We start from the raw sequence: 56,064 nt of genomic DNA on the forward strand, positions 1-56,064 counted from the left end.
CGGGGGCGACGGGCCACCGCCGGCCCGGATCGTGTTGTTCTCCGACGGCAAGGAGACCAGCCCCGCCAACCCGAACAATCCGCGCGGAGCGTTCACGGCCGCCCGTGCCGCCAAGGACCAGGGAATTCCGATCTCCACCATCGCCTTCGGCACGGATTCCGGCACGGTGGAGGTCGACGGCCAGCAGGTCGACGTGCCCGTCGACGACACCACGATGAAACAGGTCGCCCAACTCTCGGGCGGCACCTTCTACCGCGCCGAGGACACCGCGCAGCTCAACCAGGTCTACGACACGCTGCAGGATCAGATTGGTTACGAAACGGTTCGCGGCGACGCCAGTACCGGCTGGCTGCGCCTGGGGGCGCTCACGCTGGCGGTGGCGGCGGTCGCGGCGGTCGGGATCAATCGACGCCTGCCGCTGTAGCCGCCGTTTCGTGCCCCTGGCCGCGGGGTATCAGTGCTTCGCATTGATGAGTGGAAGGACCCAGCGTGACCGTCTCAGACCGCACCGCCGCCCGCAGCACCTCCGAGGCCACCGCATCGGCCGGCTTGTTGCTGATGTTCGCTGCCGTGATCGGCCTGGCCGTCGGTCTGGCGACCCTGGGAGTCGGATCGGGCGGGTTCGCGACCGTCGTGATCGTGGCGGCGGTGACGAGCTTCTTCGCCAGCCTGGCGTGCTTCTTCGTCGACGCGCGACGCGCCGAGATCGCCGCCGAGCTGGTCGAGGTGTCGGTGCCGTTCCCCAGCACGCTGCGCCCCTGAAAGTACCTGCGGCCCAGGGAGTCTCTCAGTCGGACACCTTCTGCCACGAGCAGCGCCCGCCCAGGTCGATGGTGAGCAGTCGCGGGATGACCTCGAATGACAGTGGTTGGCCCGGGGCGCCCTGGTCCACGCGAGGCGGACCGTCGACGACGCCGTAGGTCACCGAGACCTGCCGCGCGCTACACGCGTCGTCGGGGTCCAGCGGCGTGGCGATCCAGTGTCCCGGCAGGATGACCGGATTCTGCCGCGCCCCGCCCCGCAGCGACATCTCCGGACCCAGGCTCACCCAGTGATCGCTCACGGGGTAGGGGTCGTCGACCTGCCGCCACCGAACTCCGTCACAGCGCAGCGGCGCAGGCGCGCCGTCGGGCCAGGTGAGGGCGCCCGCCTCGGCCGGCCCGCAGTCGCCGGGGTCGGCATGGGTGACCGGCGCGCCCATCAGCAGCGCAGCCCCGAGCGCCACCGCCGCGGCGGTGAATCTCGAGGTGCGCGTGGCCATGTCGTCAGATCTTGGTGAGGTCGGTCTTCATCAGCATCACGTTGTACTGCGACCACAGGGACAGGTTCCAGTACAGGTCGGTGCCGGTGCCCAGCGTCGACGGCGACCACGGATGCATCATGGGCGCGTAGATGCCGCCCGCTTGCTGACCCATGAGGACGGTCGGCGCCGACCAGCCGCCCTGCGGGGTGTCCGACGTCCGCAGCACGATGTTGTTGTACTGATCGCCGTACAGGGCAACGTACTTCTTCAGCGTCTGGTTGTACTGCACCGAGAACTCGCTGACCTGGTCACCGAACACCGGGGTGGCCGCCCGTGCACTGGTGGACCAGGAGCCGCCGTCGGCTCCGTTCCAGTACTCGTACTTGCTGACGTCGGTGATGTTCTGCTCGGCCACCCGGGACAGGTAGGCCGCACCCTGGCGCCCGTTCGACGTGCCGTACGAATACACGTATCCGTCACCGGGTTTCACGAACGCCGCCTGCTGGAAGTTCTCGTTGCCGCTGCCGGGGGTGTTCAGCCGGATCGACGACGCGTCGACGTACCAGTTCTCGCCGTTGTCCTTGGAGTACGCGATGCCGGAGAAGTTGGTGGACCAGTACCCGGCCGCGCCCCACTGCTTGACCGACATGAAGCTCAGGTACTGCACCGACGGGAAGGTCTTCACGTCGTCGCCGGGCGCCGGATTGGTGTTCGGCACGGAGATGCCGGCGGTCGGGATCAGCGTCACACCGCTCGGCAGGCCCTTGGGTAGCCGTTCGGGCAGGATGATCTGGCGCGCGTACTTGGCCTCCCACAGCGGCGCGCCGCCGAACATGTTGCCGTTGAGCCACTGTCCGTCCGGCACCGAGATGCCGTCGGCGAGGTTGATGTCCGAACTGCGGAACAGCGTGTTGAGTCGCCACCGGCCGGTCATGTTGGGGCCCGCGAAGGTGTCGCCGAAGGCGATCAGCACCTGGTGCTCGTTGATCGGGGTGGTGGGGTCGTCGGGAATGCCGTTGTCCCACATGGTTCCGACGTCGGTACCCCAGATGCCGAACCGGGAGAAGGTGTTGTTGGGCTGGAAGTTGCCCGTCACCCAGTCGACGAACGTGGTGGAACCGCTGACGACCTGGCCGGGCACGGGGAACGCCGGACGGCCGCCGCTGACGAAGCCCAGCGGAATGCCCAGCGCGCTGGCGAGCTGCGCGAACGGGGCCGAGATCATCGACACGAAGTTGTTGACGGCGCCCACGAAGTTGTCGATCTCGCGGCGGGCCGCAGCCAGCAACGTCCACACCAGCGGCTCTCCGCCGGGGTTGCCCGGCGTGCCGAAGATGGGGCCGACGATGGCGTTCACGACGTTGGTGATGGTGCTCGAGATGGCGTCGAAGACGGCGGCGATGGGATTGGGGGGCAGGGCCACCGCGGGCGCCACGACGGCTGCGGCCGCGAGCTGGGTGGCGGCCCCCGAGGTGGTGGTCGATCCACCGTCCTGACCCGCCGGCTCTTGGGCGGCGTCGGCGCTCGTCGCGGCGGCGCGCAGGGTGTTCGACTTGAGTGCCTTCACCGGCTCGACGTCCGGGCCGGTCTTGACGGTCGCGGGCGGGGTCGACGCTTCCGAAGGGGGTTGCGAGGTGGGTTCCGAGGTGGGTTCCGACGTGGCCTCGGGAGTCGGTGCGGTGGTGGACGGGTCGACGGTGCCGGTGGGTTCGGCGGGCGCGGTCGACGGAGCTGCCTCGGGTTCGGTGGTGGGTGCGGCCGTGGGTTCGGTGGTCGGCTCGACGGTCTCGGTCGGCTCGGTGGGTTTGGTCGGCTCGGTGGTCGGCTCGGTGGGCTTGGTCGGTTCGGTGGTCTTGGTCGGTTCGGTGGTCTGGGCGGGCTCTGCCGACGGTTCGGTCGAGCCGGAGGTGCCGGTGTTGGTCTGCGCGTTGACGGTGCCCGATGTCGTGGTCGTGGTGCTGGAGGTCGTGGTGCTGGAGGTCGTGGTGCTGGAGGTCGTGGTCGATGTCGAGGTACCCGCGTCGTTCGTGGTGCCGGAAGCACCGGCTCCCGGCTTCGCGGCACCCGAGGCGCTTCCCGAACCGGCCGTCTTGGAGCCCGCGGCGGACCTCGATCCCGCGGTGGTCTTGGATCCCGTGCCCTTGCTCGGGGCCGAGTTCGAGGACGCCGACGACGTGGACCCGTCCGACGAGGTGTCGTCGGCTCGGGCGATGCCGTGGCCGGTGACGAGAGCCGTCCCCACGCCCAGTGCGACGGCCAGCCCGCCGACGCGTCCGATGTAGGTTGCAGCCCTCATGTACCCGACCCCTCGACAGTGATGCAGACGTGATTCGCGATGGTTTTCGTCGCGAGCGTCAGTAGCGTTACTCGTGATCATCTCGGCTGTGGGGGTTTTGCCAGCGCCCGCGAGTTTTGACGGGCGTCAATTTGGGTCGAGGCGTTCAGTGTGACGCAACCGAGTTTCAAGATCTCGCCACGCTGGGTATTCGACGGACAACGCGGTTACGGACCTCCACCAGCAACAACGCAGGTTATTCAGACGTACGGTTCGGTCGAGCAAACGGTCGAGCACCGCCCGCGCAGGGCTCTGGCGCGGCCTCGGGCCCGCAGCGGACGGCATACCGCGACCAATCGACGAAAGCGAGGTGATGTGGCATGTCTTCGAACGACCTGGCTCGCACCCTTGGCGAGTTCGCCGTGCACATGCGGTCACTGACCACCACCGAGGACCTCTCGGCTGCCATCGTCGGCAGCGCGGTGGGCATCGTGCCGGGCACCCGATGGGCCGGCGTCTCGGTCGTCTCGCGGCGCGCGGTGCGGCCCGAGAAGGCCACCGACGACGTCGCCGCGCGCGCCGACGAGCTGCAGACGGCATGTGGTGAGGGTCCGGCGCTGTCAGCCCTGCGCGACCGTCGCACGGTCTACGTCGCCGATCTGAGCGCGAACAAGCAGTGGCCGACGTTCGCCGCCCGCGTCGCCGAACTCGGCGTGCGCAGCATGGTGGTCTACCGGCTGTTCGTCACCGACCACGTGCTCGGGGTGCTGTCCCTGTACTCCGACCAGGTCGACGGCTTCACCGCCGAGGCGCAGTCCATCGGCGAGATCCTGGCCCAGCACGCGGCGGTGGCGATGGCGGGCGCCAACGCCGAGGAGCAGCTGCAGGGCGCCGTGGCCAGCCGCGATCTCATCGGGCAGGCCAAGGGCATCCTCATGCACCGCGACCGGCTCACCGGGTTGCAGGCGTTCGCCGCGCTGACCCGCGCGTCGCAGGAGACCAACGTCAAGCTCGTCGAGGTCGCTCGGACGTTCGTCTCCGACTACGAGGCGTCGCTGTCCCGCGCGTGACCCTGCCCCCCTCGTCACGCGAGCGCGAGCGTCACCGGACCGCCGTCGAGGTCGACGCCGTCCAGGATGGCCGACGGCACGCGGAACGTCCGGCCCGGCGACGCCACCCACGGCAGCACCCGGCGGCCGACGACGCGGCCGTCCTGGCGGGCGACCACCCGCGGGAGCCGCACCAGCTCGTCGGTCCAGAGCAGGAGCCGGTGACGTGCGGGCGGTCCATCGCCGGGGCGGATGAGGCCCGGACTCACCCAGCGCAGCGGGGTCTCGACGTGCAGCCGCACGCCGTCGGCTGCCGGGGTGGCACCGTCCAGGAACGTCCGCACGGTGGCGGCGACGTGGCGACCGTCGAGCGCGGCGATGTCCGCGGTGTCGACGGGATGCAGCAGGTTCCCGGCCGCGAACACCCCGGGGCGACTGGTCCGCAGTGCCGAATCGGTGAGCGGACCGAGAGAGGCGCGGTCCATGTCGAGACCTGCGGCCCTCGCCAGTTCGTGGTCGGGAATCCAGTCTCCGGTGAGCACCAGCGTGTCGCACGCGACGGTGCGGCGCTCGCCGGTGTCGAGATCCTCGATCTCCACCGCCTCAAGGGCGGGCCGCCCGAGGATGCGCGTGACGCGGGTGCGGGTGGCCACGCGCACGCCGAGCAGCGGTGAGCGTCCGGCCACCTGGAACGCGGCGTAGGCCTCCGGCGACCGGTGCCGGGAGGTCATCATCACGGTGTGGCATCCGGCGTGCTTGAGCGTCAGGACCGCCGAGTAGCTGACCAGTTCGGCACCGACGATCACCGCCCGCCTGCCGACGTGAGCGTGCTTGAGGTGCACCAGGTTCTGCAGCAGCCCGGTCGTGTAGACACCCGAGCAGCGGTCGCCGGGAATCATCCGCGCGGCGCGGGGCCGTTCGCGGGCGCCGGTGGCCAGCACCACGGCGCGGGCCTCGATCCGCCTGCGGCCGCGGGGGGACGTCACGTCCAGCGTCGTCGCGCCCGCCCAGCCGGTCACCATGGTGTCGGTCTCGATGCGCGCTCCCGCCGCATTGGCGGCGGCCACCAGCCGACGGGCATAGGCCGGACCGCCGAGGAAGGCGTGCATGTCCCGCATGCCGTATCCCAGATGGTCACTGTGCCGGGGGATTCCGCCTGCCGCCGACTCGCGTTCCAGGACCAGCACGTCGAGATCGGGGGCCATCGCGGCGGCAGCCGTCAGGCCCGCGGGCCCACCGCCGACGATGGCCACGTCGACCTGATCGGTCATCGGGTCACCACCTGGCGGTCGAACGCCTCGGAAACCTCGGCACCGCAGAAGAATCCCTGGCATCTGCCGTTCATGGCCCGGGTGCGGCGACGCAGCCCGTCCACTCCCGAAGGAGGGATGGTCGAGCGGCAGGCATCCCGGATCTCCCCGGCGGTCACCCGTTCGCAGAAGCACACGATGGTGCCGTACTCGGGGTCCGCGGCGATGCGGTCGGCATCCTGGTAGGGACGCGGGAACGCCTCTCCGAGGTTGGGCATGCGCGGTGGTGGCGGCAGCTCGCCGCGCGGCGTGAGTTCCAGACCGGCGTCGGCCAGCATGACCCTCACGTGCTCGGCGATCGCCATGCCGGCGGTGAGACCGGTCGAACGGATGCCGCCGACGAGGAGATACCGTTGCGCCGCATCGGCTTCGATCAGGTAGTCACCGTGATCGATGGCCGCCCGCAGGCCGACGTAGGTCGCCGTCACCTCCTCGTCGAGCAGCCGCGGCAACAGTGCGCGGCCCTTCTCGAGCAGAAACCGAAGGCCGTGCTCCGTGGTGCCCGTCGCCGTGCGGTCGTCGATGTCCTCTGCGGTGGGGCCGAGCATCACGTTGCCGTAGATCGTCGGGCTCACCAGCACGCCCTTGCCGCGCGCCGTCGGCACGGGCAGCACGATCTTGTCGACCAGCGGGCGGGCGAGTTTGTCGTAGACGATCAGCTCACCGCGTCGGGGTGTCACGGTGAAGCGGGCATGACCGAACAGCGCGTCGACGCGGTCGGCGCCGAGGCCGGCGGCGTTGATCACCCAGCGTCCGGTGATCGGGCCGGCCGCGGTCTGCAGGGTGGTCTCGAGGGGACCGGCCTCGACCCCGAGCACCCGATGGTTGGTGAGCAGCGTGACCCCCCGGTGTACCGCGTCCGTGGCCAACGCCAGGTTGACGGTCCAGGTGCAGATGATCGACTCGTCGGGCACGGTGAGCCCGCCGAGGGCGCCCTCTCCGAGGTCGGGCACCGCCGCGTACACCGCGGCGGCATCGACGATCTCACATCGGTCGTAGCCGTTGGCGCACGCCTTGTCCCGCAGTCCGGGCAATGCGGCGAGCTGTTCGTCATCCCAGGCCACCAGGATGGCCCCGGTGCGTTCGATGGGGATTCCGGTGGGCGCGGCGTACTCCGAGAGCAGCTCGTACCCCCGCGTCACCATCGCCGACTCCAACGTTCCCGGCTTGGCGTCGAATCCGGTGTGCAAGATGGCGGTGTTGGCCTTGCTGGTGCCGTCGCCGACGTCGGCCTTGGCCTCGAGCAGGGCGACCGAGACGTCGTGACCCGCGATCTCGCGGGCGATCGCCGAGCCGACGATGCCTGCGCCGATGACGATCACGTCGTAGTGGGAACTCACTGTGCCTCTTCCATCGTGGTCTGAACGAGCCGGCGCCACCGATCCCGGAATTCGTCGGCCCGCGCGGCGCTCCAGACGGGCTCGTGGGTCGCGACGGGAGCCCACGGGGGCACCACCGATCGCAGGTCGCGGTGCGGCTCGATGCTGAGTGCACCCAGTGCTGCCGCGCCGAGTGCGGTCGCGTGCGGCGACGGGTAGACGTCCACGCTGACCTGCAGGACGTCGGCGACGGCCTGCATCAGAGCGCGCGACTGCGTCAGACCGCCGTCGGCGCGCAAGGCGTTCAGGGGGCCGACGGCGCCGGCCATCTCGGCCAGCTGCGCGGCGATGCCCTGCAGCACGGCAAGGACCAGGTGACCCCGGCCCGTGGACAACGACATTCCCGAGATGGCGGCGCGTGCACTCGGTTGCCACCACGGCGCGGCCAAGCCGGCCAGCGCCGGAACGCACAGCACCGGGCCGGCATCGGCGGCGGCGACGGCGTCCAGGTCGCGGGCGTCGTCGACGATCCCCAGCGAGGCCAGCCACCGCACGGCCGACGCCGCCGTGTACACCTGGCCGTCGGCGCAGAACGTGTCGCGCCCACCGATCCGCCAGGCGACCGACGTCGTCAGGCCCGAGGCGGACCGGGTGGGCTCGTCACCGACGTTGGCCAACAGGAACGCCCCGGTTCCGAAGGTGCACTTGGCCGTCCCGGGGTCGAAGCACGACTCGGCCAGCAGCGCGGCCTGCTGGTCGACCACGATGCCGCCCACCGGGACCTCGGGACCGAAGGCGGAGGTGGTGCCCACCACGACGTCGTTGGCGACGATCGCGGGCAGACGTTCGTCGGCCAGCCCGAACAGTTGCAGCAGATCCGCGCTCCAGCCGGTGCCGTCCAGGTCGGTCAGCAGCGAGCGGCTGGCCGTCGTGGCGTCGGTGACGAACTCGCCGGTCAGGCGGTGCAGCAACCACGAGTCCGAGGTGGTGACCACTCCCGATCGCTCGACGTGGCGTCGCAGCCACGCCAGCTTCGGCGCCGAGAAGTAGGGATCCAGCACCAGACCCGTGCGAGCGGCGAGTTCGTCTGCGTGCCCGGCCAACTCGGCGCAGACGGGCTCGGAGCGACGGTCCTGCCACACGATCGCCTGCGACAGCGGCGCCCCGGTCTCGGGATCCCACGCGAGGACCGTCTCGCCCTGGTTGGCCAGCGAGACCACGTCGACGGGTCGCCGCGCCCGCGCGACTGCGGCGCGACCCGCCTCCAGCACCGAGGTGAGCAGTTCGCCGGGATCCTGTTCGACCCCGCCGCCGTCGAGGTAGCGCGGGTGCACGGCGCACTCGGCGACCGCCACGATGCCGTCCGCCGGGTCCACGACGATGGCCTTCGTCCCCGACGTGCCCTGATCGATCGCGAGCACGGTCATGTCGGCTGGTCGCTGAGTTCGGCGTCGATGGAGTGCATGTCGGGCATGCGCAGACCCGCCTTGCCGCGGGTGGCCAGGAGGTACCCGAGATACGCCGCGCCGATGGCGACCATCACCAGCAGATACAGCCACGGATCGCGGAAGGACGCGTCGCGGAACAATGCCAGCTCGAAGACCAGCCACACCACGGCCACCACGATGATCGGGAACTCCCACTTGCCGAGGCTGAAACCCGCAGTGGCGGGCAGGGTTCGGCGCTTGGCGAGGTAGAGCCCGACGGTGATGGCGTAGATGATGGCGGGCAGCAGCGTCGCCGCGCCGAACAGCTTGAACAGCGCGTCGGTGCTCGTCGAGAACAGGCCGAGGATCACCGCGGAGATCACGGTCATCACCACGGTGGCATTCAGCGGGGTCTTGGTGCGCGGGGACACCTTGCGCAGCACCTGCCAGCCGGGGAACCGCTCGTCGCGAGACATGGCCCAGACCAACCGAACCCCGGTGAGCAGGATGACCAGGCCGCACGCGAAGATCGCGATCGCCACGAGGATCAGCAGGGCGGTGCCGACGAACGACCCGAGGATGTCCTGAATGACGTCGGCGACGGGGGTCCCGGATTCGGCGAGTGCGATCGGGTCGTCGACGGCGGCGGTGACCACCAGCAGGAAGAGGAAGCCCAGGATGCCCGAGGCCAGCACGGCCTGCCACATGGCGCGCGGCACGACCACCTCGGGCCGCTTCGTCTCCTCGGCCAGGTTGGCTGCCGATTCGAATCCGACGATCGTGAACGCGCCCAACAGGAATGCCAGCATCCACGGACCCGCGGCCGTCGCCTCACCGAAGCTCCAGTAGCCCTCCTGGGGTACCGCGCCGTGGGCGAAGAGGTTGTCGACGCTGAGCCGATGGGTGATGACGCCGACGATGAGCAGCAGTGCGACCAGCGCCACCATGCCGACGAGTTCGGCCGTGACCGCGAAGTTGTTGACCCGCTCGGTCCACCGGGTGGAGCCGCCGATGAGCAGCGCCTGCAACGCGAGGACCACCGCGGTGATCAGGAAGGCGGTGGCCGGCGTGCCCTCGAACGCGAACAGCGCCGGCAGCACCGTCGAGGCCACGGTGTAGTCGACGGCGATGACGACGATGGCCAGGAAGGTGAAGGAGATCCACCCGGTGATCCAGCCGAGGATGGGGTTGGCGAGCCGGGACACCCACTGGTAGGCGTAGCCGGTCACCGGGATGCGCGCGGCGAGCGCACCCAGCAGCAGTGCCACCGCCAGCTGGCCCACCACGACGATCGGCCACGTCCAGATGCCCAGCGGCCCGGACGAATTGAGCACACTGCCGTAGGTGGTGAAGATCCCGGTCGCGATGGAGACGAAGGCAAAGGCCACGGCGAACGACGCGAAGCGTCCGGTGCCGCGCTCCAGGGACTGCGTGTAGCCGAATCGAGCGACACCGGATGCGTCCACCGGTGTGGAATCATGGGACATGGATCGTGCTTTCTTGTCTGGTCTTGACTGTTCGGTCCGCGCGGGCGGTGCGCCAACACCGCCCGCACCCCTACTCGAGGTGAGGCACGCCCGTCACGCTGACAGGACGACACCTCCCGCCTCGCGGACGGCGGTCGCGATGGCGTCCGACGTGCACTCGTCGGTGATCAGGCCTGCCACGGACCGCAAGTCGCACACGCGGTGCGGTCCGATCTGCCCGAGCTTGGAGGAATCGGCGAGGATGTAGCTCGCCGCACTGTTGGCGATGATCGTCCGCCGCACGTCGACCTCGTCGAGGTGGTAGTCGGTGAGTCCGGCCGCCGCGTTGACGCCCCCGGATCCGATGAACGCGACGTCGGCGTAGACGTCGGCGAACAGTGCGCGGGCGTGCGCGCCCGCGCACGCCAGGTCGCCGCCGCGGACCCGCCCGCCGGAGACCAGCAGCTGGATGCCCTGCCTGCCCGCGAGTTCGATGGCCACCAGCAGTGATGGGGTGACGATCGTGCCGCGGAACGAGTGGGGGATGGCGCGGGCCACCTCGACCGCGCTGGTGCCGATGTCGATCACGACGGTCTGGCCGGGTTCGAGGAGATCGACCGCGAGGCGGGCCATCGCGGTCTTGGCGTGCTGGCGACGGACGGCGCGTTCCGAGAACGACGCCTCTTCGCCGGTTCCGCGACGCAGCAGGCTGGCGGCCCCGCCGTGGACGCGCCGGATGGCGCCGCGTTCCTCCAGCAGCGCCAGGTCGCGGCGAACGGTCTCGGCCGACACACCGAGCCGGCTGACCAGTTCGTCGGTGCTCACCGTGTGCGCGTCGTTGACCAGGTCGACGATGGCGTCATGCCGAGCGACGGGGAGCATCCGGAAACCTGTCTGTGGGTTTTTGACCGCTGATGACTGACAGTGTGTGATATTGACCGCAGTGCGTCAACCGGATGCGGTAAATCCCGGGTAAACGATCGAGCGCGTTTGAGCATGCCGCGATCGGGCGAACCGGCTCGCATGGAGCCGCAGCAGTCACCCCGTCAGGACCCCGAGGACGCCACCGAGGTCACCGAGGAGCAGCGTCGGCTACAGGACGAGCTGGATCATCGCAGGGGAGTGGACCCCGAAGGCCCCGGTCTGCAGCAGAGCAGACATCAGGTGGCCGACGAGACGTGAGGCGCGCGTCAGGTGTTGCGCGTCGCCCAGCCGCCGTCGTTGTCGACGAGCAGCCGGTGCAAGTCGCGGTCCCAGGCGCGGTAGCGCGCCCGGTCCACCAATCGCCGTAGCCCATAGAGCGCACCCACGACCGCCGAGAGCGCGACCAGCCAGAGCAGCACGGCAGACGCCACGGCGTCGGCGGTCGCGTCTGCAGCGGTGCGGGGGGCCTGGGTGAGCTTGCCCTGCTCGTCCAGCCACACCGGGACCTTGTCGCCGGGTCGGACGTCGCGGCTCACGCGCATCACGTCGTCGTGCGTGACGTTCTGCGACACCCATTGCACGTGCACGGTGTACCCGGGCGCCTGCGTCGGCGTCGGCGCCTTGGCGGCGCTCACCGCAGTCGCCTCCGCGGAGTGCCGCGTGGCGGCTTCCCGCGCGAACAGGGCAGCGCGCTCGGCGTCGATGACGTGGCCGAGGCCCACGCACCAGTACGCGACCAGCGCCAGCAGGACGGCGGCCAGGGCCACCGCCGTTGCCTCGAAGCGGTCCGCGCGACGGCCGAGGGAGTCCCGGCCAAACGCGCGAAATGCCCACCAGCGACGCCGGTACTTTGTTACGCGCATGTTTCGATGGTCCCGCAGGCCGCCGGGGATGGCCAAGCTGATCAGGGGCGATATCGGTCACAGGGGCGCGATGTTGGTCACCATTGCCATCGGTCGATGGCGTGGAGCACACGGGCCGGCGTGCATGCCCACGGGCAGATCCCGCCCGGACGCCCACCGCGGACGTCGTGGCCGTAGGATCGGGGCCGGCTCATCGAGTCGGTACTGCCGCGTTAGCTCAGTTGGTAGAGCGTCGCTCTTGTAAAGCGGATGTCGAGAGTTCGAGTCTCTCACGCGGCTCGGTCGTCGGACCCCGGCGGTAGCGTCGCCGCATGGCGGGCACGTGCGCCGGGTGCGGTGGGGAGCTGGCTGGGCGTCGTCGAAAGACGTTCTGCAGCAACGCGTGTCAACAGGCCCATCGCCGCCGATCGTTGCTGGCGGATTGGCTGCAGACGGGCACGTGCGGGCGCACCTCATACCAGGGCTCGCCACCTACAAGGCGCGCAACCGCGGTCGTGGCCGATACTCGCGCCGCCGGCGCTGCGCCGACGGCAAGTCCTACTGAGGGCGCGGCGGACGCCGGGGCCTCACTCCTCGATGATCCGTTGCGAGGTCACCGGCCGCGGCCCCAGCCGTCGGCCCGCGCGCCTGCCCGGCAGTGGGATCCGGTCGGCGATGTTGCTGAGTGGGTTGACCACCTGGCTCAGCGTGATCACGGCCTCGTGCAGGGCGTCGATGGTCGGCGTCAACGCCTCGAGCCCGGGCGCCAGCCGGTTGAGGGTGTCGGCGACGTCGGCCAGTTTCAGCAACGGGCCGTCGGTGGCGGTCAACGTGTCCAGCAGGCCGCCCTCGGCCAACAACTTGTCTGCCACGCCGTCCTCGCGCAGCACCCGCTCGATGAGTCCGTCGTTGGCCAGCAGTTGGTCGGCGAGGCCGCCCGGCGCGATGACCCGTGACAGTGCCCCGTCGTCGGTGGTCATGCGGTCGAGCAGACCGCCCTCCGCCGTGATCTGGTCGATCAGCCCGCCGGGCGCGACGGCCCTGGCCACGGCGCCGTTGTCGGCCGTCAGCCGATCGAGCAGCCCACCCTCGGCCGTCAGCTGGTCGACGAGCCCCCCGGGGCGCAGCAGGCGGTTGAGCGGGCCGTCGGGCGCCAGCGCCCGGCCCAGCGGGGCGTCGTCGTCCATGAGCCGCGCCAACCGGTTGGCCCGTTCGACGGCCTCGTCGAGGCCCAGGGCCCTGGCCATCGACGCCGAGCCCGCCGTGGGGCCGTCGCCCAGGCCGCGCTGCACGGTCTTGACCGTTGCGCCCGCGATCCCCAGGCTCGCGTCGGCGACGGCCAGACCGATCCGCGCAGGCGCCAAGGCCAGGTCGACCAGGCTCTTGCCGAAGTTCATCGGGCCAGTCTATGACCGTCGTCACAGTGCCCGCTGGTGCGGGTGTCAGGGGAGGCCGAGAGGATTCACAGGAATCCCACAGCGGCTGCGCAGTTCCATTTCCAGCGACGTGGAGGACATTGATAGCCATGGCGATGCCCGCGATCCCAGAATCAGTGCCCGAGGCGAGGATTCTCGTCGTCGACGACGAGACCAACATCGTCGAACTGCTGTCCGTGAGCCTCAAGTTCCAAGGCTTCGAGGTACACACGGCCTCGAGCGGCCCCGCGGCCCTCGACAAGGCCCGCGAGATCCGTCCCGACGCCGTCATCCTCGACGTGATGATGCCCGGCATGGACGGTTTCGGGGTGCTGCGCCGGCTCCGCGCCGACGGCATCGACGCGCCCGCCCTGTTCCTCACCGCGCGCGACACGCTGCAGGACAAGATCGCCGGTCTGACGCTCGGCGGCGACGACTACGTCACCAAGCCGTTCAGCCTCGAAGAGGTCGTGGCCCGGCTGCGCGTGATCCTGCGCCGCTCGGGACGCGCCGTCGAGGAACAGCGCAGCGCCCGGCTCTCGTTCGCCGACATCGAACTCGACGAGGACACCCACGAGGTGTGGAAGGCCGGTGAACCGGTCTCGCTGTCGCCGACGGAGTTCACGCTGCTGCGCTACTTCATCATCAACGCGGGCACCGTGCTGTCGAAGCCGAAGATCCTCGACCACGTGTGGCGTTACGATTTCGGCGGTGACGTGAACGTCGTCGAGTCGTACGTGTCCTACCTGCGACGCAAGATCGACACCGGCGAGAAGCGGCTGCTGCACACCTTGCGGGGCGTCGGGTACGTCCTGCGCGAACCGCGATAGGAGGCACGCTGCGCGGCAACGGCATACCGCTGCGGGTGGGACTCGTGGCGGCGACCCTGGTGTTGGTTGCGTGCGGCCTCTTGGCGTCCGGCGTCGCCGTGACGTCGATCATGCGGCACACCCTGGTCAACCGCGTCGACCAGACCCTGCTCGACGCCTCGCGCGGGTGGGCGCAGGCCCCCCGCCGCGTCCCGTCGACGCCCATCGAGGGACCGAATCCCGGACGCCCGCCGTCGGACTTCTTCGTCCGCGGCATCGATCCGGACGGCAGGGTCTGGATGGCGGTCAACGACCGGGAGGCCGAACCCGCCCTGCCGGAGAACAACGACGTGGGCCCGGTGCCCGTCACCGTCGGCTCCATCAACCACTCGAAGGTCGAGTGGCGGGCCGTGACCGTCCGCGGATTGCGCGGTGAGCTGACCACGGTGGCCATCGACCTGTCCGAGGTGCAGTCGACGGTGCGCGCGCTCACCTGGTCGCAGGTGGGCATCGGCGCTGCCGTACTCCTGGTGATCGGCATCGCGGGATACGCCGTCGTACATCGCAGTCTGCGGCCGCTCGTCGAGGTGGAGCAGACCGCGGCCGCCATCGCCGCGGGCCAGCTGGACCGCCGCATCCCCGAACGCGATCCCCGCACCGAGGTGGGCCGACTGTCGTTGGCGCTCAACGGCATGCTCGCCCAGATCCAGCGCGCCGTGGCGTCGTCGGAATCGTCGGCGGCGCAAGCCCGCACGTCGGAAGACCGAATGCGCCGCTTCATCACCGACGCCAGCCACGAACTGCGCACGCCGCTGACGACCATCCGAGGGTTCGCCGAACTCTATCGCCAAGGCGCCGCCCGCGACATCGAGCTGTTGATGCATCGCATCGAGAGCGAAGCCCAGCGGATGGGCCTGTTGGTGGAGGACCTGCTGCTGCTCGCCCGCCTCGACGCGCAGCGGCCGCTGGAGCGCAACCGCGTGGACCTGCTGTCCCTGGCCAGCGACGCCGTCCACGACGCCCGGTCCGTCGCGCCCAAGCGTTCCATCGCCATGGAGGTGTTCGACGGACCCGGTACGCCCGAGGTGCTCGGCGACGAGGCGCGACTGCGGCAGGTCCTCGGCAACCTGGTGGCCAACGCGCTGCAGCACACGCCGGAGTCGGCGAACATCGCGATCCGGGTCGGCACCGACGGTGACAGCGCCGTGCTGGAGGTGTGCGACGAGGGGCCGGGCATGACGCCGGAGGACGCCCAGCGGGTGTTCGAGCGCTTCTACCGCACCGATTCGTCGCGGACCCGCACCAGCGGCGGAACGGGCTTGGGCCTGTCGATCGTCGACTCGCTGGTGTACGCGCACGGCGGCACCGTCAGCGTCACCACCGCCCCTGGGCAGGGCTGCCGGTTCCGCGTGAACCTGCCCCGCATCGCCGACGTCGCCGTGCCGGTCGGCTAGCCGAGTTCGGCGAGCGCGGCCTTGATCTTCGCCTGCGCCTCGTCGAGCGACTCCGGTGACGGGTTCCGGTCGACGTTCGCGAACCCGAAGTCGGCGAGGTCGCGCGCCGGAAAGACGTGGACGTGCAGGTGGGGTACCTCGAGACCGGCGATGATCATGCCGGCACGGGTCGTGTCGAAGGCCTTGCAGACGGCCTTGCCGATGCGCTGCGACACCGCCTGGATGCGCGCGAACACCTCCGGATCGACGTCTTGCCAGTTGTCGATCTCCGCGCGCGGCACCACCAGCGTGTGGCCCTGCGTCATGGGTTCGATGGTCAGGAACGCCACGACGTCGTCGTCCTCGTAGACGAATCGGCCGGGGATGTCCCCGTTGATGATCATGGTGAACACGGACGCCATGACTGCCAGCATGCCAGGCGGTCGCTCGGACGGTGCGCGCTACCCGATGACGTCTGCCAGCTCCTCGACCGTCCAGGGCGGCTGGTCGTGATGGTCGCGGTAGGCGAGCAGCGCGGGCGTGGGGCGGTCGAAGCGGCCCACGAAACCGCCTGCGGCGATGAAGATCTGGCCCGTGATCGCGGCCGCCCCGTCGCTGACCAGGTACGCGTACGTCGGCGCGGCGTACTCCGGGCCCGCCGCGTCCAATGCTCCCGCCATGCTCGCGTCGTCGAGCATGCCGCGGCGGTTCAGCTCCGCGATGTGGGCCTCGTAGTCGGCGCCGGTGGACAGCCGCGTCCTGGCCCCGGGGCACACCACGTTGGCGCGCACGCCGTGCTCGCGCAGCTCGGCCGCGATGGCCATCGTCAAGCCGTTCACGCCGCCCTTGCCCGCCGGATAGCCCGTCCCGCCGTAGTCGCCGAGGTAGGCGAACGAACTGGTGTTGACGATGGCCCCGCCGCCCTGCGCGACGAGATGCGGCGCGGCGGCGCGGCACGTCTCGAAGGTGGTCAGCAGGTGTGCGTCCAGTAGCTCGCGGAACTGGCCCGACGTGACGTCGAGGATCGAAGAGCCCACAGGCTCGGCCGTGCCCGCGCAGTTCACCAGCGCGTCGATGCGGCCGAACTCGCCGACGCACGTCCGGACCAGCAGGTCGGCGACCGCGGGCTCGGCGGGGGAGCCGGCGATGCCGAGCGCCTGCTCCCCGAGCCGCGTGCCTGCCTGGCCGACGGCGTCCGGGTCGCGGCCGTTGACCACGACCCGGAAGCCCTGCGTCACCAACAGTTCGGCTACCGCGAGGCCGACGCCCCGCGTACCGCCGACGACGACGGCCGCCCGGCTCACTCCTGCCCGAACCGCATGGCGTCCATGTTCCAGTAGCCCCGCAGGTTGGTGATGAGTCCGGCGTCGTTCACGCGGTAGGTGAACACGCCGCGCACGGTGGCGGTGAAGCCGTTCGGGAACACCGTGTGCAGCACCAGGACGTAGGCGATCTCGTGAGGGGAACTCGACGGGAACGATTCCTCGCGCGTCACCGTCAGCGTGTTGGGTCCGATGTTGGCGTCGTAGAAGGCCGCTAGCGCCTCCTTGCCGCGCACGCCGGCCCCGTCGGGGTTGGTGACGGCCTCGCCGATTGGATCCTCGACCACGACGTCGTCGGCCATCAGGGCCAGCCAGCCCTCGCGGTCACCCGACTGCACGCACCTCCACGAGGCCTCCGAGGCCGCGACGACGGGACTGGTGTCGGGGCTGGTGTCGGGGCTGGTGAGGTCGGGCCCCGTCACGTCACCGGTCCGCGTCGGTGTAGCGGATGACGCCGCGGATGTTGCGGCCCTCCAGCATGTCGGTGTACCCGTCGTTGATCTGCTCGAGGCGGTATTGCCGGGTCACCATGTCGTCCAGGTTGAGCCGGCCGGCCTTGTACATCGACAGCAGCTGAGGGATGTCGTGGTGCGGGTTGCCGCCGCCGAAGATGGTGCCCTGCAAGCGCTTCTGCAGCAGGGTGAGCATCGACAGGTTGAGCTTGACGTCGTTCTCGGCCATGTTCGCCACGGCGGTCGCCACCACGGTGCCGCCCTTGGCGGTGATGTTCATGTAGTGGTCGATGTCCTCGCCCTTGAGTTCGCCGACGGTGACGATGGTCTTGTGTGCCATGCGGCCCTGGGTGACCTCGGCGACGCCGGCCATGGCGCTGAAGATGTCGGGATAGGCGTGGGTGGCGCCGAACTTCAGGGCGTTGTCGCGCTTGAACTCGACGGGGTCGACGGCGAACACGTTGCGGGCACCGGCGTTCAGCGCGCCCTGCAACGCACCGGTGCCGACGCCACCGACGCCGACGATCACGACGTCGTCGCCCGGACGCACGTCGCCGCTGCGGACCGCGGAGCCGTATCCGGTGGTGACGCCGCAGCCCACCAGGCAGGCCACCTCGAAGGGGATGCTCGGGTCGATCTTCACGACCGAACTCTTGTGCACCACCATGTACGGGCTGAAGGTGCCGAGCAGCGTCATGGGGATGACGGGCTGGCCGTTCTTGACGGCGTGGATGCGGTAGCTACCGTCGGACACCGCGGTGCCCGCGAGCAGTCCGGCGCCCAGGTCGCAGAGGTTGCGCAGCCCCTCCTGGCAGGCCGGGCACTCGCCGCAGGAGGGGATGAAGGACAGCACCACGTGGTCGCCGGGGGCGATGTGGTCGACTCCAGGACCGACCTCGGTGACGATGCCCGCGCCCTCGTGGCCGCCGAGCACGGGGAAGCCCGCCATCGGGATGTCGCCGGTCACCAGGTGGTGGTCGGAGTGGCACATCCCGGAGGCTTCCATCTGGATCTTGACCTCGTCCTTGACGGGGTCGCCGATCTCGATCTCCTCGATCGACCATGGCTGGTTGAACTCCCAGATCAGGGCGCCCTTTGTCTTCATCCGAACGTGCCTTTCACTTGAGCCGATGACCACAGACTAGAGGCATTAGTTACGTGCGTCACACCCACCCCCAATCAACTGCTTGGCCGGGTCCGTCACCAGAGGGGGACGGGGCTGGCGCCGATCGGGTAGTAGCCCGGCAGCTTCTCGCCGGCGAGGCTGCGTTCGATGCGTTTCTGCATGGTGGGCGTCAGGTCGCCGGAGGCGATGAGCTTCATGAAGGCGTGCTGCACGTGGCCGAAGTCGAAGAAGTCGCGTTGCCACTCGATGAGCAGCCGATCGTCGAGCCGGAACCAGCTGCCGCCGATGCCGTAGATCTCGTCGCGGGTGCCGTCGCCCTTGTGGGCGATCTGCTTCCAGAAACCGACGATCTCGCGCTGCTTCTCGTCGATGAGCGTCTTCTGGTACTCGTAGACCCAGTTCTCGAGGCCCTCCATCTCGAGGCCGAGGGCGATCTCCGCGATCTCCTTCTTGCCGACGCACATCACGTCTTCCTTGGGGCCGATGTTCCAGCCGTAGGTCGCGTCGTCGGTGTAGAACTCCGCCAACGGCGTCCAATCGCCCGCCTGCTCGGCCTCGCGATTGGCTTGGAGCCAGCGCTGCACCCAGTCTTCCAGTTGTTCGCGGGACGCCATCGTCACTCCTTCTCGTCGGTGTTTCATGGTCGGTCTCCTCACCTTCGCTCGTGCCTCGCTCAGGTTTCGTCGACCTCCGTGATGGACAGGGCTCGGGTGGGGCACATCTCGACGGCCGACTCGACGGCGTCGCGAAGCTCGTCGGGTGGCTCGGGGTCCAGGATCTCGACCGCGCCACGCTTGGGCACCCGGAAGACCTCGGGCGCCTCCAGTTCGCACATGGCGTGGCCCTGGCACAGGTCGTCGTCGAGTTCGATGCGGTAGCAGCCCATCTCGCGGCTATCCCCGGACTCGCCTGCGATACCGCACCGTCGCCGGGCGCGCCAACTGCACGACCATCTTCGAATGGTCGTTGCGATAACTCTCCGGCGGCTGCGCCATCTCGAACTCATACTCGCGCAGCAGGACCGAGAAGATCGCCTTGATCTGCATCTGCGCGAACGCGGCGCCGACGCAGCGATGCTTGCCCGCCCCGAACGGGATCCACGTCCAGCGGTTGAGCAGATCCTCCTGGCGGGGCTTGTCGTAACGGTCGGGCTCGAAGGCATCGGGGTTGGGGAAGTCCTCGGGGATCCGGTTGGAGATCGCCGGCGAGGCCGCCACCATCTGCCCCGCGTGGATCGGGTGGCCGCCCACCACGAACTCGTCCTTGGCCACCCGCATCAGGATGATCAGCGGCGGATGCAGTCGCAGGGTCTCCTTCAGCGCGTTGTCGAGCTTCGGGATCTGGCGCAGCGCGTGGAAACTCACCTCCTGGCCGTCGGCGTAGAGATCGTCGAGTTCCTGCTGGACCTGCGCGTAGTACTCGGGGTGGCGCAGCAGTTCGATGAGCGTCCAGCTCGACGTGCCCGAGCTGGTGTGGTGCCCGGCGAACATCAGCGAGATGAACATGCCCGTGACCTCGTTGGCCGAGAACCGGGGATTGCCTGCGTCGTCCTTGATCGACACCAGCACGTCGAGCAGGTCGCGATCGGCCTTGTCGGAGGGCGGATCGGCGATGCGGCCCGCCATCACCTCGTCGACCAGCGCCACCAGGTTGGCCCGGGCCTCGTCGCGGATGCGGAAGCTCTCGATGGGCAGGTACGGGTCGACGTAGCAGAGCGGATCGGTGCCCCGCTCCAGCAGGTGGTAGTAATCGGCGAACCGCGAGTCCAGCTGGTTGCGGAACTTCAGCCCGATCAGGCACGCCGTGGAGGTGTAGATGGTCAGCTCGGCGAAGAAGTCGAGCAGGTCGATCTCACCGGTGTCGCCCCAGTCCTGCGTCATGCGCCGCACTTCGTTCTCGATGGTGGCCGCGTGCCCCTTCATCTGCTCACCGCGAAGCGCGGTGTTGTGCAGCATCTCCGCGCGGCGCTCCGGATCGGCGTCGAAGACCACGCCCTCGCCGAAGATCGGCGTCATGAACGGATACGCCTCGGCCTGGTTGAGTTCACCGTCGCTGGACCGGAAGAAGAATTCGTTGGCCTCCGCTCCGGACAGCAGCACCACCTGCTTGTCGGCCAGTTGGAACCAGCCGACGTCGCCGCATTCCTGCCGCACCCGGTGCATCAGCCCGATGGGATCGGTGCGGAACTCCTCGAGGTGACCGTGTTCCTCTTCCTCGCCGCCGGAGACGCGGGGGACGATGGTGGCAGTCACTGCTTTCCCATCCCTTCTTCGCCGAGCGCCAACTTCTGGCGGTCCTTCGTCGCCGCCAACGGCGCCTCGGGTTGTAATTCCATGTTGGCGACGAAGCCGCCGCGCGGGGTCTCGGCGACGAACGTGATGGCGCGCGCGAGATCGGTTGCGCGCAGGAAGTAGTCGTGGCGCGCCTGGCCCCACTTGGCCCAGTCCTCGAGTGCGGGGCCGATCTGTTCGGCCGGGAGGCTCCAGCCCATCGAGGTCTTGGTGGGTCCGGGATGCACGATGGACGCGCGCACGCCAGTGCCCTCCAGCTCCATCTGCAGGTTGTTCACCATGGCCACCAGCGCCGCCTTGGCGGCGCCGTAGGCACCCATGTGGGGTCGCTGACGCAGCGCCACTTCGGAGCCCACGAAGATCAGGTCACCGCGTTGGCGTTCGAGCATCCCCGGAAGTACGGCCGCCGCAAGGCGATTGGCGCCGACGAGATGAATCTGCAGCTGCGAGTCGAACTGCTCGGTGGTGATCTCCGCCAGCTTGCCGAAGTAGGTGTCGCCGGCGCCTGCGACCAGCACCTCGATGTCGCCGAGCGCCGCGCGGGCCTGTGCCACGAACGACGACACCGAGTTGGGGTCGGTGACGTCGAGGTGAAAGCCGACGGCCTCACCGCCGTCGGCGTTGATCTTGCCGACCAGGTCGTCGAGCTTCTCGACGCGGCGGGCCCCCAGCGCGACGGGGAACCCGCGCGCGGCGAGTTCGATCGCGGTGGCCTCGCCGATGCCTGCGGACGCGCCGGCGACGATGGCGGGCCGGCGTTCGGGTAGTGGTGCGAAGCGGGGCATGAAGAACCTCTCGGGCCGCTCAGCGGGCGTGGACGGTGATGGGCAGGTGGGCGAAGCCACGGACGTTGCTGGAGTGCACGCGCACCGCGTTCGCCTCGTCGACCTCGTAGCCGCGGATGCGCTGGAACAGTCCGGCCAGGGCCACGCGGGCCTCCATGCGGGCCAGGTGCGCCCCCAGGCAGAAGTGCGCGCCGCTGCCGAAGCTCATCAGCTTCGACCCGATGTCGCGGCCGATGACGAAGTCGTCGGGCCGGTCGAACACCCGCTCGTCGCGATGCGCCGAACCGGGCAGCAGCAGCATCACGTCGCCGTCGGGGATCGTGGTGTCGTAGAGCTGGAGGTCGCCGACCACCGTGCGCGCCAGGATCTGGCTGGACGTGTCGTAGCGCAGGGTCTCCTCGACCCACGCCGGGACGAGGTCCAGGTCGTCGTAGACGGGGCGGAGCTGGTCGGGGTTGCGGTGCCCCCAGAAGGCAGCGTTGGCAAGGAGTTTGGTGGTGGTCTCGTTGCCGGCGATCACCATCAGGAACATGAACCCCAGCACCTCGTCGTCGGTGAGGCGGTCACCGTCGATCTCGGCTTCGAGCAGGGCCGTGGTCAAGTCGTCCGACGGCGCGCGACGCCGCTGCGCCACCATCTCCTGGTAGTAGACGATGAGGTTCAGCGATGCCTCGATGGCCTCGGGGGGGACGTCGGTGACCCCCTCGTCGCGATGCATCACGCCGTCGGCCCACGCGCGCACCTGGACGCGGTCCTCCTCGGGGACGCCCATCAGCTCCGAGATGACGTCCATGGGCAGCTTGCCCGCGAACTCGTCGACGTAGTCCACGGTGGCTCCGGCGGCGGCCATCTCGAGCATGACGTCCAGGTGCTTGACCGCGATCTGGGTGACGCGTGGCTCGAGTTCGCGGATGCGTCTCGGCGTGAAGCCCTTCGACACCAGCGTGCGCAGCCGCAGGTGCGCGGGATCGTCCATGGCCAGGAAGCTCATGGTCTTGGCGGCGTGCGGTCCACGGGACGCCGGATCCAGCGAGACGCCGAACTTGTTGGACAGCGTGGTGCTGTTGCGGAACCCGGTGAGCACGTCGGCATGCCGCGACAGCGCCCAGAAACCGAGGTCGCCGTTGCGGTACAGCGGCGCCTCGTCGCGCAGCCGCTGGTAGTACGGGTACGGATCCTCGTGGAAGTCGTAGTCGTACGGGTCCAAGACGACGCCGGGGGGTTGGGTGACGGTCATCTAGCGGGCCTCTCCGACGATCAACCCGACGACGTAGGACAGTCGATCGGCGATCTGGTGGTAGGTGAACGCGCCGCTGCCGGCATTGGTCAGCGCGCCGAAGAACGTCATCTCGAGGGCCGACACCACGCGGGGGTCGGCGTCGGGGCCCACCGACGACCGGATGCGCCGGTGGATCTCGCCGCCGATGCGGTCGCGCACCTTGCGCACCGTGGGGTCGGTGCCGGTGAGCAGGGCGGTGGTGCAGGCGGCCGCGACCTCCGGCTCGTCGGCGACCGTGAGTGCCAGGGCGCGCAACGTCTTCTCGACGCGAACGGCCATCGAATCGTTGACGTCGGTGAAGTAGGGCACCTGCCTGACCAGGTCGAGGTAGACCTCGGCGATCAGGTGGTTCTTGGACGAGAAGTAGGTGTAGGCGGTCGCGGGGGCCACCTTGGCCCGCGCGGCGACCGCGCGCACCGTCAGGTCGGCATAGGACGATTCGCGCAGCATCTCCACGCCCGCCGTCAGCACCTTGCGGAACGTTTCCTCCTGGCGCCGGTTGCGTGGCGTGTCGCCGACGTCATCCGTGATCGCGGCCATCGCATCGCTGGACACGTGTCCAAGTTATCGGACGGAGGCCACCGAGACAAGAACGCCCGGTGAATACCGTTGTTCGATGGTGTTTTTCCCACCGAAGCGGCGGTCGGCGGAACGTGCACCCTTGCCCATGGGCCGTGACCGCGGTTAGGGTGCGACGAGACCCCGTCGGACAGTTGTCCAGGTTCGGCGGGCCGAATGGGAGAGGGGAACCCGGATGGCTCTGCTCGCCGAGCGCGAGAGCGCTCTGCTGATCGACGGGCGGTTGCTGCCCGGCGGCGCCGGGACGTTCCCGACGATCAATCCGGCCACCGAGGAGACCCTCGGCGTGGCCGCCGACGCCACGGCCAAGGACATGGACGCCGCCATTGGTGCCGCGCGGCGGGCGTTCGACGAGACCTCCTGGTCCACCGACGTCGACCTGCGGGTGCGGTGCATCCGACAGCTGCGGCAGGCGATGCGCGACCACACCGAAGAGCTGCGCGAGCTGACGATCGCGGAGGTCGGGGCCCCGCACATGCTGACCGCCGGGGCCCAATTGCAGGGACCGGTCGAGGATCTCGGCTTCTGCGCCGACACCGCCCGGGACTACGCCTGGTCGACCGATCTCGGCATCGCCGCCCCCATGGGCATCAAGACCCACCGGACGATCGCCCGCGAGGCCATCGGCGTGGTCGGCGCCATCACGCCGTGGAACTTCCCGCATCAGATCAACCTGGCCAAGCTGGGCCCCGCGCTGGCGGCGGGCAACACCGTGGTGCTCAAGCCTGCACCCGACACACCCTGGGCCGCAGCGGTTCTCGGTGAGCTGATCGTCGAACACACCGACATCCCGGCGGGCGTGGTCAACATCGTCACCGCCAGCGATCACGCGGTGGGCGCCCTGCTGTCCACGGACCCCCGGGTCGACATGGTGTCGTTCACCGGTTCCACCACCACCGGCCGCGCCGTGATGGCCGATGCCTCGGCAACGCTGAAGAAGGTGTTCCTGGAACTCGGCGGCAAGTCGGCGTTCCTGGTGCTCGACGACGCGGATCTCGGCGGCGCCTGTGCCATGGCCGCTTTCACCGCCTCGATGCACGCGGGCCAGGGATGCGCGATCACGACCCGCCTGGTGGTGCCACGGGCCACCTACGACCAGGCCGTCGAAGCGGCCGCCGCGACCATGGCGGGCCTCACGCCCGGTGACCCGACCAACCCGGGCACCGTGTGCGGCCCGGTGATCTCGGCGCGGCAGCGCGAACGCATCGAGGGGTATCTGGCGTCGGCCCGCGATGCCGGCGGCAGATTCGCCTGCGGCGGCGGCAGACCCACCGATCGTGACGCCGGCTTCTTCGTGGAACCGACGGTCATCGCCGGCCTGGACAACACTGCCAGGGTGGCCCGTGAGGAGATCTTCGGTCCCGTGCTCACCGTCATCGCCCACGACGGCGACGACGACGCGGTGCGCATCGCCAACGACTCGCCGTACGGCCTGTCCGGCACGGTGTTCTCCGGCGACGACGAGCGCGCACGGCGGATTGCCGCGCGACTGCGCGTCGGCACCGTGAACGTCAACGGCGGTGTCTGGTATTCGGCCGACATGCCGTTCGGCGGCTACAAGCAGTCCGGCATCGGCCGGGAGATGGGCATCGCGGGTTTCGAGGAGTACCTCGAGATCAAGGCCATCGCCACCGCGGCGCACTAGCCGTCACGACCAGCGAGGAGAACCAGTGGGTACGTACGAAGGGTTCACGGACAAGGTGGCCATCGTCACCGGCGCAGGGGGAGGCATCGGGCAGGCCTACGCCGAGGCGCTGGCTCGCGAGGGAACCGCGGTGGTCGTCGCCGACATCAACGTCGAGGGCGCCCGGAAGGTCGCCGACGGCATCGCGGGCGAGGGCGGCACCGCGCTGGCCGTGCGTGTCGACGTCTCGGACCCGGAATCGGCCAAGGACATGGCCGCTCGGACCCTCTCGGAGTTCGGCGGCATCGACTACCTGGTCAACAACGCGGCCATCTTCGGCGGCATGAAGCTCGACTTCCTCATCACCGTCGATTGGGACTACTACAAGAAGTTCATGAGCGTGAACCTCGACGGAGCGCTGGTGTGCACGCGGGCGGTGTACCGCAAGATGGCCAAGCGCGGCGGCGGGGCGATCGTCAACCAGTCGTCGACCGCGGCGTGGCTGTACTCGAACTTCTACGGGTTGGCCAAGGTGGGCATCAACGGCCTCACCCAGCAATTGGCCACCGAGCTGGGCGGGCAGAACATCCGCGTCAACGCCATCGCCCCCGGGCCCATCGACACCGAGGCCAACCGGACCACGACGCCGCAGGAGATGGTGGCCGACATCGTGAAGGGGATCCCGTTGTCGCGCATGGGTGAACCAGAGGACCTCGTCGGCATGCTGCTGTTCCTGCTCTCGGATCAGGCCAAGTGGATCACCGGCCAGATCTTCAACGTCGACGGCGGGCAGATCATCAGGTGAGTGCCGACCTGCTGCTGGGTTACGTGGGCCTGGGCAACCAAGGCGCGCCGATGGCGCGTCGACTCGTCGACTGGCCCGGCGGGTTGGTCGTCTTCGACGTGCGCGCCGAGGCCACCGCGCCGCTGGCGCAACTGGGGGCCCGGGTGGCCGACGACCTCGCCGCCGTGGCGGCCGCCGACGTGATCAGCGTGACCGTACTCACCGATGCCCAGGTGCGCGACGTCGTCGGCGAGATCGCCGGCCACGCGCGGCCCGGCACCGTCGTCGCCATCCACTCGACGATCGAACCCGAGACCGCCGCCGAACTGGCCGAACGACTGCGCCCCAGCGGAATCCACGTCGTCGACGCGCCGGTCAGCGGCGGCGCAGGCGCGGCCGAGGCGGGGGAGCTGGCGGTGATGGTGGGCGCCGACGACGACGCCTACGAGCGGGTCAAGCCGGTGTTCAAGAAGTGGGCGTCGATGGTGGTGCGGGCCGGCGAGCCCGGCGCGGGTACGCGGATGAAGTTGGCGCGCAACATGTTGACCTTCATCGGGTTCGCCGCGGCATGCGAGGCGATGCAGCTGGCACAGGCCTCGGGCATCGACCTGCAGAAGCTGGGCCGCGTGGTGCGCCACAGCGACGCGCTCAGCGGCGGGCCTGGGGCGATCATGGTGCGTGACGACACGTCGCCGTTGCCGCCCGAACACTTCCTGCACGACATGTTCGTGCACACCCGGGGGTTGGGGGAGAAGGACCTGAGGCTGGCGATCGGGCTCGGCGAGAGCACCGACGTCGACCTGCCCCTGGCGCGCATCGCGTTGCAGAACTTGGCCGCCGGGCTCGGCGTGCCGCACGAGGAGGAGTGACCCCGATGGACGAGCTGCGCCGCAAGGGCCTGGCGAAGATGAACGACGTGTACGGGTGGGAGATGCCCAACATCGAGGGCGACCCGTTCTTCGACCTCACCGTCGACCACCTGTTCGGCACCATCTGGTCCAAGCCGGGCCTCTCGATGCGGGACAAGCGGTTGATGACGCTGTCGGTGGTGACGGCGCTGGGTCTGCAAGACCTCGCCGAGGTGCAGGTGAACGCGGCCCTGCTCAACGGCGAGCTGTCCGAGGACGAGCTGAAGGACGTCGCGATCTTCCTCACCCAGTACGTCGGGTTCCCGCTGGGTTCCGGACTCAACGGCACCATCTCGAAGGTGGCCGCCAAGCGCCGCAAGGCCGCCGAGCGTGGCGCCGCCGAAGACCGCAAGGCCAACGCCAACGCCGCGGTGAAGATGAACACGGGCGCGACGCTCGATGACGAGTAGGTACGCGGCGCTCTCGCGCGCCGAACTCGCGACGCTGGTCCCCGAACTGCTGCTCATCGGGCAGCTGATCGACCGCGCCGGAATGGCCTGGTGCATCTCCGAGTTCGGCCGTGAGGAGATGCTGCGGATCGCCATCGAGGAGTGGGCCGGCGCCAGTCCGCTCTACACCAGGAGGATGCAGCGCGCGCTGAAGTACGAGGGCGTGGACGTCATCACCATCTTCAAGGGGCTGCAGCTCGACATCGGCGCCCCGCCGCAGTTCATGGACTTCCGCTACACCGTGCACGACCGCTGGCACGGTGAGTTCCACCTCGACCACTGTGGCGCGCTGCTGGACGTCGAACCGATGGGTGACGACTACGTGCGCGGCATGTGCCACGACATCGAGGACCCGACGTTCGACGCGACGGCGCTGGCGACCAACCGTCGCTGCCAGGTGCGCCCCATCCATCGGCCGCCGCGCGCGCCCGCCGACCGGCACCCGCACTGCGCCTGGACGGTGACCATCGACGACGCCCACCCCGAGGTGGGCTTCATCCCCCAACTCGACGTCGTGGGGGCCAGCCGGGCCCACCAGACCCGGTTGGCCGACATCGATCCCGACGACGAGGGATTGGCCGACTACGCCGGACCGCTGCTGTCCGACGTGGACTTCGGTGCGTTCTCGCACTCGGCGCTGGTACGCATCGCCGACGAGGTGTGCCTGCAGATGCACCTGCTGGTGCTGTCGTTCAACCTCGCGGTCCACGCGAGGAGCGGTGGCGACGAGGCGCGGGAGACCGCGATCCGCTACAAGGCGCTCACCGGCATCGCAGGCGTGGCCGCCGAGCGCATCCACCGAGCGCTCGGACTGCCCGCGGACGCCGTGGGGGCCCTGCGCGTGCTCGAGCTGCATCCGCTGCTCAACCCGGCGGCCTACGTGTCGGTGGACGTCGAGCCGGGCTTCGTGCGGGTGCGGCACTCGCCCGCGCACGACGACGGCGCCTGGGTGTCGCTCTGCTCGCCGGTGGCCGACCGGCCGCTGCAGGCCATCGTCGCGGCGGTCGATCCGTACCTGCGCGCCGAGGTGGTGGGCGCGGCGACGGACTGGACGGTGCGGGTGGTGCACGCCGACACGGCGGCCGACGAACTCCCCGAGGTCGCGGTGTGCAAGTTCTCCGGGGGTGCCAACTGGGTGTTCGAGGAGCGGAAGTCGTTGCCGCTCACCGTCGTCTAGGCTTCCCCTGCCGCGGCGACCGCGACCCACCGGCGCAGGTAGTGCCGGAGCGCGGCGCCGGTGCGCGGTGGCCGGCCCGGGTCGATGACGAAGGACTGAATGGTGCGCAACAGGTGCTCGGCCAGTTCGTCGAGTTCGTGACCGGCGAACCCGTGGGCGACCCAGTCGACGTCGAAGCGGCGCACCATCTGCCCGGCGAATCCGCGGGCGACGTCCGAGGTCACGCCCTCGGTGTGCGCGTCGGCGCGGCCCGGCACGATCAGCAGCCCGATGTGCTTGTCCTTCGGCAGCCACTCCAGCGCCGTCGCGACGGCCTCGGTGACCGCGTCGACGGGATCGTGGATGCCCGCGACGTGTGCGGCGACGCGATCGAGGAAGTCGTCGGCGGCGTGCACGGCCGCGGCCACCAGCAGGGCGTCGGTGCTGGGGAAGTAGCGGTACACGGTCTGACGCGTCACCCCGAGCGTGCGGGCCACGTCGGCGATCGAGATGTCCGCCCCGCGCTCGTCGATGGCGTCGGCGGCGGCGTGCAGGATGCGCGCGACGGCTTCGTCGTCGCTCGCGGGCGCCGAGCCCGACCAGCCATGGGTACGCACCCGGGAATGGTACCCGCTGCGTGGTGGCGCCCGATGCCGGTTCAGCCCTGGTAGGACACGGGCAGATCCTTGACGCCGTTGATCCACCCGGATCGCAGCCGTTGCGGTTCACCGAGTTTCGTGATGTCGGGAATCTGATTGGCGATCTCGTCGAAGATCAACCGGATCTCCATGCGGGCCAGGTTGGCGCCGATGCAGAAGTGGGCGCCGTTGCCGCCGAAGCTCAAGTGCGGGTTGGGATTCCGCGTGATGTCGAATGCGAAGGGGTGCTCGAAGACGGTCTCGTCGAAGTTCGCCGAACTGTAGAACAGCCCGACGCGCTGCCCGGCCTTCACGACGACGTCGCCGAACGGCACGTCGATCAGCGCGGTGCGTTGGAAGCAGTGCACCGGGCTGGCCCAGCGGATGATCTCGTCGACCGCGGTCGCGGGGCGCTCGCGCAGGAACAGCTCCCACTGGTCGGGATGCTCGAAGAACGCGTTCATGCCGTGCGTCATGGCGTTTCGCGTGGTCTCGTTGCCCGCCACGGCCAGCAGGATGACGAAGAACGCGAACTCCACGTCGCTGATGGCCTCGCCGCCGTCCTCGGCCTGCACCAGGCGGGTGACGATGTCGTCGCTGGGGCTGCGGCGGCGCTCCTCGGCCATGCCGTAGGCGTAGCCCATCAGCTCGGCGTTGGCCGTCGTCGGATCCGAGTCGAAGTCGGGGTCGTCGGTGTTCATGATGCAGTTCGACCAGTGGAACAGCCGCTCGCGGTCGGACTCCGGTACGCCGATCAGGTCGGCGATGGCCTGCAGGGGCAGCAGCGTGGCGACGTCGTCGACGAAGTTGCCGCTGCCCTTCTCGGCGGCATCGGCCACGATGGCACGTGCCGATTCGGCGAGCGTCGCCTCCAGCGTGGCGACGGCGCGCGGGGTGAACAGGCGCGACACGATCTTGCGCAACCGGGTGTGCTCGGGGGCGTCGTGGTTGATCAGCAGGGCCTTGGTGAGGTCCAGCTGCTCCTTGGTGACTCCGTCGGGCAGACGCATGACCGCGCCCTTGGCGTTGGTGGACCACGCGTCGCCGTTGCGGGAGATGGCCTTCACGTCGTCGTGGCGGCTGACCACCCAGTAGCCGCCGTCGTCGAAGATCGACTCCTCCTGGGCGTTCCACCAGACGGGCGCGGTCTTCCGCAGGCGCGCGAACTCCTCCACGGGGATGCCGCGAAGCAGGACGTCGGGGTCGGTGAAGTCCCACCCGGGGGGAAGGAGGGGGGCGGGTATGGAAGGGGGCACGGGAGGGGGCATGGAAGCGGGCATGGAAGAGGGCACGGAAGCGGGCATGGAAGAAGGCGTGGTCGTCATGGCGAACTCCTTCGTGTGACGTACGGCACGTTCGACTAGACCATACACCTTGTCGAGATATGTATGCCCGAGGCCGGGGCGCTACTGTGACACGCGTGCACGTCCTCGTCATAGGCTCCGGCGCCCGCGAACATGCCCTGCTCCTGGCGTTGCGCCGCGACCCCGAGGTGACCGGCCTGGCCGTCGCCCCGGGCAACGCGGGAACGGCTGGCATCGCCGACCAGCACGACGTCGACGTGACCTCCAGCGCCGAGGTGGTGCACCTCGCCCAACGTCTGGGCACCGATCTGGTGGTCATCGGTCCCGAGGTGCCACTGGTCCTCGGCGTCGCCGACGCCCTGCGCGAGGCGGGGATCGCCTGCTTCGGGCCGTCCAAGGACGCCGCCCGCATCGAGGGCTCCAAGGCCTTCGCCAAGGACGTCATGGACGCCGCCGGGGTGCGCACCGCCCGCAGCGAGATCGTGGACAACCCAGCACATCTCGACGCCGCGCTGGACCGCTTCGGGCCGCCGTCCGGGGAGGCGGCGTGGGTGGTCAAGGACGACGGCCTGGCCGCGGGCAAGGGCGTGGTGGTGACCGCCGATCGCGACGCCGCGCGCGTGCACGCCGCAGGCCTGCTGGACGCCGGGCATCCCGTCCTCCTCGAATCCTTCCTCGACGGTCCCGAGGTCAGCCTCTTCTGCATCGTCGACGGTGACACCGTGGTGCCGCTGCTCCCCGCCCAGGACTTCAAGCGCGTCGGCGACGGCGACACCGGGCCCAACACCGGCGGCATGGGCGCCTACGCGCCGCTGCCCTGGCTGGCCGACGGCACGGTCGAGGCCATCGTGTCCGACGTCGTCGCCCCCGTCGCCGCCGAGATGGTGTCCAGGGGTTGCCCGTTCAGCGGCCTGCTGTACGCCGGGCTGGCCATGACGTCGAACGGCCCCGCCGTCGTGGAGTTCAACTGCCGATTCGGCGACCCGGAGACCCAGGCCGTCCTGGCGCTGCTGGACAGCCCCCTGGGTCAGGTGCTGCGCGCCGCGGCCACCGGGAACCTGGCCGCCCAGCCGGCCCTGCGGTGGCGCGACGGCGCCGCCGTCACCGTGGTGCTCGCGGCCGAGAACTATCCGGGCAGGCCCCGCGTCGGCGACCCGATCACGGGGTCGGAGGCCGAGGGCGTCCTGCACGCGGGGACGCGGCGCGACGACGGCGTCGTGGTCTCCTCCGGAGGTCGGGTGCTGTCGGTGGTCGGCACCGGCGCCGACCTCGCGGCCGCGCGTGACCAGGCCTACGCCCGAATCAACGGAATCCGGCTGGCGGGCAGCCACTTTCGCACCGACATCGGCCTGGCCGCAGCCGAAGGCCGACTCGGCTAGGCGACGAGGAGCGGGGCCATCCAGGAGATCTCGGCGGGCAGCTGGGAACTCCAGAACGCCCCGTCGTGCCCGCCGGGAGAAAAGCCGCCCGCAGGCGGATGAGGCAGCTGCGCGATGAACTGCTTGGTGGCCGAGTAGAACGGGTCGTCGTCGCCGCATTCGACGCGGATCGGAATCGAGTTCAGCGCAGGCATTCCCCACACGCTGTTGGCCGCATAGTCATCCGCACCGTCGAACGCACCCGGCGCCGTCGCGCCCGACGACGTCCACAGCGCCGGGCTCACCGCGCAGATCGCCGCCGTGCGCGCCGGGCCCAGCCGCCCGCCCAGCAGCAGCGCGCCGTAACCACCCATCGACCAGCCGAGGAACCCGACGCGCGACGTGTCGAGGCCCTGCCCCGACAACATCGGCAGCAGCTCGTCGAGCACCATGGCGCCGGAGTCCTCACCCGAGGCGCGCCGATGCCAATACCCGCCCCCGCCGTCGACGGCCACCACCGCGAAGGGCGGCAGCCCGGCGGCCACGGCCTGCGCCAGACCGCCCTCGACACCGCCGGCCATCACCCCCGCCGCGTCCTGCCCCTTGCCGTGCAGGGCGATCACCGGGCGCAGCGGCGCGGTCTGCCCCGGCGGCCGCGCGATGGCCCAGTTCGTGGTCACCCCGCCGCGCGCGGCGGACACGAACGACCCGGTGGTGTACGTCGGCGCGGGGGCCGCCGTGGCCGTCGGCGACCCCAGGGTCAACCCCACGGCCGAGGACACCGCACACGCGCCGGCGGCACCGGCGCCCAGGCGCAACAGCGTGCGCCGGCTCAGATCAGACACGACCGACATCATGCCAAAGCCACGGGGAGTCATCGAATGGCTGAGTAGCAGCTGATGATTGGCCGAAAGCGTCATGACGTGACCCCGCGGCTGGCAGCATGTTCACCGTGACGGCAGCGGTCACCCCGAAGGGGGAGCGGCGACGGTACGCGCTCGTCAGCGCGGCCGCCGACCTGCTGTGCGAAGGCGGCTTCGACGCCGTCCGGCACCGCGCCGTCGCCCGTCGCGCGGGGCTGCCGCTGGCCTCCACGACCTACTACTTCTCCTCCCTCGACGACCTCATCGCCAAGGCCGTCGAACACGTCGGCAGCCGCGAGTCCGAGAAGCTCAACCTGCGCGTCGCCGGGCTGTCCCGCCGCAAGCGCGGCGCCGAGTCCACGGCCGACGTCCTGGTCGACCTGCTGGTCGGCGACGGCCCCGGTTCGAGCGACTCCGAGGAACTCATCTCGCGCTACGAGCGCTACATCGCCTGCGCGCGCCAACCCGCGTTGCGCGACGTCCAACGCCAGATGATGAAGAAGCGCGCCGACGCGGTCGTCGAGGTCGTCGAGCGGTCCGGCCGCGCCGTGCGGGAGGAACTGGTCACCGCCCTGGTGTGTGCCGTCGACGGCGCCGTGGTGGCATCGCTCGTCGGCGTCGGAGAGGGCGCCCGCGCCGCCGCCCGCGCCACCCTGGTCGAGGTCATCGACGTGCTCGCTCCACTGGACGCCTCGGGAGTTTGACCGGCGCGCCCCATGGCTACCTAGGCAGGCGATGAACAGCACTCTGGGCGGCACCCTGGGCAGCACCCTGGCCAACGCCCTCGACGTTGCCCTCGACCGCTCGCTGATCGGCTACACCAAGCTGGGATCCGCGCTGCGTCGGGCGTGGTGGCCCGCCGACCCACCGCTGCAGGCACTGGCGGGCAAGCGCGTCGTGGTCACCGGAGCCACGTCGGGCATCGGCGAGGCGATGGCCGTGTCGTTCGCCCGCCTGGGCGCCACCGTGCACCTGCTGGGCCGCAACCCCGACAAGGTGCGCCACAGCGCGGGTGTGGTCCGCGGACTGGTGCCCGGCGCCGTCGTCATCGAAGAGGTATGCGACGTCGGCGACCTCGACGCCGTCCGGGCCTGGACCGACGACCTGGCGTCGCGCATCGACTCCCTGACCGGGCTGGTGCACAACGCCGGCGCCATGCCCAAGACCCGAGCCGAGACCCCGCAGGGGCACGAGACCCAACTGGCCGTGCACGTCCTGGGCCCGCACCTGATGACCGAGCGGTTGCTGCCCCTGCTGCGGGCCGCAGGCGGGGCCGGCGGGGCTTCGGTGGTGTTCGTGTCCTCCGGAGGGATGTACAGCGCCGGGCTGTCTGCCGACGATCTCGAATCCACCGCCGGCGACTACGACGGGGTGCGGGTGTATGCGCGCACCAAGCGGATGCAGGTGGTGCTCGCCGACGCCTGGGCCCGACGCCTCGCGGACACCGACGTGCGGGTGGAGAGCATGCATCCCGGCTGGGCCGAGACGCCCGGCGTCGCCGAGGCGTTGCCGACCTTCCGCAGCATCACCGCACCGCTGCTGCGCGACACCACCGACGCCGCCGACACCGCGGTGTGGCTGGTGGCGGTGCGGCCCCCGTCGCGGCCGGGACACTTCTGGCACGACCGCGCACAACGCCCCACCACCTTCGGATGGCAGCGGTCGCACGACGCTCGCGAGGTCGCGCGATTCCTCGACGCGGTTGCGGCGAACACCGATACCACCAGAAACTGGTCGACACCAGGTGACTGACGGCAGAGGAGCGCACATGACCCAACCCGATATCGCCGAGTCCGAACCTCAGCTCAAGCGGGTCATGGGCCCGGGGCTGCTCCTGCTGTTCATCGTCGGCGACATCCTGGGCACCGGCGTGTACGCGCTCACCGGCCAGGTGGCCGGCGAAGTCGGCGGCGCCGCATGGCTGCCGTTCCTCATCGCGTTCGCCATCGCGACCGTCACCGCGTTCTCCTACCTGGAGCTGGTCACCAAGTACCCGCAGGCCGCCGGTGCAGCGCTCTACGCGCACAAGGCCTTCGGCATCCACTTCTTCACGTTCCTGGTGGCATTCGTCGTGATGTGCTCGGGCATCACGTCGGCGTCCACCGCATCGCAGGCATTCGCCGCCAACTTCCTCAAGGGCTTCGGCCTCGGCGAGGAGAAGCTGGCGGTCGCCGCCATCGCGCTGGCCTTCATGGCCGTGCTGGCGGCCATCAACTTTCGCGGCGTCAGCGAGAGCGTCAAGCTCAACGTGGTGCTCACCATCGTCGAGATCACCGGCCTGGGCGTGGTGATCCTCGTCGGCCTGTGGGCGTTCACGCAGGGCGGTGACTTCGACCTGTCCCGGGTGATGGTGTTCGACAGCGAGGAGGAACGCAGCACGTTCGTCGCCATCACCGCCGCGACGTCGCTGGCGTTCTTCGCGATGGTCGGATTCGAGGACTCGGTCAACATGGCCGAGGAGACCAAGGACCCGGTGCGGGTGTTCCCCCGAGTGTTGTTGACCGGCCTGACGATTGCCGGCATCGTCTACGTCCTGGTGTCCATCATCGCGGTGGCCCTGGTGCCCATCGGCGACCTGCGCACCAGCTCGACGCCGCTCGTCGACGTCGTCGAGGCCGCCGCACCCGGCCTGCCCATCGACGAGATCTTCCCGTTCATCACCATGTTCGCGGTGTCCAACACCGCACTGATCAACATGCTGATGGCCAGCAGGCTCATCTACGGCATGGCCCGCCAGCACGTGCTGCCGCCCGTCCTCGGCACCGTGCACCGCACCCGGCACACGCCGTGGGTGGCCATCCTGTTCACCACCGTGATCGCGTTCGGGCTCATCCTCTACGTGTCGGCATTCGCCAGCAAGTCGGCGGTCTCCGTGCTCGGCGGCACCACCTCACTGCTGCTGCTGGCGGTGTTCACCGTGGTCAACGTCGCCGTGCTGGTGCTGCGGCGCGACGTCCGCGAGGACGGGGCACACTTCAAGACCCCGACGGTGCTACCCGTCGTCGGCGCCGTGGTCTCGGCCTACCTGGTGCTGCCCTTCTCGGGCAGACCCGCGTCGCAATACGTGCTCGCCGGGGCGCTGGTGGCCGTCGGCGTGGTGCTGTTCTTCGTCACCACGCTGATCAACCGCCAGCTCGGCATCCGCGGCCAAACCATCACCGATCCGGCGAATCTCGACGGTGGTCCCCAGTGATCTTGTCGAACCTGGTGCGCAGCAGGTCCTTTCGATGGGCATTGCCGTGCAGCGCGAGGTAGCGATCCCCGAACCGCGCCAGTAGCGCATCGTCGAGCCTGCGCACCGCGCCCGCCGGATACCGATAGTCCATGGCGCGGTTGACGGCCACCTCGTCCACCTGGTCGAGCACCGCGGTCAGCTCGGCCAGCGACGTGATCCCGAGTTCGAGCAGCAGACCCGAGATCCAGCCGTAGTGGTCGGTGCGCGACCACCCGGCATCGGCGTACCGGTTGCCCAGATACGTCGCCAGCACCGGGGTCACGATCCGCGGATCCGACGTGTCGGTCTCCTCCGCGGCGCCGGCGTCGACGCCGGTCCCGCGCAAGCGCTCCCGAATCGCCGAGAACTCGCCGTCGGCCAACTCCAACAGACCCGCCGCCAACGTGAACCGGCGATCCAGGTCGGGACCGTGTGCCGCCGGGATCGACCCCTTGTAGCGGATGTCGTGCTCGAACTCCGCCCACGCGTGCTGCAACACCGTGCGAATCTGGATCGACGCCGGCTGCTGTTCGCCCTCGATCCCCACCAGCAGATGACGGCTGGCATAACCCCACCGGCCCTCCCGCGCCGTCTCCGCGCCCCAGTCCCGGTCCTCCAGCAACCGCAACTCCTCGCCGAGCAGCGTCGCCACCGTCGCCACGTCGTCGCGCAGGTAGGTGATGACCCGCAGCCCGATCTGGTCGGTGATCTCCGAGAGCGGGTCGCCGAACGGGGCCCGATCACCCGCCGTCCGGGTGGCCTTGCCCGCAAACGACTCGACGGTCTTCGTGCGCGCGGTCACGCTCAGATAGTTGATGCCCGCATCGTCGAGCAGCCCCCGGACCAGCCGCAGGTAGCGATCACAGGCCTCCACCAGCGCGGGCCGTCGCGCAGCGTACTTCTCGACCGCCTCCTGGACCGCCGACCGCGTGCCCATCGTCGGGCGCGGCTGCGCCGAAGGGTGCGCGGGGGCCAGCACCGCGGCGCGGGACCCCGTGATCGTCACGTCCTGCGGTCGTGCCTGGCAGCACAGCGCGACGTACGCGCACACCACGGCGTCGACGGGATCGCCGTCGCGGTCGAGCTGACCGGCGCGCGTCGCGGCCTCCACCCGCTTGCGCAGCTCCACCCAGGTGATGTTGCGGTTCACGCGCAACCGTGGCGTCGCCGCGTCCAATTCCTCCAGATGCGTCATGAGCGCCAACAGGTCCCGCTTGCGGCGGCCGACGTCCGGCGCCCGTGACGCATCGACCCCGAACAGCGCCGCCGCTGCGTGCGGAGACACCAGCAGCGCGCGTCGGGTCGAGGACTCGTCCAGGGCCAGGCCCCACTCACGGGCCAGCGCCTCGGCGCGCGGTCCGTCGGCGACGGCCACCAGGCAGTCGTCGGCGACGTAGGGGGCCACGGCGCTCTGCACGTCGGCATCCGAGGATGCGGTGCCCAGGTGCACCAGGCGGCCGTCGGCCTCGGCCACGGCGATGCCCGTCTGGTCGTGCTCGGTCGGTGCCAGGTCGACGCCCACGAAGTACATGCGATCCACCCTGCCGTACGGCGACTCCTAAACTGTGTGTTCGTGACGATCCCCAACGTGTTGGCCAACCGCTACGCCAGTGAGGAGATGCGCGCGATCTGGTCGCCCGAGGCGAAGATCGTCGCCGAACGACGACTCTGGCTGGCCGTCCTGCGCGCCCAGGCCGAACTGGGCGTCGACGTCCCCGCCGGCGTGGTCGAGGACTACGAACGGGTGCTGGAAGACGTCGACCTGGCCTCGATCGCGGCTCGCGAACGCGTCACCCGCCACGACGTCAAGGCCCGCATCGAGGAGTTCAACGCGCTGGCCGGGCACGAACACGTGCACAAGGGCATGACCAGCCGCGACCTCACCGAGAACGTCGAGCAACTGCAGATCCGCCGCTCGCTGCAGCTGGTCCACGCCCACGGCGTCGCCGTGGTCGCCCGGCTCGCGTCGCGCGCCGCGCAGTACCGCGACGTGGTGATGGCGGGCCGTTCGCACAACGTCGCCGCGCAGGCCACCACCCTCGGCAAACGCTTCGCGTCGGCCGCCGAGGAGACGCTGCTGGCGCTGCGCCGCCTGGAGGAGCTGATCGAGCGCTACCCGCTGCGCGGCATCAAGGGGCCCATGGGCACCGCCCAGGACATGCTCGACCTGTTCGACGGGGACACCGCGCGGCTCGCCGAACTGGAGCGTCGCGTGGCCGAATACCTGGGCTTCGCGGTGGTGTTCACCAGCGTCGGCCAGGTGTACCCGCGCTCGCTCGACCACGAGGTGGTCTCGGCGCTCGTGCAGTTCGGCGCCGGACCGTCGTCGCTGGCCCACACCATCCGGCTGATGGCCGGCCACGAACTGGTCACCGAGGGTTTCAAGGCCGGCCAGGTCGGCTCGTCGGCCATGCCGCACAAGATGAACACCCGGTCCTGCGAACGGGTCAACGGCCTGCAGGTCGTGCTGCGCGGCTACGGGTCGATGGCGGCGGAACTCGCAGGCGCGCAATGGAACGAGGGCGACGTGTTCTGCTCGGTGGTGCGCCGCGTGGCGCTGCCCGACGCGTTCTTCGCCGTCGACGGCATGATCGAGACGTTCCTCACCGTGCTCGACGAGTTCGGCGCCTACCCCGCGGTGATCCAGCGCGAACTCGACCGCTACCTCCCGTTCCTGGCCACCACGAAGATCCTCATCGCCGCCGTCCGCGCCGGCGTCGGCCGCGAGACCGCGCACGACGTCATCAAGGAACACGCCGTCGCCGTCGCCCTGGCCATGCGCGAGCAGGGACGCGAACCCGATCTGCTGGACCGGCTGGCCGCCGACGACCGGCTGCCGCTGGACCGCGCGGCCCTCGACGCGGCGCTGGCCGACCGGGCCGCGTTCACGGGAGCCGCTGCCGCACAGGTGGATTCGGTGGTCGCGGCCGTCGACGAGCTGGTGGCGCGTCACCCCGATGCCGCGAAGTACTCGGCGGGCGACATCTTGTGACGCGGGCGGGAGGCGTGCTGGCCGAGGTCGACCTCACCGATCTCGACAACTTCGCGCACGGCTTCCCGCACCACCTCTTCGCCCGCCACCGCAGCGAAGCACCCGTGTACTGGCACGAGCCCACCGCGCACACCCCCGACGGGGAAGGCTTCTGGTCGGTGGCCACGCACGCCGAAACCCTGGCGGTACTCCGCGATCCGGAGACGTTCTCGTCGGTGACCGGCGGAACGCGCCCCTACGGCGGCACGCTGCTCGGCGACCTGCCGATCGCAGGCCAGGTGCTCAACATGATGGACGACCCGCGGCACGCCGAGATCCGTCGGCTGGTGTCCTCGGGCCTCACGCCGCGGATGATCCGTCGCGTGGAGGACGACCTGCGTGCCCGCACCCGCAGGCTGCTCGATGCGGTGGTACCGGGGGAGCCCTTCGACTTCCTGGTCGACGTCGCCGCCGAACTGCCCATGCAGATGATCTGCATCCTGCTGGGAGTGCCGGAATCCGAACGGCACTGGCTGTTCCACGCCATCGAGCCGCAGTTCGACCTGGCGCGGGAGAGCAACGCCGACGACGGCGCGCGCATGTGGGCCTACGCGAGGGAGCTGATCGCCACCAAGCGGGCGACACCCTCCGACGACATGCTCTCGGTGGTGGCGGCCGCGGGCGGCATGTCCGAACTCGAGCTGTACCTGTTCTTCAGCCTGCTGTTCAGCGCCGGCGCCGAGACCACCCGCAACGCCGTCGCCGGCGGCCTGCTGGCGTTGCTGCACGCACCCGACCAGCTGGCCGTCCTGCGCGCCGATCTGGACGGCCTGGGCGTGGCCGTCGAGGAGATGGTGCGGTGGACGTCGCCGTCGCCGTCGAAGCGGCGCACCGCCACCCGCGACGTCGTGCTCGGCGGCTGCGAGGTCCGCGCCGGGGACAAGGTGCAGATCTGGGAGGGCTCCGCCAACCGCGACGCGTTGGTGTTCGCCCGGCCGGACGTCTTCGACGTCACGCGCAAACCCAATCCGCACCTGGGTTTCGGCCAGGGCGTGCACTACTGCCTGGGTGCCAACCTGGCGCGCCTGGAGTTGCGCGTGCTGTTCGAGGAACTGCTGGCGCGGTTCGCGTCGGGCACGGTGGTGGCGCCCGTCGAGTGGACCCGCAGCAACCGGCACACCGGGATCCGCCACCTGGTGGTCGCGCTCCACCCCTGACGCCCCTGCGCGATTTCGGCGCGTAAACGTTCGGTGAGCGAACGTCAGCGCGCCGAAATCGCGCGTCGGACCTCGTCGAGCACACGCTCGGGGTAAGAATCCAGGTCGATCCACGTGAACCGGAGCACCTGGTAACCGGCAAGGGAGAGCGCGTTCTGCTTGACGCGGTCGCGCTCGAATGCGTCGGCGTCGCTGTGGAACGCGTACCCGTCGACCTCGATCACCAGCCAGGCGTCACGGAACAAGAAGTCGACCTCGTAGCCGAGGAGCCGCTGGTTGGCCTTCCAACCCGTGATGCCCGCCGACCTGAGCAAGCGGGCCATCAATCGTTCAGCCGTCGAACGGGTGCCCTCCTCGGCGGCCTGCAGCAGCTGACGCGCCCGGGGAGAGCCGTACCTGCCCCGGTGGCGGAGATGCGCCGACCAGAGTGCGTCCACGTTGGTGTGCCGCTGCAGTGCGTTGTCCATCAACTGCGGCCCGCCACCGCGTCGGGCGGCGGCCTCGACCACCGTGAGGGGCAACGTCGTCACCCGCAGCTGCCGGTGCTCCGTGACGTCGGTGGACGCCAGATCGCGACGGCGAACACAGACGCCGCTGCGCCGTCGACCGTGGCTGTTCCTGGGGACCGTGACCTCCACGGTGCCGGGCGCGAACCGCGTCAGCCCCAGCCACCACGCCGCGGTCAGACCAGACCCGGCCGCGTCGAGCCCGTACCCCCACACTGCCGCGCGGATTCGGGCGGCGTCGGAGAACGGGCGGTCGTCGGCGAAGTAGACGCCCTGCGAACAACGGCGCCAGCGTCCCGAGGTGACACGCCGCCGCACCGCTTGTGCGCTGATGCCGACGGAAGCGGCCTGCTGCAGCGTGATGACTCCGTCATGGCGGCGGAGGAGATCGTCCAGCACGACGATAGGACGCAGTCGGGACTGCGGCGGTTCCCCTCCCCGCGATTTGGGCGCGGAAACGTTCGGTGAGCGAACGAAAGCGCGCCGAAATCGCTAGTGGCGGCGGGCGAGGCCGGCGGCGCGCAGCTCCAGGTTCGCCAAGCCGCGCACGGCGATGGCGTCGTCGCGACGCCAGGCGCCCACCGGATCGATGCTGACGGCGGCGAGCTTGCCCAATGGCCGATTGGTGAGCGCCCGCAGTGCCAGCAGCTGCTCCCCGGCCGGCGTCGCGGCCAGCGTCAGCGCCGTGAACTTGCGCCGCGCGAACCGCACGCGCAAGAACAGCCACGGCATCGCGACGAACAGGATGGGCGGGGCCGCGACGGCCAGGGCCAGCACCACCGCCAGCCACGTGGCCGTCGAATCGAGGTTCGCCCCCGCGCCCGCGATGTCCAGCGCCGCGTCGGCCGCCGCACGCAGCGGCTTGCTCAGGGCGTTGCCGATGAGCGGCACGTCGTTGGTGCCGTCACCGGCCGAGTTGAGGTTGTCGGCGACCCCGTTCGCGCCGTCGTGAACCTGCCGGCCCACGTCGGCGATCGTGGCGACCGCGGCGTGCACCGCCAGGCCCACGAACACCCACAGCGCCGACCACAGCACCACCGCCGCGTCACTGAACAACTGCGCGAGCAGCCGGCCGGGCCTGGTCGCATACGGCACATAGCGAGAACTCATGCCCCGATCCCAGCAGATAGTGTTGCCCAATGCGCCCGGCTCTGAGCGACTACCACCATCTGGCCAGCGGCAAGGTCCGCGAGCTGTACCGCATCGACGCCGATCACCTGCTGTTCGTCGCCAGCGACCGCATCTCGGCATACGACTACGTGCTCGACAGCGCGATCCCCGACAAGGGGCGCGTGCTGACGGCCATGAGCGTGTTCTTCTTCGACCTGCTCGACGCGCCCAACCACCTCGCAGGCCCGCCGGACGACGAGCGCATCCCCGCCGAGGTCCTCGGCCGCGCGCTGGTGGTGCGCCAACTCGAGATGGTGCCCGTGGAGTGCGTGGCCCGCGGCTACCTGACCGGATCGGGTCTCATCGACTACCGCCAGACCGGCCAGGTCTGCGGGATCCCGCTGCCCGCGGGGCTCACTGAGGCCAGCAAGTTCGCGCAACCGCTGTTCACGCCCGCCTCCAAGGCCGAGATCGGGCTGCACGACGAGAACATCAGCTTCGACCGCGTGGTCGAGATGGTGGGTGCCGAGCGCGCCGCCCGGCTGCGCGACGAGACGCTGGCGATCTACTCCACGGCGGCCGAGCACGCGCTGAGCAAGGGCATCATCCTCGCCGACACCAAGTTCGAGTTCGGCGTCGACGCGGCGGGCGACCTCGTACTGGCCGACGAGGTGCTGACCCCCGACTCGTCGCGGTACTGGCCGGCCGACACCTACGCCGAGGGGCAGGTGCAGCCGAGCTTCGACAAGCAGTTCGTGCGCAACTGGCTCACCGGCCCGGAATCCGGGTGGGACCGGCACGGGGACACCCCACCGCCCGCGCTGCCCTCCGCGGTGGTCGAGGCCACCAGGGCGCGCTACGTCGAAGCCTACGAACGCATCTCCGGACTATCCTTCGCCGACTGGTTGGGAGCCTGATGACCACACCGCCCATCGCCAAGCGCGTCGACCACGAACGCGTCCACCACGGGGACGTCTTCGTCGACCCCTACGAATGGCTGCGGGAGAAGTCCAACCCCGAGGTCATCAGCCACCTCGAGGCCGAGAACGCCTACGCGGAGGCCCGCACCGCACACCTGGAACCGCTGCGGCAGAAGATCTTCGACGAGATCAAGGCCCGCACCAAGGAGACCGACCTCTCGGTGCCGACCCGTCGCGGCGACTGGTGGTACTACGCCAGGTCCATCGAGGGCAAGCAGTACGGCGTGCACTGCCGCTGCCCCGTGGCCGACGCCGACGACTGGTCCCCGCCGCTGTTCGACGAGCACACCGAGATTCCCGGCGAACAGGTGCTGCTCGACGAGAACGTCGAGGCCGAGGGGCACGAGTTCTTCTCGCTGGGCGCGGCGTCGGTGAGCATCGACGGGCACACGCTGGCCTATTCCGTGGACGTGCTGGGGGACGAGCGCTACACGCTGCGCTTCAAGGACCTCCGTACCGGCCAGCTGTACGACGACGTGATCGCCGGCATCGGTGCGGGCGCCACCTGGGGCGCCGACGGCCACACCCTCTACTACGTGACCGTCGACGACGCCTGGCGTCCCGACACGGTGTGGCGGCACCGGCTGGGCGCGGGTCAGCCCGGCGAGAAGGTGTACCACGAACCCGACGAACGGTTCTGGGTGGGCGTCGGCCGCTCGCGCAGTGACAAGTACCTGTTCATCGCCGCCGGCAGCGCCGTCACCACCGAGGTCCGCTACGCCGACGCCACCGACCCCGAGGCCACGTTCACGGCGGTGCTGCCGCGCCGCGAGCAGGTCGAGTACTCGGTGGAACACGCGGTGGTGGGCGGCGAGGACCGTTTCCTGATCCTGCACAACGACGGTGCGGAGAACTTCACGCTGGTCGAGGCTCCGGTGGACCGGCCCACCGAGTTCCGCACGCTCATCGAGCATCGCGACGACGTCCGCTTGGATGCCGTCGACGCCTTCGACGGACTGCTGGTGGTGAGCTACCGCAGCGCGGCCCTACCGCGAATCCAGCTGTGGCCCATCACTTCCGACGGCGCCTACGGCCGCGCCCAAGAGGTCGAGTTCGACACCGAGCTCACGTCGTCGGGGCTGGCGGGCAACCCGAACTGGTCGACGCCGCGGCTGCGCGTCGCCACCACGTCGTTCGTCGTGCCGCTGCGCATCTACGACCTGGACCTGGTCACCGGGGAGCGCATCCTGTTGCGCGAGCAGCCGGTGCTGGGCGACTACCGGCCGGGCGACTACGTCGAACGCCGCGACTGGGCCGTCGCCGACGACGGTGCGCGCATCCCCATCTCGATCGTGCACCGCGCCGACGTGACCCTGCCGGCGCCGGTGCTGCTGTACGGCTACGGAGCCTACGAGTCGTGCGAGGACCCGCGGTTCTCCATCGCCCGGTTGAGCCTGCTGGACCGCGGGATGGTGTTCGTGGTCGCGCACGTGCGCGGCGGCGGCGAGCTGGGCCGGCCGTGGTACGAGAAGGGCAAGCTGCTGCACAAGCGCAACACGTTCACCGACTTCATCGCCGTCGCACGCCATCTCGTCGACACCGGGGTCACCGAGCCGCACCGTCAGGTCGCGCTCGGCGGCAGCGCGGGCGGCCTGCTGGTGGGGGCGGTGGCCAACATGGCACCCGAGTTGTTCGCCGGCATTCTGGCGCAGGTGCCGTTCGTCGACGCGCTCACCACCATCCTGGATCCGTCCTTGCCGCTCACCGTCACCGAGTGGGACGAGTGGGGCAACCCGCTCGAGGACGAGGCCGTCTACCAGTACATGAAGTCCTACACGCCCTACGAGAACGTCGCGCCGAGAACGTACCCGGCGATCTTGGCCATGACGTCGCTCAACGACACCCGGGTCTACTACGTGGAACCCGCGAAGTGGGTGGCGGCACTGCGGCACGTGGGAGCCACCGACGTCCTGCTCAAGACCGAGATGGTGGCCGGGCACGGCGGCCTCAGCGGCCGCTACAAGCGGTGGAAGGAGACCGCGTTCCAGTTCGCCTGGGTGCTGGCCACCGCCGATCCCGGGGTAGCGTCGGCGCCATGACGGTCACCGACATCGCCCTGACCACGCTGGACGGCACCCCCACGACGCTCGCCGAGCTGTCCGGGGGCGCGACGCTCATCGTCAACGTCGCGTCCAAATGCGGTCTCACACCGCAATACGCTGCGTTGGAGAAGCTGGCGTCGGACTACCGGGACCGCGGCCTGACCGTCGTCGGCGTGCCGTGCAACCAATTCATGGGCCAGGAGCCCGGCACCGCCGAGGAGATCCAGACGTTCTGCTCGACGACCTACGGGGTGACGTTCCCGCTGCTGGCCAAGACCGACGTCAACGGCCCCGATCGGCACCCGCTGTACGCCGAGCTGACCGCGACGCCCGACGCCGACGGCAGCGCCGGTGACGTGCAGTGGAACTTCGAGAAGTTCCTGGTGGCCCCGGACGGACGCGTGGTCAGCCGGTTCCGGCCCCGCACCGAGCCCGACGCCCCGGAGGTCGTCGCCGCCATCGAGGCCGTCCTTCCCGGCTAAGGCCACACCCGATGGTCGCCTGCCGCTCGGGTGTCCGCAACGCCCCGGACACCTGACGTCGGCACACTGGTCACGTGGCTGGAGAACTGATCGTCTCGATCTCCGGGATCAGGGACCGCACGCTGGCCGACGCCGCCGCCTTCCGCGAGCAACTGCACCGCCGCGACGTCCCGGCGTCGTTGCTGGTGGCGCCGCGACGCAAGCACGGCTACCGCCTGGAAGACGACGCGGAGACCGTCGCGTGGTTGGCGCTGCGGCGCAGCGCCGGCGATGCGATCGTGCTGCACGGGTACGACGAGGCCGCCACCAAGAAGCGCCGCGGCGAGTTCGCCTCGCTGCCCGCCCACGAGGCCGGCCTGCGGCTCAAGGGCGCCGACCGCGTCCTCGAACACCTCGGATTGCGCACCCGCCTGTTCGCCGCCCCCGGCTGGACCGTCTCCGACGGCGTCGTCCATGCGCTGCCCGACAACGGCTTCCGGCTGCTGGCGGGGGTCACCGGCATCACCGACCTCGCGCGCCAGACCACGTTGCGGGCGCGGGTTCTCGGCGTCGGCGAGGGTTTCCTCGCCGAGCCGTGGTGGTGCCGCACGCTGGTGCTGGCCAGCGGCCGCACCGCCCGCCGCGCGGGCACCGTGCGAATCTCGGTGGCCGCCAACCAACTCGGGCGATCCGGCCCCCGTCAGGCCGTACTGGACGCCGTCGACCTGGCATTGCTGCACGGCTGCCGGCCCGCGGTGTACCGGTGGGCCCCACCGACCGCACTGACCGACGCCGCCTGACCGCCTAGGGCACCTCGACCGTCGTCGTCACCGACACGAGCTGCGGTGTCGCGGGCGCCGACGAGAACCCGAACCGCACGGGCGGGTCGAGCGGCGCCACGTCGCCCAGATCCGTGCCGCGGAACGTGCCGTTCACCCCGGTGATGCGCCGCGTGCGCCGCACGCCGTAGTACTCGCGCCGGCCGTTGCCCGCCGATCCGGCCGTGTGCACTCCCGTGACCAGCCGGGCGGCCACCGGATCGATGACCTTGAGCCACAACGGTTTCCGTGACAACGGCGGCGGGACGAGGCGCAACAGGGTGTCGAACGGCGCGGGTCCGCCGAGCGCGGCGGTGACGTGCAACCCGGGGGCGGCGATCTCCAGGGTGTGCGGTGCCTGGTCCACGGCCACCTCACCCACGTCGACGTCGTCGAACGTGTAGGTGTCGGTGACGAAGTCGGCGATGTCCCGGCGGGGCGCCAGTAGCGTGCGGGTGCCGTCGGCGGCCTCGACCATGACGTCGGCGAAGCTGCCGAAGGGGGAGTCGAGCCAGCGGCCCACGACGAACCGCACCCCGGCACGCGTACCGAAACCCGCGATGTGCCCGGTGAAGATCAGGCGCTGCATCAGAACTCGGTGCCGTGTTCCTCGGTGAGCACGCGGAAGTCGGTGTCGGTCATCTCGGACAGCCGGCCGTAGTAGATGCCGCGGGCCTGCTCCGCGACGACCGCCTGGTGGATCGGCACGGCGCGCTGGGGCGCCACCGCACGCAGGTAGTCGACGGCCTCGGAGATCTTCATCCACGGGGCGGCCGCCGGGGTCGCCAGCACGTCGACCGGTTCACCGGGGGTGAACAACGCGTCACCGGGGTGCATGAGGCGCGCCGGGTGCTCCCCGTCGCCCACCAGGTAGGAGATGTTGTCGATGAGCGGGATGTCGGGATGGATCACCGCGTGGGTGCCGCCGACGCCGCGTACGGCCAGATGCCCCACGCTGAACGCGTCACCGGCGTGCACGGCCGTCCACGGGCCGCCGAGCTGGGCCGCCGTCATCGGATCGCAGTACAGCTTGGCCTGCGGGTTGGCGTCCAGCAGTGCCGGCAGCCGCTCGGCGTCGACGTGATCGGCATGCTGATGGGTGACCAGGATCGCGGACAGGCCCGTGATGCCCTCGAAGCCGTGGGAGAAGGTGCCGGGATCGAACAGGATCGACGTCTGCCCACCCGTCTCGTCGGGGAAGCTCGCGAGTAGGCAGGAGTGGCCGAAATGCGTCAATTGCATGCCCCCATTGTGCCGCCGGTAGAGTGAGCCGCGACCGCAGTTCAGCCGAGAAGGAGCCGCCCGTGGCCCGGGTCGTAGTGCACGTCATGCCCAAGGCCGAGATCCTCGATCCGCAGGGCCAGGCCATCGTCGGTGCCCTGGGGCGCCTGGGACACTCGGGAGTGTCGGACGTCCGCCAGGGCAAGCGTTTCGAACTCGAGGTCGACGACAGCGTCAGCGACGAGGCGCTCGCCGAGATCGCCGAGTCGCTGTTGGCCAACACCGTGATCGAGGACTTCGAGGTGTCGAGGGTCGATTCGTGACCGCTCGCGTCGGGGTCATCACGTTCCCGGGCACGCTCGACGACGTCGACGCCGCCCGCGCCGTCCGGCTGGCCGGGGGTGAGGCCGTCAGCCTCTGGCACGGTGACGCCGACCTCAAGGGCGTCGACGCCGTCATCGTCCCCGGTGGCTTCTCCTACGGCGACTACCTGCGGTGCGGCGCCATCGCGAAGTTCGCCCCCGTGATGGGCGAGGTGATCGAGGCCGCGGGCAAGGGGATGCCGGTGCTCGGCATCTGCAACGGCTTCCAGGTGCTGTGCGAGGCGGGCCTGTTGCCCGGAGCTCTCACGCGCAACGCCGGATTGCACTTCGTGTGCCGCGACATCTGGCTCGAGGTCGCGTCGAACACCTCGGCGTGGAGCACCCGGTACGAGGCGGGCGCCGACATCCTGGTGCCGCTCAAGTCCGGCGAGGGGCGCTACCAGGCGTCCGAGGCCGTGCTCGACGAGTTGGAGGGCGAGGGCCGCGTGGTGTTCCGCTACCGCGATGACGTCAACGGCTCGCAGCGTGGCATCGCGGGCATCGCCTCGGCCAACGGCCGCGTCGTGGGCCTCATGCCGCACCCCGAACACGCCACCGAGGCGCTGACCGGCCCCTCCGACGACGGTCTCGGCATCTTCTACTCCGCCCTGGACGCGGTCCTGGTGTAGCGATTCGTGGAGTTTCCGTCGCGCTCACCGCGACGGAAACTCCACGAATCGCGTCAGAACAGTGCGAGTTGCTCGGCGCCCGAATCGCCGAACTTCTGCGGGACCGGGCGTTGCCGCACGTTCAGCGGCCACCAGAACCACCTGCCCAGCAGGGCGGCGATCGACGGTGTCATGAACGACCGCACCACCAGCGTGTCGAACAGCAGGCCCAGCGCAATGGTGGTGCCCACCTGACCGAGTACCCGCAGGTCGCTGACGATGAACGACGCCATGGTGAACGCGAACACCAGTCCGGCCGCCGTCACCACCGAGCCGCTGCCCGCCATCGACCGGATGATGCCCGTGTTCAAGCCGGCGTGCATCTCCTCCTTGAATCTGGAGACCAGCAGCAGGTTGTAGTCCGAACCGACCGCCAGGAGCAGGATCACCGCCAGCGCCAGCACCACCCAGTACAGCGGCACCCCGAAGATGTACTGCCACACCAGCACCGACAAGCCGAACGACGCCCCCAGCGACAGCGCCACGGTGCCGACGATCACCAACGCCGCCACGATGCTGCGGGTGATGAACATCATGATCAGCAGGATCAGGCTCAGCGACGCGATGCCCGCGATGATGATGTCGTAGTGCGACATCTCCGCGATGTCCTTGTACGTCGACGCCACGCCGCCGATGTAGATCTTCGACCCCGCCAGGGGTGTGCCCTTCACGGCGGCCGCGGCCGCGGCCCGGATCTCCTCGATGTGCGAAATGCCCTCGGGCGTGGCCGGATCGACGTCGTGGGTGATGATCATGCGTGCTGCCTTGCCATCGGGTGACAGGAACAGCTTCAAGCCGCGGACGAACTCCGGGTTGCTGAATGCCTCCGGCGGCAGATAGAACGAGTCATCGGTCTTCGAGGCGTCGTACGCCTGCCCGAGTGCCGTCGAATTCTGCAGTGCCGCCTGCGTTTGCGCGTAGATGCCCGACGTCGTGGCGTAGTTGGTCATCGTCAGGTCGCGGTTGGTCTGCTGATTCGCGATCTGCGGCGGCAGCAGTGCCAACAGCCGCGGCTGCAGCGCATCGAGTTTCGCGATGCTGCCCGAGACGTTGGCCAGCTGGTCGGTGAGATCGCTGATGCCGTCCAGCGAGTCGAACAGCGACCGGAACGCGTTGCACACCGGGATGTCGAAACAGTGCGGCTCCCAGTAGAAGTAGGCGCGCATCGGCCGGAAGAAGTCGTCGAAGTCGGCGATCTTGTTGCGCAACTCCTGGGCCGTCGCGACCGTCTGCTGGAACGCCTCGCTCTGCTCGTGGGTGATGTCGCTGGACTGCTGCTGCAACGCCATCTGCTGGCGCAGCACGTTGATGGTGTCGTCGATGACGGCGACCTGCTTGGTGAGGTCGTCGGCCCGGGCCTGCTGATAGGGCAGGTTCTGAATCTGCGACGCACTGGACGCGCTGATCTGGAACGGGATCGACGTGTGGTCCAGCGGCGTGCCCAGCGGACGGGTGATGGACTGCACCTGCGCGACGCCGTCGGTGTGGAAGACGGCCTTGGCCACGCGCTCCAACAGGATCATGTCGGTGGGATTGCGTAGGTCGTGGTCCGTGTCGATCATCAGCAACTCGGGGTTCAGCCGGGCCTTCGAGAAGTGCCGCTCGGCCGCGGCGTAGCCGACGTTCGAGGGGGCGCTGGCGGGCATGTAGACGCTGTCGTCGTAGTTGGTCTTGTATCCCGGCAGCGCCAGCAGCCCGATGAGCGCGATGGCCATGGTGGCGAACAGGATCGGGCCGGGCCACCGCACGATCGCCGTGCCGATGCGCCGCCAGCCGTACTTCTTGGTGGTGCGCTTCGGATCCAGCAGCCCGAACCGGCCGCCGATGACGATCACCGCCGGCGCCAACGTCACCGACGCCGCGAGGGCCACCAGCACACCGAGCGCCGCCGGGATGCCCAGGCTCTGGAAGTACGGCAGTCGCGTGAAGTAGAGGCAGAACACCGCACCGGCGATGGTCAGGCCCGAGCCGACGATGACGTGCGTGGTCCCGCGGTACATGTCGTACCAGGACACCTCGCGGTCGAAACCGTTGCCGCGCGCCTCGTGATAGCGGCCGAGCAGGAAGATGACGTAGTCGGTGCCCGCCGCGATCACCAGCAGCGTCAGGATGTTGGTGGAGTACGTCGACAGCCCGATGAGCCCCTGATCGGCCAGGAACGACACGACGCCCCGCGCCGCCGACATCTCGACCAGCACGGTGATGAGGGCGAGCAGCATCGTGACCAGCGAGCGATAGACGATCAGCAGCATCACCGCGATGACGCCGATGGTCAGCGCCGTGACGACGAGGGTGCTCTGGTTGCCCACCTCGAATTGGTCGGCGATCTGCGCGGCCGCGCCGGTGACGTAGGCCTTGACGCCCGGCGGCGCGGGCGTGTCGTCGACGATCTTGCGCACCGCGTCCACCGACTCCAGCGACAGTGCCTCGCCCTGGTTGCCGGACAGGAACACCTGGACGTAGGCGGCCTTGCCGTCGGGACTCTGCGAACCCGCGGCGGTCAGCGGATCGCCCCAGAAGTCTTGCACGTGCTGGACGTGCGTGGTGTCGGCGGCGACGCGCTTGACGATCTCGTCGTAGTAGCGGTGCGCGTCGGCGCCCAGCGGCTGATCGCCCTCGAGGACGATCATCGCGGCGCTGTCGGTGTCGAACTCGTCGAACTTCTCGCCGATCTGTTTGAACGCCTGCAGCGACGGCGAATCCGGCGAACTGAGCGCCACGTTGTGTTCGGCGCCGACTTCCTCGAGCTGGGGCACGAGCGCATTGCTGAGGCCGGCGACCAGCACCCAGAAGATCACGATGGGTACGCACAGCGTCCGAACTCCGCGCGCCAGCCGGCTGGGCCGGTCCACGGTGAGGGGTTGGGTCGGTGCGTCGTGCGACGCCGTCATCCGGACTTGTCCAGGCAGAAGGTGTAGGCGTTCAACGTGTTCACCGTTCTCTCGTCCTTGACGACGTCGTCGATGGTGATGCGGCAGCTCAGCGAGTCGCTGTCACCCTGCGCCTGGACGTTGACGAACACCGCCGGTTGCGTGGTGGTGGTGTCGTACTTCCAGGGCAGTGCGACGTCGGCCGCGTGCTGCGGCTGGGCGTCGATGTCGAGATAGCTGATGGAGGCGACGGTGCCCGGTGGGCCGAACACCTCGAGCACGACGTGCTTGGGGTTGAACGGCTTGGTGTCGTTAGCGCTGTTGTCGGGTGTGGATACGACGTCTTGGGAGCCGAAGATGCCGTTCAGCCGGTAGACCGCGAAACCGGCGATCGCGACGACTGCGATGGCAACCAGGATCATCCAGTGGCGGGCAAGCCGCCTGCCGACCGAAAGCCGCTGCATCCGTGACCCTTTCGGCGAGCGGAAGCTCGCGCGCGCGTGCACGAAGGCAACCCCCGGCACTTACTGCATCTCAACTTGGTTGACAGTACGACATGCGATCCCGCTGATCAACCGTTGACTTCGCCAGAGAATTCCTCTCTCTCGCGGCCTCAGCTCGGCACGAGGGCGACCGAGGCCTCGGCGGTGTAGCACAGGAACGTCAGCGTCTCCTCCAGGTACAGCTGCACCGTCTGGGCGTCGTGGGACAGGTAGCCGATGGACACGTCGCTGCCGAGCCGAAGGTCGAAGTCGCCACCCCGCGTCGAGAGCACGAACGCGCCGTCGATGGCCGGCGCCCAGATGATCTCCCCGTCCACCAGGCGATTCAGGTGCTCGCGGATGGGATAGCCGTGTTCGGTGGTCTCGCTGACCTTGGTGTACGCGTCGGCCGACAGCAGCACGCAGTACGGGCCGTCGACACCGGCCAGGCGCAGCGCCGACAGTGCCTGCGCGATGACGTCGGGGATCTCGCGGGCATCCGGCGGCAGCGTCAGGGCCGGGTTGGAGCTGCACGCCCGGATGCCGTCGATGTGGGCCGCCTCGTACCCCTCGAAGATGGCTCGGTCCTCGGCGAACGCCAGCTTCTTCGCGGCGTCCTTGACCGGGTCCCAATCGGAGTCCTGCGCCCCGCGCTCGACGTCGTCGACGGCCTCGCGCGTCACGGTGAACGGCACCCGCAACCGGACCAGCGGCTGTGCCTGCCGCAGGTGGGTCACCACGCCCTCGCCCGGCGACGGCACGTCGAGCAGGTGGCCCGTGCTCACCGCCGCTGCGGTGGCGCCGCCCGGGTCGCTGACGTCGACGACGCGCCGTCCCGCGACGTGACGCTTGAACGTGCGGGAGGCCTCTTCCTCGATCTGCGCCCAGGCCTCGGCGGTGATCGGCGCGAGATCGCGGTACAGGTTGTTCACTGGGGGTGTCCTTTCAAGCTGCCGATCGACAGGTGGCCGTCCGACGGGCGGGCGGGAGTCTCGGGGGTGGGCGGCGCGTCGGTCGCGGGCGGCGGCAGCGCCGGCGGATCGTCGAGGAAGTCGGCGGTGGGCGTGAAGAACAGGCCGCCCGTCACCGCGGTGGAGAAGTCCAGGATGCGGTCGGTGTTGCCCGGCGGATCCCCGATGAACATGTTGCGCAGCATGCGTTCGGTGACGTCGGGATCGGCGGCGTAGGCGATGTAGTAGGTGCCGGACTCGCCCCCGCCGCCCAAGGTGCCGAACGGCATGTTGGCCCGCACGATCTGTCGTTCGTTGCCGTCGGCGTCGGTGATGGTGTTCAGCGCGACATGGGAATTGGCGGGCTTGGGGTCGGGCAGCTCGATGTCCTCGAGCTTCGTGCGGCCGATGACGCGTTCCTGCTCCTCGACGCTCAAGGAGTTCCAGGCCGCCATGTCGTGCACGTACTTCTGCACGTGCACGTAACCGCCGCCGACGAACGCGGGATCTTCACCGTCGTCGGCGCCGATCTGGGTCGCGACCACCGCGGCCTGCCCATCGGGGTTCTCGGTGCCGTCGACGAAGCCCAGCAGGTCGCGTTGATCGTAGAAGCGGAAACCGTGCACCTCGTCGACGACGGTCACCGCACCTGCCATCGCCGCCAGCACACGGCTGCCCAGCTCGAAGCAGACGTCCATCGACTGTCCCTTGACGTGGAACAGCAGATCGCCCGGCGTCGACGGCGCGTGGTGACGGCCGCCGGAGAGTTCGACGAACGGGTGCAGCTTCGCGGGGCGGGGCCCGCTGAACAGGCGATCCCAGGCATCCGAACCGAACGACGTGACCAGGCTCAATTGGGCTGTCGGCGTACGGAACCCGACGGCGCGCACCAGGCCCGCGAGGTCGGGCAGGGCGTCGTGGACTGTCGCCTCACCGCCGTCGTCGATCGTGGCGACCAGGAAGATCGCCGCGGAGGTCAGCGGGGTGAGTACCGGTTGGGGCTGATCAACGGGCACGACGAGACCCTAGCGCGATCATGATCAGATCCGGTGGTCAAGATGGAAAGATTCCGGCTAGCAAGAAGCGGAGCGGGATTGCGCATGCTGTCCAGCAAGAAGCGGAGCGGGAACGGAGCGGGGAGTGCCCATGTCGAGTAGTGCCGAGGCCCTCTGTGCGTTCGTCGACGCGTCGCCGTCGCCGTACCACGTGTGCGCCACCGTGGCGGCGCGCCTGCGCGCCGAGGGCTTCACCGAACTGCGTGAGGCCGACCCCTGGCCCGGTGAACCCGGCCCGTACTTCACCGTGCGCGACGGCTCGCTGGTCGCGTGGCGCAGCGCCGACGCCGCGACCCCGTTCCGCATCGTCGGTGGCCACACCGACAGCCCCAACCTGAGGGTGAAGCAGCATCCGGACCGGTTCTCCACCGGGTGGCAGGTGGTGGCGCTGCAGCCCTACGGCGGCGCGTGGCTGAACTCGTGGCTCGACCGCGACCTGGGCATCAGCGGCCGGATCTCGTATCGCGCCCAGGGGACCGTCGAGCACCGCCTGGTGCGCATCGACGATCCGCTGCTGCGCGTGCCGCAGTTGGCGATTCACCTCTCCGAGGACCGCAAGGGCGTGGAGCTGAACCCGCAACGTCACGTCAACGCCGTGTGGGGAGTGGGCTACGGCGCCGGCGACTTCCTGGCCCACGTGGCCGAGCACGCCGACGTGGACCCCGGCGCCGTGCTGGCAGCCGACCTCATGACCCACGACCTGACGCCGTCGCGGCTCGTCGGCGCGCATCGCGAGCTGGTGAGCGCGCCGCGGCTGGACAATCAGGGCACCTGCTATGCGGGCCTGGAGGCGTTCTGCGCGGCCCGCCCGGACGGGTTCGTGCCCGTGCTGGCGCTGTTCGACCACGAGGAGGTGGGGTCGACGTCGGACCACGGCGCCCAGTCGGATCTGCTGCCGACGGTCTTGGAGCGCATCACGTTGGCGGCGGGCGGCAGTCGTGAAGACCACCTGCGCCGGCTCCCCGGGTCGATGGTGGCCTCGGGGGACATGGCCCATGCGACGCACCCCAACTATCCGGAGCGGCACGAACCCGGGCACCTCATCGAGGTCAACGCCGGCCCGGTGCTCAAGGTGCAGCCGAACCTGCGGTACGCCACCGATGGCCGCACGGCGGCGGCGTTCGCGCTGGCGTGCCGTCAGGCCGACGTGCCGTTGCAGCGCTACGAGCATCGCGCCGACCTGCCCTGTGGGTCCACCATCGGCCCGATGACCGCCGCGCGCACCGGGATTCCGACGGTCGACGTCGGAGCCGCCCAGTTGGCCATGCACTCGGCGCGCGAGCTGATGGGCGCGGCCGACGTGGTGTCGTACGCACGTGCGCTGCAGGCGTTCCTGGCGCCCGAGTAGCGAGGTCGCGCGGCGGGTCGAACACCGGATGGGGCGCACCGGGGCCTGACGGCAGGCATACTCGGCCGGTGTCGTGGTCGGTCATCGCGTTAGCCGGACTGCTGGTCGTCTGCACGTTGCTGGCCAGGCGGCTGGAGCAATGGGGCATCACCACCGCGATGCTGCTGGTGCCCGCGGGGTTCCTGGTGGGCTGGACCACCCACGACGCGCTGGCCGCGGGTCTCACCGCCCACACCATGCGGCCCGTCGTCGAGACCATCCTGGCGATCGTGCTGTTCGAGCACGCCGCCAACATCCGCGGCGGGTTCTTCGGCGGCCAGGCCAAGATGGCCATGCGACTGTTGTTCCTGGCGATGCCGCTGAGCCTCGGGCTGGCGGTCCTGATGGGCCTGTGGCTGGTGCCGCACCTCGGGTGGCCGGCGCTGCTGCTCATCGCCTGCGTGGTGGTGCCCATCGACTTCTCGCCGGTGATGGCGCTGCTGCACGACGAACGGATCCCGCTGCGCGTGCGGCAGCTGCTCAACGTCGAGGAGGGTTACTCCGACGGCGTCATCGCCCCGATCTTCCTGTTCGCGTTGGCGCTGACGATCGACGGCGGCCACACCGCGAAGGAGGGCCTGGTCGAGGCCATGAGCGAGGCCGTGCCGCACCTGGCGATCGCCGTCGTGCTGGGACTCGGTCTCGGCGGCGGGCTGGCCTGGCTGGCCAACGCGGCCGACCGCGCCGACCTGACCACCGAGCGGTCGCGGCGGGTCATGATGGTGATCACGCCCGTACTGACCTACCTGCTCAACGTCGGCCTCGGCGGCAACGGCTTCGTCGCGGCGTTCGTCGGCGGCGTCGCCTTCAACAGCGTGCGCGTCTACGTCGACCGCCCCCGCGAGCAGCAACTCCTGGACGACACCACGTTCCTGCTGGCGGCCATCATGTGGTTCGTCTTCGGCGCTGCCGCGCACTACGAGTTCGAGGACGGCGTCAAGCCGCATTCGCTGGTGTGGTTCTCGCTGCTGGTGCTGACCGTGGCGCGCGCGCTGCCGGTGCTGGCGGTCACCGTCCGGTCGTCGCTGTCCTGGCGGGAGCGGACGGTGCTCGCCACGCTTGGCCCGCGCGGCACCGCGAACATCTCGCTGGCGCTGCTGGCCTACGTGGCGCTGCCCGAGGGACCCGACGAGATGTTGCTCGAGGCGTCGTTCCTGGTGATCATCGGCAGCATCGCGGTCCACGGACTGCTCGGCCCGCTGCTGGTGAGACGCACCGCGGTGGCGGGTGTCGAGGCCGAGAGGCAATAAACTGTCTCCGTGACGACCGAAGTCCCCGCAGTTGACACCGTCCAGCACGCCTCCGACACCCCGGAGCAGC

Annotated in this window: 57 protein-coding genes and 1 tRNA gene (1 of these 58 running past the window's edge); 27 read left to right on the forward strand and 31 right to left on the reverse strand. The window is 69.7% G+C overall.

Annotated elements, in window-relative coordinates:
• Positions 1 to 424, forward strand: a 424-nt coding sequence (locus AC30CM_RS14995; RefSeq protein WP_490117686.1) for a vWA domain-containing protein, incomplete at its 5' end; no start/stop codon positions are given.
• A gap of 65 nt (positions 425 to 489) precedes the next feature.
• On the forward strand, positions 490 to 762 hold the full coding sequence (locus AC30CM_RS15000; protein WP_490117687.1) for a hypothetical protein: 273 nt from the start codon (positions 490 to 492) through the stop codon (positions 760 to 762).
• A 25-nt stretch (positions 763 to 787) separates the two neighbouring features.
• Here the strand turns inward: AC30CM_RS15000 and AC30CM_RS15005 are convergent, their stop codons facing one another.
• Positions 788 to 1,261: a hypothetical protein gene (locus AC30CM_RS15005; protein ID WP_490117688.1), complete on the reverse strand. Its 474-nt coding sequence runs from the start codon at positions 1,259 to 1,261 to the stop codon at positions 788 to 790.
• 4 nt (positions 1,262 to 1,265) lie between these two features.
• A complete protein-coding gene (locus tag AC30CM_RS15010) occupies positions 1,266 to 3,539 on the reverse strand; it encodes a glycoside hydrolase family 183 protein (RefSeq protein ID WP_490117689.1) in 2,274 nt (757 codons plus the stop codon).
• Positions 3,540 to 3,898: 359 nt separating this feature from the next.
• Here AC30CM_RS15010 and AC30CM_RS15015 point away from each other — a divergent pair, with 359 nt between their 5' ends.
• Positions 3,899 to 4,588: a GAF and ANTAR domain-containing protein gene (locus AC30CM_RS15015; protein WP_490117690.1), complete on the forward strand. Its 690-nt coding sequence runs from the start codon at positions 3,899 to 3,901 to the stop codon at positions 4,586 to 4,588.
• Between the two features lie 14 nt (positions 4,589 to 4,602).
• On the opposite strand, the gene AC30CM_RS15020 is transcribed toward AC30CM_RS15015, so the two are convergent.
• From AC30CM_RS15020 to AC30CM_RS15040, 5 genes are all read right to left on the reverse strand, one after another.
• A complete protein-coding gene (locus AC30CM_RS15020; protein WP_490117691.1) occupies positions 4,603 to 5,838 on the reverse strand; it encodes an NAD(P)/FAD-dependent oxidoreductase in 1,236 nt (411 codons plus the stop codon).
• Positions 5,835 to 7,217, reverse strand: coding sequence for an NAD(P)/FAD-dependent oxidoreductase (locus AC30CM_RS15025; protein ID WP_490117692.1), 1,383 nt, complete (start codon positions 7,215 to 7,217; stop codon positions 5,835 to 5,837). Before AC30CM_RS15025 ends, AC30CM_RS15020 begins: the two co-directional genes overlap by 4 nt.
• Positions 7,214 to 8,623, reverse strand: coding sequence for an FGGY family carbohydrate kinase (locus tag AC30CM_RS15030; RefSeq protein ID WP_490117693.1), 1,410 nt, complete (start codon positions 8,621 to 8,623; stop codon positions 7,214 to 7,216). The genes AC30CM_RS15025 and AC30CM_RS15030 overlap by 4 nt, the downstream gene beginning before the upstream one ends.
• Positions 8,620 to 10,110, reverse strand: a complete 1,491-nt coding sequence (locus AC30CM_RS15035; protein ID WP_490117694.1) for an amino acid permease — start codon at positions 10,108 to 10,110, stop codon at positions 8,620 to 8,622. Before AC30CM_RS15035 ends, AC30CM_RS15030 begins: the two co-directional genes overlap by 4 nt.
• Positions 10,111 to 10,203: 93 nt before the next feature.
• Complete coding sequence (locus AC30CM_RS15040; RefSeq protein WP_490117695.1) at positions 10,204 to 10,971, reverse strand: DeoR/GlpR family DNA-binding transcription regulator; 768 nt, start codon at positions 10,969 to 10,971, stop codon at positions 10,204 to 10,206.
• A gap of 114 nt (positions 10,972 to 11,085) precedes the next feature.
• Here AC30CM_RS15040 and AC30CM_RS15045 point away from each other — a divergent pair, with 114 nt between their 5' ends.
• Positions 11,086 to 11,271, forward strand: coding sequence for a hypothetical protein (locus tag AC30CM_RS15045; RefSeq protein ID WP_490117696.1), 186 nt, complete (start codon positions 11,086 to 11,088; stop codon positions 11,269 to 11,271).
• An 8-nt stretch (positions 11,272 to 11,279) separates the two neighbouring features.
• On the opposite strand, the gene AC30CM_RS15050 is transcribed toward AC30CM_RS15045, so the two are convergent.
• Positions 11,280 to 11,876 (reverse strand): Rv1733c family protein, encoded by a 597-nt coding sequence (locus AC30CM_RS15050; RefSeq protein WP_490117697.1) that lies wholly within the window; start codon positions 11,874 to 11,876, stop codon positions 11,280 to 11,282.
• Positions 11,877 to 12,082: 206 nt separating this feature from the next.
• On the opposite strand from AC30CM_RS15050, the gene AC30CM_RS15055 reads away from it, so the two are divergent.
• Positions 12,083 to 12,155 (forward strand) — tRNA-Thr (locus AC30CM_RS15055).
• A gap of 287 nt (positions 12,156 to 12,442) precedes the next feature.
• Here AC30CM_RS15055 and AC30CM_RS15060 read toward each other — a convergent pair.
• Positions 12,443 to 13,252 (reverse strand): hypothetical protein, encoded by an 810-nt coding sequence (locus AC30CM_RS15060; protein WP_490117698.1) that lies wholly within the window; start codon positions 13,250 to 13,252, stop codon positions 12,443 to 12,445.
• A 128-nt stretch (positions 13,253 to 13,380) separates the two neighbouring features.
• Between AC30CM_RS15060 and AC30CM_RS15065 the strand changes: the two genes are divergently transcribed.
• On the forward strand, positions 13,381 to 14,100 hold the full coding sequence (locus AC30CM_RS15065; protein WP_490117699.1) for a response regulator transcription factor: 720 nt from the start codon (positions 13,381 to 13,383) through the stop codon (positions 14,098 to 14,100).
• A complete protein-coding gene (locus AC30CM_RS15070) occupies positions 14,097 to 15,533 on the forward strand; it encodes a sensor histidine kinase (RefSeq protein ID WP_490117752.1) in 1,437 nt (478 codons plus the stop codon). The genes AC30CM_RS15065 and AC30CM_RS15070 overlap by 4 nt, the downstream gene beginning before the upstream one ends.
• On the opposite strand, the gene AC30CM_RS15075 is transcribed toward AC30CM_RS15070, so the two are convergent.
• The 10 genes from AC30CM_RS15075 to AC30CM_RS15120 all read right to left on the reverse strand — a co-directional run bounded on the left by AC30CM_RS15075 (position 15,530) and on the right by AC30CM_RS15120 (position 23,307).
• Complete coding sequence (locus tag AC30CM_RS15075) at positions 15,530 to 15,934, reverse strand: HIT family protein (protein WP_490117700.1); 405 nt, start codon at positions 15,932 to 15,934, stop codon at positions 15,530 to 15,532. The two genes, AC30CM_RS15070 and AC30CM_RS15075, sit on opposite strands and share 4 nt — an antisense overlap.
• Positions 15,935 to 15,973: 39 nt before the next feature.
• Positions 15,974 to 16,816, reverse strand: coding sequence for an SDR family NAD(P)-dependent oxidoreductase (locus AC30CM_RS15080; protein ID WP_490117701.1), 843 nt, complete (start codon positions 16,814 to 16,816; stop codon positions 15,974 to 15,976).
• Positions 16,813 to 17,256: a nuclear transport factor 2 family protein gene (locus tag AC30CM_RS15085; RefSeq protein WP_490117702.1), complete on the reverse strand. Its 444-nt coding sequence runs from the start codon at positions 17,254 to 17,256 to the stop codon at positions 16,813 to 16,815. Before AC30CM_RS15085 ends, AC30CM_RS15080 begins: the two co-directional genes overlap by 4 nt.
• 1 nt (position 17,257) lies before the next feature.
• Positions 17,258 to 18,391, reverse strand: a complete 1,134-nt coding sequence (locus AC30CM_RS15090) for an NDMA-dependent alcohol dehydrogenase (RefSeq protein ID WP_490117703.1) — start codon at positions 18,389 to 18,391, stop codon at positions 17,258 to 17,260.
• Positions 18,392 to 18,486: 95 nt separating this feature from the next.
• Complete coding sequence (locus tag AC30CM_RS15095; protein ID WP_490117704.1) at positions 18,487 to 19,026, reverse strand: nuclear transport factor 2-like protein; 540 nt, start codon at positions 19,024 to 19,026, stop codon at positions 18,487 to 18,489.
• A 59-nt stretch (positions 19,027 to 19,085) separates the two neighbouring features.
• Positions 19,086 to 19,298, reverse strand: coding sequence for a ferredoxin (locus tag AC30CM_RS15100; RefSeq protein ID WP_490117705.1), 213 nt, complete (start codon positions 19,296 to 19,298; stop codon positions 19,086 to 19,088).
• A 7-nt stretch (positions 19,299 to 19,305) separates the two neighbouring features.
• On the reverse strand, positions 19,306 to 20,664 hold the full coding sequence (locus AC30CM_RS15105) for a cytochrome P450 (protein WP_490117706.1): 1,359 nt from the start codon (positions 20,662 to 20,664) through the stop codon (positions 19,306 to 19,308).
• Entirely contained in the window at positions 20,661 to 21,488 is an 828-nt protein-coding gene (locus tag AC30CM_RS15110; RefSeq protein ID WP_490117707.1) for an SDR family oxidoreductase, read from the reverse strand. Before AC30CM_RS15110 ends, AC30CM_RS15105 begins: the two co-directional genes overlap by 4 nt.
• 19 nt (positions 21,489 to 21,507) lie before the next feature.
• The gene (locus tag AC30CM_RS15115; protein WP_490117708.1) at positions 21,508 to 22,725 is read right to left on the reverse strand and encodes a cytochrome P450; all 1,218 of its coding nucleotides are present in this window, start codon (positions 22,723 to 22,725) and stop codon (positions 21,508 to 21,510) included.
• Positions 22,726 to 23,307, reverse strand: coding sequence for a TetR family transcriptional regulator (locus AC30CM_RS15120; RefSeq protein WP_490117753.1), 582 nt, complete (start codon positions 23,305 to 23,307; stop codon positions 22,726 to 22,728).
• A gap of 214 nt (positions 23,308 to 23,521) precedes the next feature.
• Here AC30CM_RS15120 and AC30CM_RS15125 point away from each other — a divergent pair, with 214 nt between their 5' ends.
• From AC30CM_RS15125 to AC30CM_RS15145, 5 genes are read left to right on the forward strand one after another with little or no spacing between them, the layout of a single operon-like run.
• Positions 23,522 to 24,991 carry an aldehyde dehydrogenase gene (locus AC30CM_RS15125; RefSeq protein WP_490117709.1) on the forward strand — a complete coding sequence of 490 codons (1,470 nt, stop codon included), beginning with the start codon at positions 23,522 to 23,524 and terminating at the stop codon, positions 24,989 to 24,991.
• 25 nt (positions 24,992 to 25,016) lie between these two features.
• Complete coding sequence (locus AC30CM_RS15130; RefSeq protein WP_490117710.1) at positions 25,017 to 25,775, forward strand: SDR family oxidoreductase; 759 nt, start codon at positions 25,017 to 25,019, stop codon at positions 25,773 to 25,775.
• Positions 25,772 to 26,623 (forward strand): NAD(P)-dependent oxidoreductase, encoded by an 852-nt coding sequence (locus AC30CM_RS15135; RefSeq protein WP_490117711.1) that lies wholly within the window; start codon positions 25,772 to 25,774, stop codon positions 26,621 to 26,623. The genes AC30CM_RS15130 and AC30CM_RS15135 overlap by 4 nt, the downstream gene beginning before the upstream one ends.
• Before the next feature lie 5 nt (positions 26,624 to 26,628).
• Entirely contained in the window at positions 26,629 to 27,072 is a 444-nt protein-coding gene (locus AC30CM_RS15140; protein ID WP_490117712.1) for a carboxymuconolactone decarboxylase family protein, read from the forward strand.
• The gene (locus AC30CM_RS15145; RefSeq protein ID WP_490117713.1) at positions 27,062 to 28,288 is read left to right on the forward strand and encodes a hypothetical protein; all 1,227 of its coding nucleotides are present in this window, start codon (positions 27,062 to 27,064) and stop codon (positions 28,286 to 28,288) included. Before AC30CM_RS15140 ends, AC30CM_RS15145 begins: the two co-directional genes overlap by 11 nt.
• Here the strand turns inward: AC30CM_RS15145 and AC30CM_RS15150 are convergent.
• Entirely contained in the window at positions 28,285 to 28,884 is a 600-nt protein-coding gene (locus AC30CM_RS15150; RefSeq protein WP_490117714.1) for a TetR/AcrR family transcriptional regulator, read from the reverse strand. The genes AC30CM_RS15145 and AC30CM_RS15150 overlap by 4 nt on opposite strands.
• 41 nt (positions 28,885 to 28,925) lie before the next feature.
• Complete coding sequence (locus AC30CM_RS15155; protein WP_490117715.1) at positions 28,926 to 30,173, reverse strand: cytochrome P450; 1,248 nt, start codon at positions 30,171 to 30,173, stop codon at positions 28,926 to 28,928.
• Between the two features lie 152 nt (positions 30,174 to 30,325).
• Between AC30CM_RS15155 and purD the strand changes: the two genes are divergently transcribed.
• Positions 30,326 to 31,588 (forward strand): phosphoribosylamine--glycine ligase, encoded by a 1,263-nt coding sequence (gene purD / locus AC30CM_RS15160; protein ID WP_490117716.1) that lies wholly within the window; start codon positions 30,326 to 30,328, stop codon positions 31,586 to 31,588.
• On the opposite strand, the gene AC30CM_RS15165 is transcribed toward purD, so the two are convergent.
• Complete coding sequence (locus AC30CM_RS15165; RefSeq protein ID WP_490117717.1) at positions 31,585 to 32,424, reverse strand: alpha/beta hydrolase; 840 nt, start codon at positions 32,422 to 32,424, stop codon at positions 31,585 to 31,587. The two genes, purD and AC30CM_RS15165, sit on opposite strands and share 4 nt — an antisense overlap.
• Before the next feature lie 86 nt (positions 32,425 to 32,510).
• On the opposite strand from AC30CM_RS15165, the gene AC30CM_RS15170 reads away from it, so the two are divergent.
• From AC30CM_RS15170 to AC30CM_RS15180, 3 genes are read left to right on the forward strand one after another with little or no spacing between them, the layout of a single operon-like run.
• On the forward strand, positions 32,511 to 33,134 hold the full coding sequence (locus AC30CM_RS15170) for a TetR/AcrR family transcriptional regulator (protein ID WP_490117718.1): 624 nt from the start codon (positions 32,511 to 32,513) through the stop codon (positions 33,132 to 33,134).
• Positions 33,135 to 33,165: 31 nt separating this feature from the next.
• Positions 33,166 to 34,182, forward strand: a complete 1,017-nt coding sequence (locus AC30CM_RS15175) for an SDR family NAD(P)-dependent oxidoreductase (RefSeq protein WP_490117719.1) — start codon at positions 33,166 to 33,168, stop codon at positions 34,180 to 34,182.
• Positions 34,183 to 34,198: 16 nt separating this feature from the next.
• Positions 34,199 to 35,623 carry an APC family permease gene (locus AC30CM_RS15180; RefSeq protein WP_490117720.1) on the forward strand — a complete coding sequence of 475 codons (1,425 nt, stop codon included), beginning with the start codon at positions 34,199 to 34,201 and terminating at the stop codon, positions 35,621 to 35,623.
• On the opposite strand, the gene AC30CM_RS15185 is transcribed toward AC30CM_RS15180, so the two are convergent.
• Positions 35,586 to 37,175: a DUF429 domain-containing protein gene (locus tag AC30CM_RS15185; protein ID WP_490117721.1), complete on the reverse strand. Its 1,590-nt coding sequence runs from the start codon at positions 37,173 to 37,175 to the stop codon at positions 35,586 to 35,588. The two genes, AC30CM_RS15180 and AC30CM_RS15185, sit on opposite strands and share 38 nt — an antisense overlap.
• Before the next feature lie 42 nt (positions 37,176 to 37,217).
• Here AC30CM_RS15185 and purB point away from each other — a divergent pair, with 42 nt between their 5' ends.
• Both purB and AC30CM_RS15195 read left to right on the forward strand, forming a co-directional pair.
• Complete coding sequence (purB, locus tag AC30CM_RS15190) at positions 37,218 to 38,636, forward strand: adenylosuccinate lyase (RefSeq protein WP_490117722.1); 1,419 nt, start codon at positions 37,218 to 37,220, stop codon at positions 38,634 to 38,636.
• On the forward strand, positions 38,633 to 39,832 hold the full coding sequence (locus AC30CM_RS15195) for a cytochrome P450 (RefSeq protein WP_490117723.1): 1,200 nt from the start codon (positions 38,633 to 38,635) through the stop codon (positions 39,830 to 39,832). Before purB ends, AC30CM_RS15195 begins: the two co-directional genes overlap by 4 nt.
• Before the next feature lie 44 nt (positions 39,833 to 39,876).
• Here the strand turns inward: AC30CM_RS15195 and AC30CM_RS15200 are convergent, their stop codons facing one another.
• Complete coding sequence (locus AC30CM_RS15200) at positions 39,877 to 40,737, reverse strand: type IV toxin-antitoxin system AbiEi family antitoxin domain-containing protein (protein WP_490117724.1); 861 nt, start codon at positions 40,735 to 40,737, stop codon at positions 39,877 to 39,879.
• A gap of 93 nt (positions 40,738 to 40,830) precedes the next feature.
• Positions 40,831 to 41,448, reverse strand: coding sequence for a hypothetical protein (locus AC30CM_RS15205; RefSeq protein ID WP_490117725.1), 618 nt, complete (start codon positions 41,446 to 41,448; stop codon positions 40,831 to 40,833).
• 29 nt (positions 41,449 to 41,477) lie between these two features.
• Here AC30CM_RS15205 and AC30CM_RS15210 point away from each other — a divergent pair, with 29 nt between their 5' ends.
• From AC30CM_RS15210 to AC30CM_RS15225, 4 genes are all read left to right on the forward strand, one after another.
• Positions 41,478 to 42,365 carry a phosphoribosylaminoimidazolesuccinocarboxamide synthase gene (locus AC30CM_RS15210; protein WP_490117726.1) on the forward strand — a complete coding sequence of 296 codons (888 nt, stop codon included), beginning with the start codon at positions 41,478 to 41,480 and terminating at the stop codon, positions 42,363 to 42,365.
• Positions 42,365 to 44,467: a S9 family peptidase gene (locus AC30CM_RS15215; protein WP_490117727.1), complete on the forward strand. Its 2,103-nt coding sequence runs from the start codon at positions 42,365 to 42,367 to the stop codon at positions 44,465 to 44,467. The genes AC30CM_RS15210 and AC30CM_RS15215 overlap by 1 nt, the downstream gene beginning before the upstream one ends.
• Positions 44,464 to 44,952 (forward strand): glutathione peroxidase, encoded by a 489-nt coding sequence (locus AC30CM_RS15220; protein WP_490117728.1) that lies wholly within the window; start codon positions 44,464 to 44,466, stop codon positions 44,950 to 44,952. Before AC30CM_RS15215 ends, AC30CM_RS15220 begins: the two co-directional genes overlap by 4 nt.
• A gap of 74 nt (positions 44,953 to 45,026) precedes the next feature.
• Positions 45,027 to 45,731, forward strand: coding sequence for a DUF2334 domain-containing protein (locus AC30CM_RS15225; protein ID WP_490117729.1), 705 nt, complete (start codon positions 45,027 to 45,029; stop codon positions 45,729 to 45,731).
• A 4-nt stretch (positions 45,732 to 45,735) separates the two neighbouring features.
• Here AC30CM_RS15225 and AC30CM_RS15230 read toward each other — a convergent pair whose 3' ends face one another.
• Positions 45,736 to 46,338, reverse strand: coding sequence for a hypothetical protein (locus AC30CM_RS15230; protein WP_490117730.1), 603 nt, complete (start codon positions 46,336 to 46,338; stop codon positions 45,736 to 45,738).
• Positions 46,338 to 46,991, reverse strand: a complete 654-nt coding sequence (locus AC30CM_RS15235; RefSeq protein ID WP_490117731.1) for an MBL fold metallo-hydrolase — start codon at positions 46,989 to 46,991, stop codon at positions 46,338 to 46,340. The genes AC30CM_RS15230 and AC30CM_RS15235 overlap by 1 nt, the downstream gene beginning before the upstream one ends.
• 62 nt (positions 46,992 to 47,053) lie before the next feature.
• Between AC30CM_RS15235 and purS the strand changes: the two genes are divergently transcribed.
• Complete coding sequence (gene purS / locus AC30CM_RS15240) at positions 47,054 to 47,293, forward strand: phosphoribosylformylglycinamidine synthase subunit PurS (protein ID WP_490117732.1); 240 nt, start codon at positions 47,054 to 47,056, stop codon at positions 47,291 to 47,293.
• A complete protein-coding gene (gene purQ, locus AC30CM_RS15245; protein ID WP_490117733.1) occupies positions 47,290 to 47,961 on the forward strand; it encodes a phosphoribosylformylglycinamidine synthase subunit PurQ in 672 nt (223 codons plus the stop codon). Before purS ends, purQ begins: the two co-directional genes overlap by 4 nt.
• 53 nt (positions 47,962 to 48,014) lie before the next feature.
• Here the strand turns inward: purQ and AC30CM_RS15250 are convergent, their stop codons facing one another.
• The 4 genes from AC30CM_RS15250 to AC30CM_RS15265 form a co-directional block, all read right to left on the reverse strand.
• Entirely contained in the window at positions 48,015 to 50,891 is a 2,877-nt protein-coding gene (locus AC30CM_RS15250) for an MMPL/RND family transporter (protein WP_490117734.1), read from the reverse strand.
• Positions 50,888 to 51,334 carry an MmpS family transport accessory protein gene (locus AC30CM_RS15255; protein ID WP_490117735.1) on the reverse strand — a complete coding sequence of 149 codons (447 nt, stop codon included), beginning with the start codon at positions 51,332 to 51,334 and terminating at the stop codon, positions 50,888 to 50,890. Before AC30CM_RS15255 ends, AC30CM_RS15250 begins: the two co-directional genes overlap by 4 nt.
• Before the next feature lie 149 nt (positions 51,335 to 51,483).
• Positions 51,484 to 52,284, reverse strand: a complete 801-nt coding sequence (locus AC30CM_RS15260; RefSeq protein WP_490117736.1) for a family 1 encapsulin nanocompartment shell protein — start codon at positions 52,282 to 52,284, stop codon at positions 51,484 to 51,486.
• Positions 52,281 to 53,318 (reverse strand): Dyp-type peroxidase, encoded by a 1,038-nt coding sequence (locus AC30CM_RS15265; protein ID WP_490117737.1) that lies wholly within the window; start codon positions 53,316 to 53,318, stop codon positions 52,281 to 52,283. The genes AC30CM_RS15260 and AC30CM_RS15265 overlap by 4 nt, the downstream gene beginning before the upstream one ends.
• A 130-nt stretch (positions 53,319 to 53,448) precedes the next feature.
• Between AC30CM_RS15265 and AC30CM_RS15270 the strand changes: the two genes are divergently transcribed.
• The 3 genes from AC30CM_RS15270 to purL all read left to right on the forward strand — a co-directional run.
• Entirely contained in the window at positions 53,449 to 54,705 is a 1,257-nt protein-coding gene (locus tag AC30CM_RS15270; protein WP_490117738.1) for a M18 family aminopeptidase, read from the forward strand.
• Between the two features lie 68 nt (positions 54,706 to 54,773).
• Complete coding sequence (locus tag AC30CM_RS15275; RefSeq protein WP_490117739.1) at positions 54,774 to 55,994, forward strand: cation:proton antiporter domain-containing protein; 1,221 nt, start codon at positions 54,774 to 54,776, stop codon at positions 55,992 to 55,994.
• A 9-nt stretch (positions 55,995 to 56,003) separates the two neighbouring features.
• Positions 56,004 to 56,064: the beginning of a phosphoribosylformylglycinamidine synthase subunit PurL gene (gene purL, locus AC30CM_RS15280; protein WP_490117740.1), read on the forward strand. 2,234 nt of this gene lie beyond the right edge of the window; only the first 61 of its 2,295 coding nucleotides appear in the window; it begins with the start codon at positions 56,004 to 56,006; its stop codon lies off the right edge, out of view.

The sequence above is a fragment of the Mycobacterium sp. DHQP2018-32-09 genome (genome assembly GCF_058148405.1).

Bases quoted from the DNA above. Each gene is read 5' to 3' on its own strand.
- AC30CM_RS15005 (WP_490117688.1), bottom strand. From the start codon at position 1,261: ATGGCCACGCGCACCTCGAGATTCACCGCCGCGGCGGTGGCGCTCGGG.
- AC30CM_RS15010 (WP_490117689.1), bottom strand. From the start codon at position 3,539: ATGAGGGCTGCAACCTACATCGGACGCGTCGGCGGGCTGGCCGTCGCA.
- AC30CM_RS15015 (WP_490117690.1), top strand. From the start codon at position 3,899: ATGTCTTCGAACGACCTGGCTCGCACCCTTGGCGAGTTCGCCGTGCAC.
- AC30CM_RS15020 (WP_490117691.1), bottom strand. From the start codon at position 5,838: ATGACCGATCAGGTCGACGTGGCCATCGTCGGCGGTGGGCCCGCGGGC.
- AC30CM_RS15030 (WP_490117693.1), bottom strand. From the start codon at position 8,623: ATGACCGTGCTCGCGATCGATCAGGGCACGTCGGGGACGAAGGCCATC.
- AC30CM_RS15035 (WP_490117694.1), bottom strand. From the start codon at position 10,110: ATGTCCCATGATTCCACACCGGTGGACGCATCCGGTGTCGCTCGATTC.
- AC30CM_RS15040 (WP_490117695.1), bottom strand. From the start codon at position 10,971: ATGCTCCCCGTCGCTCGGCATGACGCCATCGTCGACCTGGTCAACGAC.
- AC30CM_RS15045 (WP_490117696.1), top strand. From the start codon at position 11,086: ATGCCGCGATCGGGCGAACCGGCTCGCATGGAGCCGCAGCAGTCACCC.
- AC30CM_RS15050 (WP_490117697.1), bottom strand. From the start codon at position 11,876: ATGCGCGTAACAAAGTACCGGCGTCGCTGGTGGGCATTTCGCGCGTTT.
- AC30CM_RS15060 (WP_490117698.1), bottom strand. From the start codon at position 13,252: ATGAACTTCGGCAAGAGCCTGGTCGACCTGGCCTTGGCGCCTGCGCGG.
- AC30CM_RS15065 (WP_490117699.1), top strand. From the start codon at position 13,381: ATGGCGATGCCCGCGATCCCAGAATCAGTGCCCGAGGCGAGGATTCTC.
- AC30CM_RS15075 (WP_490117700.1), bottom strand. From the start codon at position 15,934: ATGGCGTCCGTGTTCACCATGATCATCAACGGGGACATCCCCGGCCGA.
- AC30CM_RS15090 (WP_490117703.1), bottom strand. From the start codon at position 18,391: ATGAAGACAAAGGGCGCCCTGATCTGGGAGTTCAACCAGCCATGGTCG.
- AC30CM_RS15095 (WP_490117704.1), bottom strand. From the start codon at position 19,026: ATGGCGTCCCGCGAACAACTGGAAGACTGGGTGCAGCGCTGGCTCCAA.
- AC30CM_RS15100 (WP_490117705.1), bottom strand. From the start codon at position 19,298: ATGGGCTGCTACCGCATCGAACTCGACGACGACCTGTGCCAGGGCCAC.
- AC30CM_RS15110 (WP_490117707.1), bottom strand. From the start codon at position 21,488: ATGCCCCGCTTCGCACCACTACCCGAACGCCGGCCCGCCATCGTCGCC.
- AC30CM_RS15115 (WP_490117708.1), bottom strand. From the start codon at position 22,725: ATGACCGTCACCCAACCCCCCGGCGTCGTCTTGGACCCGTACGACTAC.
- AC30CM_RS15120 (WP_490117753.1), bottom strand. From the start codon at position 23,307: ATGGCCGCGATCACGGATGACGTCGGCGACACGCCACGCAACCGGCGC.
- AC30CM_RS15125 (WP_490117709.1), top strand. From the start codon at position 23,522: ATGGCTCTGCTCGCCGAGCGCGAGAGCGCTCTGCTGATCGACGGGCGG.
- AC30CM_RS15140 (WP_490117712.1), top strand. From the start codon at position 26,629: ATGGACGAGCTGCGCCGCAAGGGCCTGGCGAAGATGAACGACGTGTAC.
- AC30CM_RS15145 (WP_490117713.1), top strand. From the start codon at position 27,062: ATGACGAGTAGGTACGCGGCGCTCTCGCGCGCCGAACTCGCGACGCTG.
- AC30CM_RS15155 (WP_490117715.1), bottom strand. From the start codon at position 30,173: ATGCCCCCTCCCGTGCCCCCTTCCATACCCGCCCCCCTCCTTCCCCCC.
- AC30CM_RS15165 (WP_490117717.1), bottom strand. From the start codon at position 32,424: ATGATGTCGGTCGTGTCTGATCTGAGCCGGCGCACGCTGTTGCGCCTG.
- AC30CM_RS15170 (WP_490117718.1), top strand. From the start codon at position 32,511: ATGTTCACCGTGACGGCAGCGGTCACCCCGAAGGGGGAGCGGCGACGG.
- AC30CM_RS15175 (WP_490117719.1), top strand. From the start codon at position 33,166: ATGAACAGCACTCTGGGCGGCACCCTGGGCAGCACCCTGGCCAACGCC.
- AC30CM_RS15180 (WP_490117720.1), top strand. From the start codon at position 34,199: ATGACCCAACCCGATATCGCCGAGTCCGAACCTCAGCTCAAGCGGGTC.
- AC30CM_RS15185 (WP_490117721.1), bottom strand. From the start codon at position 37,175: ATGTACTTCGTGGGCGTCGACCTGGCACCGACCGAGCACGACCAGACG.
- AC30CM_RS15205 (WP_490117725.1), bottom strand. From the start codon at position 41,448: ATGAGTTCTCGCTATGTGCCGTATGCGACCAGGCCCGGCCGGCTGCTC.
- AC30CM_RS15210 (WP_490117726.1), top strand. From the start codon at position 41,478: ATGCGCCCGGCTCTGAGCGACTACCACCATCTGGCCAGCGGCAAGGTC.
- AC30CM_RS15215 (WP_490117727.1), top strand. From the start codon at position 42,365: ATGACCACACCGCCCATCGCCAAGCGCGTCGACCACGAACGCGTCCAC.
- AC30CM_RS15220 (WP_490117728.1), top strand. From the start codon at position 44,464: ATGACGGTCACCGACATCGCCCTGACCACGCTGGACGGCACCCCCACG.
- AC30CM_RS15230 (WP_490117730.1), bottom strand. From the start codon at position 46,338: ATGCAGCGCCTGATCTTCACCGGGCACATCGCGGGTTTCGGTACGCGT.
- AC30CM_RS15235 (WP_490117731.1), bottom strand. From the start codon at position 46,991: ATGCAATTGACGCATTTCGGCCACTCCTGCCTACTCGCGAGCTTCCCC.
- AC30CM_RS15250 (WP_490117734.1), bottom strand. From the start codon at position 50,891: ATGACGGCGTCGCACGACGCACCGACCCAACCCCTCACCGTGGACCGG.
- AC30CM_RS15255 (WP_490117735.1), bottom strand. From the start codon at position 51,334: ATGCAGCGGCTTTCGGTCGGCAGGCGGCTTGCCCGCCACTGGATGATC.
- AC30CM_RS15270 (WP_490117738.1), top strand. From the start codon at position 53,449: ATGTCGAGTAGTGCCGAGGCCCTCTGTGCGTTCGTCGACGCGTCGCCG.